The following is a 57671-nucleotide window of genomic DNA, read 5'->3' on the forward strand; positions in this document are numbered from 1 at the left end:
ACGGCCACCGGCCGGTCGGACGCCGGCAACGCTCGGGCGGGCAGAAACCGACACGGACCCCGGGCAGACCTCCACACCGGCCGTGCAGGGCGGGTTCAGGAGGCCCCGGCGTGCCACCGCTGTTCCGGCTCCCCGTCCAGCGGCTCCAGTGCCACCCCGTACCTGCCGTCCGGCGTCACCGCGGTCTCGATGGCGATCGCCGGGCGGATCGTGCCGTCGGGGTCGACGCTGAAGCGGAGGTTCTGACCGTTGGAGCCGTAGACCGAGTCGCAGGTCCAGATCCCCACGCCCCGGTCGGTCGCGCCGCGGCTGTCGAGGCAGAAGTCGGAGTCGGCGGCCGAGCGGAGCACGCCCAGGTAGGTGTCGACGCGCCAGCGCTGGCTGGGGGTGGAGTCGCAGGGCGCCGAGACGACGTCGTTGCCCTGGGAGAGGTCGCCGTCGCGGATGTCGAGGCAGCGGCCCGTGGCGACGTTCACCACTTCGGCAAAGGCGCTGCCCGGGGGAGTGAACGCCGGGGACGGGCTCGGCGTGCGGCTGGGGCGCGGCGAAGGGGACGGACGGTGCGAAGTCCTCGCCGGGGACGGGGACTTGCGGGTGCGCGACGGAGACGGTGAGGGGGAAGGGGACAGGGACGGGGACGGCCGCACGGAGACCGTCGCCGTCACCGTCACCGGTGGGGGCGGGGGCGTCGCCGCCGTCGGCTGCCGGTCGGTGCCGTTCGCCGGGGTCAGCAGGAACACCAGCAGCGGGGTCAGGGCCACGCCCAGGGCCGCCGTCGCCAGCAGGAACCGGCGCCGGAGCGGCCAACCGCCCTGGTCCACGGCCGGTCCGGGCGCCGGGACGGGATCTCCGGGGCGCAGGTACGCCGTGCCGCTCCAGGGCAGCAGGCCCTCCGCCAGCGTCTGCCTCGGGGTGTCCCGCAGCGCGGTCAGGTCCTCGACGGCGGCCGCGCAGTGCGGACAGCGGGCCTGGTGGGCGTCCAGGTCGGCGCTGCGGCGCGGACCGTCCTGCCGTACCGCCTCCTCGATCAGCCGCCGGAAGTCGGTGCAGCGCGGGTCGTCGGAGGCGGCCAGACGGTGTCTCAGACAGGCCTGGGCCAGGGCTTTCAGGGCCGGGTGGGTGCCGTGGGCCACGTCCGCCCGGTTCAGGCCGAGGAAGGCGGCGGTGCGTTCGACGGGCTCCTCGTCGAGCACGCCGTACCAGATCAGGCCCTGGGTGCGGGACGGGAGAGTCTGGAACGCCGGGAGGAGGGCAGGCGTCGGTCCCTCGGGCAGGCCGCTGGAGTTCAGTACCAGCAGGAGGGCCGGGTCCACCCCGGCCGCGCGCTCGTCCGTCGCCCAGGATGCCGCCAGCCGTACGGTCAGGAGCAGGAGTTGATGGCGCAGCGGGACGCCCGGCTCCCGGCCGCGGGCCACCTCGCGGGCCGCCGTGCCGATGGCCTCCGCGGCCAGCCGGCGTGCGGCGGACTCGCTGGCGGCGCACAGGCGGGCGTAGCCGAGGACCGCCGGATGGTGCCGGCGGCGCAGCTCCTGGAGGGCCGGGTAGGCCGTCGGGGTGGAGGCGCGCAGCAGTTGGGTCAGCCGCGCGTCCGGCGCGTCCGTGTGCTCCGTGCCCGGCTCGGCATGGTCGCCGCCCTGAGCCATCCCGCATCCTCCGTCCCCGTAGTCTCCGGCGTACCAGCCGGTTTGGGGGCCCATCGTGGTGGAGGGGTGGGGTTCGGAAAAGAGGTTTCCCGGGGTAACCGCATAACGGTTCGGGTGCCCGAACACGGCGAGGCGGCCCGGCGTGGTCGCCGGGCCGCCTCATGAGTGTGACGGAGGGTCACTCCTCCACGGTCAGCCCCTTGCGCAGCCGCACCAGCGTCCGCGACAGCAGCCGGGAGACATGCATCTGGGAGATGCCGAGCTCCTCGCCGATCTCCGACTGGGTCATGCCCGCCACGAAGCGCAGGGACAGGATCTGCCGGTCCCTGGGCGGTAGTTCGGCGATCAGCGGCTTCAACGACTCGACGTACTCGATCCCTTCGAGCCCGTGGTCCTCGTACCCGATCCGGTCCGCGAGTGCGCCCTCGGTGTCGTCCTCCTCGGGCTGGGCGTCCAGGGAGGAGGCGGTGTAGGCGTTCGAGGCGGCCATGCCCTCGACGACCTCTTCGTTGGAGATGCCGAGGCGCTCTGCCAGTTCCCCGACGGTGGGGGCGCGGTCCAGCTTCTGGGCCAGCTCGTCACCGGCCTTGGCCAGGTCGAGCCGGAGCTCCTGCAGTCGGCGCGGTACGCGCACGGACCAGGAGGTGTCGCGGAAGAAGCGCTTGATCTCGCCGATGATGGTCGGCATCGCGAAGGTGGGGAACTCCACGCCCCGCGAGAGCTCGAAGCGGTCGATCGCCTTGATCAGGCCGATGGTGCCGACCTGGATGATGTCCTCCATCGGCTCGCTGCGCGAGCGGAAGCGGGAGGCGGCGAACTTGACGAGCGCGAGGTTCAGTTCGACGAGCGTGTTGCGGACGTACGCGTAGTCGTGCGTCCCTTCCTCCAGCGACACCAGCCGCTCGAAGAGGGTCTTGGACAGGGCTCGCGCGTCCACCGCGCCGACCTCGCCGAAGGGCGGGATCTCCGGGAGTCCCTCAAGGGGGTCGAGGGTATCCAGGGGATCGATGGGATGATCCAGTGATTCCGGTGGGGGTGTCGACGTCGTCGTCCGGGTATGCGAGGCGTCGAGCCGGGGTGACATGGGTGTCCTCCATCGTTCTCGGCATATGGCTGCCGAAGCCAGTACGTGCACTGCGGTGTGCGGCGCCTCCGAAGCCGGCGTGTAGGGATGTGTGTCCTACTAGCCCTACCCGCTCCACCGAGCCGGTCGCAAGTGCGTTCTGCCGTGATGTGTCCGATAATGCGAGGTTGTTCGGGTGTCGCAGTGCGCACAGAAGGCGTAATGTTCGAGGGCATCAGCAGCCACGACCTCGGGAGAGAGACGGCATGGACCACGGGACAGTCGGCAGTGCACGCTCGGGCCGACTTCTGGTGGAGGTGCGGGAAGAGGGCTCCAGCGCCGTAGTGGCACCGGCGGGTGAGCTCGATCACCACACCGCCGATCTTCTGCGCGAGCCGCTCGACGACCTCCTGGAGAAGGGGTTCTCACGGCTCGTGGTGGACTGCTCACGCCTGGAGTTCTGCGACTCCACAGGGCTGAACGTGCTGCTCGGCGCCCGGCTGAAGGCGGAGGCCGCCGGAGGCGGCGTGCATCTGGCCGCGATGCTGCCGGTGGTCGCTCGCGTGTTCGAGATCACGGGAGCGGAGGCGGTCTTCACCGTCCATGACTCCGTGGTGGCTGCGCTGGCCGGAGAGGTCGACTGAACCCCGTCCCGGCCGTCCCCGAGCGGACCGGTGGCGTACGTCGCACCGATAGGGCCCGATGCGCGGGTGTTCCTCCGGATCGGCCGGGCAGGAGAGATCCTGAACCCGTCGTCCGCCGGGCCGCCGGACCCGCGCCGGGAACCGGCGAACGACCCGGGTGCGACGTACGTGTGAAGGGTGGACGGTGGACGGACCAGGGCAGTGGACGGCACAGGGCCGTCCGCGGACCGCGGAGCGGACGGCGTGCGACCGGCAGGCACCGACCGGTGCCGGAATTTTGAATCGTGAACTGGTGAATCGGTGAGGTGAAGCGCTGATGAGCACCACCCGGCCTTGCTCGCCGGGCGACCGCGGCCCGGAGTCCTGCGGCGCTTCCGGGGTGTCCGAGGGGGGTGCGCCGGAGACCGGCGCGACCGCGGGGGCAGCCGCGCCGTCCGTGCCGACCGAGGGTGTGCAGGAGACCCCGGGGCGGCAGGTCCGCAGGCTGCGCCTGGACGGCGCGAGCGGGGTCGTCCCGCTCGCGCGCGACTACACCCGTGAGGCGCTGTACGCCTGGGGCTGGCTGCCCGCCGCCACCGCCGACCAGCGGGCCGCCGCCGAGGACGTCCTGCTCGTCGTGTCCGAGCTGGTCACCAACGCCTGTCTGCACGCCGGCGGCCCGGAGGAGCTGTTCCTCGCCCGCGGCGACAAGGTGATCCGGCTGGAGGTCACCGACCGCGGCACCGGCCAGCCGGCCCCGCGCACTCCGCACCGTGCCGGCCGCCCCGGCGGTCACGGCATGTTCATCGTGCAGCGGCTGTGCCTGGACTGGGGTGTCGCGCGCGTCCCGGGCCGCGCGGGCAAGACGGTGTGGGCGGAACTGGGCGCTCCCGCATGACCGTTTCGCCAGCCGCCTGAGCCACCGTCTCCACTCGAATCCCCCTTCCCGCACGCCGGATCGACACAACTCCGGCGTGTGCTTCGTCTTCCCTCCTCACGGCCCCCGGCGTACCTTGACGGCCAAATCTGATATGCCGTCAGGAATGAATGGGGTGGACCGACCGTGTCGTACCCGAAACGAACCGCCGCGCTCGCGTCCGCCGCCGCCCTCGCCGGCTCGGTGGTGCTGCTGGCCGCGCCGGCGGCGCACGCGGACGTCGTCGACGTCAACTACCACTGCAAGACGCCGATCGGGGACAAGAGCGCCGTCTCGCCCATCGACATCAAGGGCGTCAAGAGCGGCAGCGGCTACAGGATCACCATGTCCTGGCAGAAGGGCGTCTCCTCCAGCCCGGTCGAGCTGGGCAAGGGCGCGATGAAGCCGAGCGCCACCATCAGGCTGGGCGGCGCCGACAGCGGCAGCCTGCCCGTGACGGGCCCGGCCAACGCGGCCGCGATCCCCGCCAACACGCCCATCAAGATCAGTGACCTGAGCGGCACCTACACGCCGAAGAAGACCGGCAAGGTCACCTTCACCGCGGCCACGCTCACCATCAGCGCCCTCGGCACGACGACGACCTGTACGCCGGCCAACACCCCGGGGCCCTCCCTGACGCTGGACGTGACGGCGGCGGGCGGCGGCTCCTCGGGCACCTCCGCCGACGGCTCCTCCACGCCGAGCGGTACCGGATCCGGGAGCCGGCTCCCGCAGACCGGCCCCGCGGACTCCGCCGTCGCCCTCGGCACGCTCGGCGGCACGGTGCTTCTCGCGGGCGCGGCGGGCACACTGTGGCTGACCCGACGCAACCAGGCGGTACGCCGCTGAACTGCGGGTACGCCGCCGAGCCGGCCGCACGCCGCTGCGCCGGGTGCACGGCGCCTTGCCGGGTGCCGCGTCACCGCGCCGGCCGCACGTCGCCCAGCCGGCCGCATGTCGCCCAGCCGGGCGCCGCGGCGCCGAGCCGGCCGTACCCCGCCGAACCACAGGTCAAGACCGCTGGAGCCGCCCATGCCGTCCGCCGCCCGTGTCCTGCCCCGCGCACGTCGTCTGCCCCCGGCCCTCGCCCGGACCGCGTCCGCGGGTCCGGCCGCGTCCCTGTGTCTGCTCGCGCTGCTGATCGCGGCATCGCCGGCATCGCCGGCATCGGCGGCACCGGCGTCGGCCGCCGGAGGCTGGTCCGTCGCGCCTTCGGGAGGCGGGCGCCCGTCCTTCTACGCCGAGGGGCCGCCCGGAACGGTCCTGCAGGACACCGTGTCCGTCACCAACACCGGGCGCGCGCCCGTCGACGTGCGCCTGTCCGGCACCGGCACCGGCGTCGCGATCGCCTTCGCCGAGCGGAGCGTGCACATTCCCGGCCGCACCCGTGCCGACGTGCCCTTCACGGTGAGCGTCCCGGCCGCGGCCGAGCCCGGAGACCGCTCCGGCGCCGTCGTCGCGCGCGCGGCCGGCGGCCGCACGAGGACCGTGCCCCTGCGCCTGCGCGTCGGCGGCCCGGCGCTCGCCGCGCTGACCGTCGAGCATGTGGCGGTGCGCGGCGACCGCATCACCTACGAGCTGGTCAACCGCGGTACGACCGTCCTCGTGCCGAGGCTCGCGGTCCGCGCGGACGGTGTCTTCGGCCGGGTCCTGGACCGCGCGCCGCGCACCCTCCCCGTGCGCCTGCGGCCGAGCGCCCGCCTGAAGCTGACCGAGCCCTGGCCGGACCGGCCGGCGCTGGACGCGGTCGACCTGCGCCTGACGGTCACGGCGCCCGGCGCGGCACGTGAGACGGCGAGTGCGCGGGTGCGGTTCGTGCCGTGGGGGGAACTGGCGGGCGGAGCCGGCGCGGTGGCCGCGGGGGCGGCCGCGGTGTTCGTCGCACGACGGCGGGGGAGCCGTACGGCGGACGCCGATCCGGCAGACGGCGATCAAGGTGATCAAGGTGATCAAGGTGATGGTGTTCCGGTGGGTGGCGGCGCGGTGGTCGGCGGCGCAGTCGACGGTGTTCCGTTGGGCGGTGGCCCGGTGGACGGTGTTCCGTTGGGCGGCGGCCCGGTGGACGGTGTTCCGGTGGACGGCGGCTCGGTGGGCGGCGGCTCGGTGGGCGGCGATCCGGTGAGCGGCGGCAGGGGTGGCACCGGTGCGGGGCAAGTCCCCCGGGCCGACGCCGGGTCGACGGCAGGAGCGGTGAAGTGACCGGCAAGGAGAGAACCCCGCGGCTGCCCGCGCTGGCGGCCGTGCTCGCGCTGCTCCTGCTGCCGCTCGCGGCCCCCGCGGCCGCGGCGGAGGGGCCGCTCGTGAAGCTGTCCGCGTCCCAGGCGGGCACCGGCGGCTCGGTCACCGTCAGCGGCGACGGCTGGCGGCCGCACACCCTGCTGATGATGCTGATCTGCGGGCGGGCCACCCCCGCCCGGGGCGTGATCGGCGGCACCAACTCCTGCGCCAACGCCGACGGACGGGCCGTGACCACGGGGGCCGACGGCTCCTTCGCCAAGAAGCTCCCGGTCGCCGAACCGCCCGTGCCGTGCCCCTGTGTGGTGCACGTCGCCACGGTGACCGGCGCGAAGGCCGAGGCGGACGCCGTCCTCCAGGTCGCCGGGCATCCCGTCGCGCCGCTGCCCGCCGAGACCTCGGCCGGCCGGCTGTCGATCCTCTCCGACACCCGCCTGACCGGGTCCGGCTCCCTGCTGACCTGGTTCGGGGCGCCGCCGAGCCGCACCCTGGTCTTCACCGCGGGCAACAGCGGCTCCGCCGCGATCAAGGACCCGGTCTTCCGGGTCGGCACCGCACACGGCGTCTTCGCCCCCCAGTGGGACGAACAGCAGTGGCGCGGCACCCTCGCGCCCGGCAGGAGGGCGCAGATCAAGCTGCCCGTCGAACTGTCGGCCGGGGCGCACGGTGATTACACCGTCTCCCTGCGCTACGACGGCAAGGTCCTCGCCGAGCAGCCGTGGGGCGTGGGCCGCCCCTGGGGTGTGACGCTGTTCTGGATCCTGCTCTGCCTGGTCGTGCCGGCCGCCGTCTTCCGCGCAGGGATGGCCGTGGTGGACCGGGTGCGGCCGCGCCGGCCGGGCGGTGTCCGTCACCGGGGGCTCGCCCGGCCCGGGCTGCGCCTGCCCCGCACCCGCACCCCCGGGCTCCCGCCCGAACCGACTCCGACCCTGCCGTGGTTCTCCCCGGACTCCGCTCCGAAAGGCCCGGCCGGCCGGCTCTCCGCACCGCACGACGACAGCCCGACGAGTCCTACGACTCCCACCACGAAGGGACCCACGTGAGCATGCGAAGGAGAGGCACACCGGCCCGAAGGACCGGCGCCGCGGGCGCCGCGCTGGCACTCTGCTCGGCGGGCGTGCTGCTGGGCGTGGCCGCCACGCCCGCGCAGGCGGCCCAGGTGTCGTTCGCCACCCACTGTGTGCCGCCCGCGGGCATCGACCCGGTCGACGGCACCACCAAGGTCGAGATCACCGCGCCGGCCACGGCCAAGGTGGGCGACACGGTGGACATCGTGTGGAAGTTCGTCCAGGCCGCCTCCAAGAACCCGAACATCATCGACCTGCCCGCCAACTCGGTGCAGCCGTCCGGGGTGCTCAAGGCGGCCGGCGCGCAGACCGCCGACATCGCCCTGCAGGGACCGCGTCAGAACCCGGCGATCCCCAAGGGCGGCGACATGGTGCTCTCGGACATGAAGGGCAGCCTGAAACTGACGGCGCCCGGCGAGGTGACCCTGACGCCGGACGCGTACACGGTCAACGCCATGTCGACGGACACCAAGTGCACGCCGAAGGAGACCGTGCAGAAGGCGGCGACGATCCAGGTGACACCGGGGAGCGGGGGCACGCCGACACCGACCCCGACCCCGACCCCGACACCGACCCCGACCCCGACGCACACCCCCACCCCCACCGCCACGGCGACGTCGACCGGCGGCACCGGGCAGAGCGACTTCCCCGGCAAGGAGGTCCAGGTCCCGTACGCCTGCAAGACGCCGATCGGCGACAAGAACGCGACCTCGCCGGTGCAGATCAACGCCAGGAAGAACAACGGGAGCTACGACCTCACCGTGCAGTTCAAGAAGTCGGTGATGAACAGCCCCGCCGACATCCCGAAGGACTCCGTGAAGCCGTCGATGGAGGTGGCGCTGGGCGGCGCGGACAAGGGCACCGTGCATGTGGAGGGACCGACGAACGCGAACCCCATCAAGTCCGGTGAACCGATCGAGATCCCCGACCTCACCGGCACCTACAAGCCGGGCGCGAGCGGCACCTCGACCCTGTCGCCGGGGGTGCTGACCATCAAGGCCCTGGGCACGACGACGACCTGCACGCCGACCAAGTCGGAGGTCTCCCTCACCCTGGACACCACCCAGCAGCCGGGCGGCGCCTCGGGCGGCACGTCGACCTCCGGGGGCTCGTCGTCCTCGGGCGGCAGCAGCGGCAGCAGCGGCAGCAGCAGTGGCGCGGGCGGCCTCGCCGAGACCGGCTCCGGCGACCACGGCGCCCTCAAGGCCCTCGGCCTGGTGGCGGGCACGGCGATCCTGCTGGGCGGGGCGGTGTTCACGTTCATGCCGAAGCGCAGGACGCGGTAGCTCCCGGACAACGGAAGAGGGCCATCGCACCGTCAGGGATGCGATGGCCCTCTTGCGAGCCCCGGCCTACGTCAGCGGACGTCGCCCATCAGCTTGTTGACCTTGTTGCGGTACATCCACACGGCGGCACCGGCGATCACGGCGAGCACCGCTTCCAGGGCGACGAAGCCCGTCTTGTCGAGGTTGACCCCGCCGACGGCAGGGTTCGACAGCAGCGCGGTGACCGAGTCGCCCGCGGTGACCGCGAGGAACCAGACGCCCATCATCTGGGAGGCGTACTTCTTCGGCGCCATCTTCGTCGTCACGGACAGACCCACCGGCGACAGCGTCAGCTCACCGACCGTCTGGACGAAGTAGATCGCGACCAGCCACATCGCCGCAGCCTTGTGACCGCCCTCGGCGATCGACAGCGGTGCGAGGAAGAGGAAGAAGGACGCACCGATCAGCACCAGGCCGGAGGCGAACTTCACGATCGTGCTCGGCTCCTTGCCGCGCCGGTTCAGCCACAGCCACAGCCAGGCGAAGACGGGCGCCAGAGCCATGATCATGACCGGGTTGACCGACTGGTACCAGGAGACCGGGAACTCCCAGCCGAACACGGTGTTCTTGGCCGAGCTGCTGGCGAAGAGCGACAGGGTCGAACCGCCCTGGTCGTAGATCATCCAGAAGACGGCGGCGGCGACGAAGAACCAGATGTACGCCGACACCTTCGAACGCTCGGCCGAGTTCAGGTCCTTGTCCCGCAGGATGCGGGCGATGACCACGATCGGGACGATCAGACCGATGACGGTCAGCGGGATCAGGGCCCAGTTCAGCGTGAAGTGGCCGGAGAAGCTGACGGCACCGTAGAAGACCGCGGCGATCGCCAGCCAGGTCAGGCCCTTGCGCAGCGTGGCGGACTTCTCCTCGGCCGACAGCGGCGTGGGAACGACACTGCTCTTCTCGCTCAGGTGGCGGCTGCCGAGCAGGTACTGGGCCAGACCCAGCGCCATGCCGAGCGCCGCCAGCGCGAAGCCGAAGTGCCAGTTGACGTTCTCGCCGACGGTGCCGATGATCAGCGGCGCGGCGAAGGCGCCCAGGTTGATGCCGATGTAGAAGAGCGTGAAGCCACCGTCACGGCGCGGGTCGTCCGGGCCCTTGTAGAGGTGGCCGACCATCGTCGAGATGTTGGCCTTCAGCAGACCCGAACCGATGGCGACGAGGCCGAGGCCGACGAAGAAGCTGGCGGCGGCCGGCAGCGCCAGGCACAGGTGGCCGAGCATGATGATCAGGCCCGAGACGGCGACCGTCTTGCGGGGGCCGAGGACGCGGTCCGCGAACCAGCCGCCCGGCAGGGCGAGCAGGTACACGAGCGACACGTACACCGAGTAGATCGCGGTCGCCGTGCCCGCGGTCAGGTGCAGGCCACCCGGGGCCACCAGGTACAGCGGGAGCAGGGCCCTCATGCCGTAGTAGGAGAACCGCTCCCACATCTCGGTCATGAAGAGAGTGGCCAGTCCGCGGGGGTGGCCGAAGAAGGTCTTCTCGGACCCGGGGGTGCCCGGGCGGACCGAGTCCTTCGTCAGGCTGGACGCCATGGTCGTTCCTTGCTGGTCGGGACGCGCGTTGGAGCGTCGCGCGCCCGGTGGGGGTGCAGCCGGCACCGGCAGGGTCGGTCGTCCACCCCCACGCCCAGGGGGAGTCCGCTCCGGATCACGGTGCGGCGGACGGCGACCACCGGGATCCACGCCCCGGCGACGCATCGGTGCGTCCGGAGCCCGGCCAGAGGTCATTCCTTTCAAGGCTGGTCTGGACCAGCCCGTACAGCAAAAGGACCTCCAGCGTCGAATGTTCCGCCGAAGGTCCCTGGATGTACTACAGGCGTTCAGGTCACCATACGGCAGGACAGTGCCGGATATGGAAGGACTTGAGACACGGATCACAGGTGTCGGCGGAACCATGCACCCGCTTTCGAAGGTCCCTCTACCATCGCACCTCCAGGGCAATGGTCCGTACCACTGCTCCCGCAAGGTAAGAGGCCCAGGAAGCGATCACACCCCAGCACCGCACGCGGGCGGTCTACCATCACTGCATGACCCGTGTACTGCTCGCCGAGGACGACGCGTCCATCTCGGAGCCGCTGGCCCGCGCCCTGCGCCGGGAAGGTTACGAGGTCGAGGTGCGCGAGGACGGACCGACCGCGCTCGACGCCGGAATGCAGGGCGGCGTCGATCTGGTCGTGCTGGACCTTGGCCTGCCCGGCATGGACGGCCTGGAGGTCGCCCGCCGGCTGCGCGCCGACGGCCACACCGTGCCGATCCTCATCCTGACCGCGCGGGCCGACGAGGTGGACACCGTCGTCGGCCTGGACGCGGGCGCCGACGACTACGTCACCAAGCCCTTCCGGCTCGCCGAACTGCTCGCCCGCGTGCGGGCCCTGCTGCGGCGCGGTGCGGCGGAGCCGCAGCAGCCGCCGGCCACGCACGGCGTGCGGATCGACGTCGAGTCCCACCGCGCCTGGATGGGCGACGAGGAACTCCAGCTGACCGCGAAGGAGTTCGACCTGCTGCGGGTGCTCGTCAGGGACGCCGGCCGCGTGGTCACCCGGGACCAGCTGATGCGCGAGGTCTGGGACACGACGTGGTGGTCGTCCACCAAGACGCTCGACATGCACATCTCGTGGCTGCGCAAGAAGCTCGGCGACGACGCGGCGAACCCCCGGTACATCGCGACCGTGCGCGGCGTGGGTTTCCGGTTCGAAAAGAGCTAGGCGCCGCAGAGGCTGACGCGGTGGATCGGGTGCGGGTCCGTTGTGGCCGGTCGCGCAGTTCCCCGCACCCCTGGGCCGGCTGCCTCGACCGGAGCTGCAAGGCACACTGGTCGTCGTAAGCCATCCCGGAGGGCCCCGTGCGTCGTCGTCTCATCCAGTCCACCCTTGCCGTAGTGCTGGTGGTGATCGCGGTCTTCGGCGTGTCGCTCGTCATCGTCGAGACGCGGACGATCAGCAACAGCGCCCAGGAGCGCGTGGAGTCCGAGGCGCTGCGGCTGGCCAGCATCGTGGACAGCCGGATCCTCGCGGCGGAGAACGTCAACGCCGAGGTCCTGCGCAACCCGGTCACCAAGGAGCAGTACGCGGAGATCCGGGTTCCGGGCCGGCCGCCGATCCAGATCGGCACCAAACCCGAGGGCGACGTCATCCGCTCCACGCAGCGGGGCGAGGAGGGCGAGACGGTCACCGTCGAGGAGCCCCGCTCCGCGGTGACCCGTGAGGTCGGCCGGACCCTGCTGATCATCGCCCTGGTGGCGCTGCTCGCCGTGGTCGCCGCCGTGCTGCTCGCGGTGCGCCAGGCCAACCGGCTCGCCTCCCCGCTCACCGACCTCGCCGAGACCGCCGAACGCCTCGGCTCCGGCGACCCGCGCCCGCGGCACAAGCGCTACGGCGTCCCCGAACTGGACCGGGTCGCCGATGTGCTGGACTCCTCCGCCGAACGCATCGGCCGGATGCTGACGGCGGAACGACGCCTTGCGGCCGATGCCTCGCACCAGCTGCGCACCCCGTTGACCGCCCTGTCCATGCGCCTGGAGGAGATCACCCTCACCGACGATCCGGACACGGTGAAGGAGGAGGCGAACGTCGCCCTCGCGCAGGTCGAGCGGCTCACGGACGTGGTGGAGCGGCTGCTGACCAACTCGCGCGACCCGCGCACCGGCTCCGCCGTCCCCTTCGACCTGGACGAGGTCATCCAGCAGCAGCTCGCCGAGTGGCGGCCCGCCTACCGCAGCGCCGGCCGGGCCGTCGTCAGCTCGGGCAAACGGCATCTGCAGGCCGTCGGTACACCGGGCGCGGTCGCGCAGGTGCTGGCCGCGCTGATCGAGAACTCACTGATGCACGGCGGCGGCACGGTCGCCCTGCGCACCCGTGTCACCGGCAACCAGGCTGTGGTCGAGGTCACCGACGAAGGCCCCGGGGTCCCGGCCGACCTGGGCGCGCGGATCTTCGAGCGGACCATCAGCGGGCGCAATTCCACTGGCATCGGACTGGCCGTCGCCCGGGACCTCGCCGAGGCCGACGGCGGCCGCCTGGAACTACTCCAGGCCCACCCGCCGGTGTTCGGCCTGTTCCTGTCCCGCACGCCCCCGGCCCGCAAGTCCGACGAGGACCGGCCGATGGTCCGCTAGCAGCCCGCAGCCCTCGGCACGGCAGGCCGGCCGGGCGGGCCCTCGGAGGTCCTACGGGACGCGCTGCGTGGACGGGGCGTTCTTCGACTCCTGCTCCAGGATCGATTCCGCGCTCGCCACCGTCTCCCGGGCCGGCATCGCCCGGAAGACCCAGGTGCGGTACGACCAGAAGCGGAACAGGGTGGCGATCCCGATGCCGACGAACTTGGAGACGTTGCTCTGCAGCGGGCTGTCCCAGCCGAAGCCGTAGGTCGCCAGGTACAGCACGCCGTTCTCGATCACCAGACCGACCGCGCTGAACAGCAGGAAGAGCGTGAGCTCCTTGGTGCGGCCGTGCTTGTCGCGGTCCCGGTACGTCCAGTAACGGAAGCCGACGTAGTTGAAGACGATCGCGACGACGGTCGCGATGATGCTGGCACGCACCACCGGCAGGTCGGAGACATGCCGGACCAGATTGAAAACACCGAGATTGACAAGGACGCCGGCGCCGCCGACGGCGCCGAACTTGGCCACCTCGCGTACGAGCCGTTGCAGCCCCGAGGAACGAGGTTCCATGGTTGTGCAGCTCCCGTCCGTAGGTTTCGTCAACCCAGCCATGCTATCCAGGCGCCCGGCCCGCCGCTCCCGGACCTGGCCACAGCTTGGGAACGGGTCGGAAAGAGGTGGGAAAGCCCCGGGTAAGAGGGCGTGAGAGGGAGGCGATCGGGCCGCACCGGCGTGGCCGATACGCTAGGGGTGTGACGTTCCCGGTAGTCGGCATGGTCGGCGGGGGGCAGCTCGCGCGTATGACGCACGAAGCGGGCATCCCGTTGGGCATCAGGTTCAAGCTCCTCAGTGACACCCCTCTGGATTCCGCGGCGCAGGTCGTGAGCGATGTCGTCATCGGCGACTATCGCGACCTGGACACGCTGCGTGAGTTCGCGCGCGGTTGCGATGTGATCACCTTCGATCACGAACATGTACCCACCGAGCACCTCAGGGCCCTGGAGGCGGACGGCATCCCCGTGCGCCCCGGGCCGGACGCGTTGGTGCACGCCCAGGACAAGGGTGTGATGCGCGCGAAGCTCGACGCGATCGGGGTGCCCTGCCCGCGCCACCGGATCGTGAGCGACCCGAACGACGTCGTCGCCTTCGCGGCCGAGGGGGACGGTTTCCCCGTCGTCCTGAAGACCGTCCGCGGCGGGTACGACGGCAAGGGCGTGTGGGTCGTGGAGAACGCGGAGGAGGCCACGGAGCCCTTCCGCGCAGGCGTCCCGGTGCTCGCCGAGGAGAAGGTCGACTTCGTGCGGGAGCTGGCCGCCAACGTCGTGCGCTCCCCGCACGGCCAGGCCGTCGCCTACCCGGTGGTCGAGTCCCGCCAGGTCGCCGGGGTGTGCGACACGGTCGTCGCGCCCGCTCCCGACCTGGACGAGGAGCAGGCACTCAGGGCCGAGGAGATGGCGCTGCGGATCGCCAAGGAACTGGGCGTCGTCGGCCACCTCGCCGTCGAGCTGTTCGAGACCCGCGACGGCCGCATACTCGTCAACGAGCTGGCGATGCGCCCGCACAACTCGGGCCACTGGACCCAGGACGGCGCGATCACCTCGCAGTTCGCCAACCACGTCCGCGCCGTCCTCGACCTCCCGCTCGGCGACCCGCGCCCGCGCGCCCGGTGGACGGTCATGGTCAACGTCCTCGGCGGCGATTACCCGGACATGTACTCCGCGTACTTGCACTGCATGGCCCGCGACCCCAAGCTCAAGATCCATATGTACGGCAAGGACGTGAAGCCCGGACGCAAGGTCGGGCACGTCAACACCTACGGCGACGACCTGGACGACGTGCTGGAGCGCGCCCGTCACGCTGCCGGCTACCTGAGAGGCACGATCACCGAATGAGCCCTGTTGTTGGCATCGTCATGGGGTCGGACTCCGACTGGCCCGTCATGGAGGCCGCCGCCAAGGCCCTGGACGAGTTCGAGATCGCCTACGAGGTCGACGTCGTCTCCGCGCACCGCATGCCGCGCGAGATGATCAGCTACGGCGAGCACGCCGCCGAGCGCGGCCTGAAGGTGATCATCGCCGGTGCCGGGGGCGCCGCCCACCTGCCGGGCATGCTCGCCTCGGTCACCCCGCTGCCGGTCATCGGCGTCCCCGTGCCGCTGAAGTACCTCGACGGCATGGACTCGCTGATGTCGATCGTGCAGATGCCGGCCGGTGTCCCGGTCGCCACCGTCTCCGTCGGCGGTGCCCGCAACGCCGGTCTGCTCGCGGCCCGCATGCTCGCCGCGCACGACGAGGACCTGCTGCAGAAGATGCGCGACTTCCAGCAGGACCTGAACGACCAGGCCACCGAGAAGGGCAAGCGGCTGCGCTCCAAGGTCGAGGGCGCCGGCGGCTTCGGCTTCGGGAAGTGAGGCGCGTGACCTCACTGGACCAGGCCCGCGAGCTGCTGCGCACGTACCCCGTCGTCGACGGCCACAACGACCTGCCGTACGCGCTGCGCAAGCAGGTCCGCTACGACCTCGACGCCCGTGACCTCGCCGAACGCCAGGACGCCCATCTGCACACCGACCTGCCGCGGCTGCGCGAGGGCGGGGTCGGCGCCCAGTACTGGTCGGTGTACGTCCGCTCGGACCTGCCGGACGCGGTGCCGGCCACGCTGGAGCAGATCGACTGCGTGCGGCAGCTGATCGAGCGCTACCCGCGGCAGCTGCGCGGCGCCCTGACGGCGGCCGACATGGAGGCCGCCCGCGCCGAGGGACGAATCGCCTCGCTGATGGGCGCGGAGGGCGGCCACTCGATCGCCAACTCGCTCGGCACCCTGCGCGGCCTGTACGGGCTGGGCGTGCGCTACATGACGCTCACCCACAACGACAACGTGGACTGGGCCGACTCGGCGACCGACGAGCCGAAGGCGGGCGGCCTGACCGCGTTCGGCCGCGAGGTCGTGCGCGAGATGAACCGGCTCGGCATGCTCGTCGACCTCTCCCACGTGGCGGCGACGACCATGCGCGACGCCCTGGACGCCTCCTCCGCTCCGGTGGTCTTCTCGCACTCCTCGGCCCGGGCCGTGTGCGACCACCCGCGCAACATCCCGGACGACGTCCTGGAGCGGCTGCCCGGCAACGGCGGCGTGGCGATGGTGACGTTCGTGCCGAAGTTCGTGCTCCAGGCCGCCGTCGACTGGACCGCGGCGGCCGACGAGAACCTGCGCTCCCACGGCTTCCACCACCTGGACACCAGCCCGGAGGCGATGAAGCTGCACCGCGCCTTCGAGGAGCGCACCCCGCGCCCGGTCGCCACGGTCTCCACGGTCGCCGACCACCTGGACCACATGCGCGAGGCGGCGGGCATCGACCACCTGGGCATCGGCGGCGACTACGACGGCACGGCCTTCACCCCCGACGGCCTGGACGACGTCTCCGGCTACCCGAACCTGATCGCCGAGCTGCTGGACCGCGGCTGGTCGAAGACCGACCTGGCCAAGCTGACCTGGCAGAACTCGGTACGGGTGCTGGGCGCGGCGGAGGACGTGGCCCGCGACCTTCAGGCGATGCGGCCCCCGTCCAACGCCACCATCGAGTCGCTGGACGGCTGACCGTCCAGGGCGGGGTAGTCGTTGTAGCCGTCGGCCCCGCCCACGTACATGAAGTACCGGTCCCGGACCGGGTTGAGCGGGGCGCCCCGGCGCAGCCGTTCGACCAGGTCCGGGTTGGCCAGGAACGGCCGGCCGAGCGCCACCAGGTCGGCGCCGGCGGCCAGCAGGTCCTTCACGCCCCGGGTGACGGCCTCGGTGGTGAGGCCGGCCAGGTCCGGGTTGCCGATCAGGACGCCGGGCCAGTCGGCGCGGATCCGCCGGTACCAGCCGGTCTCCGGGTCCGAGCGCACCAGGTGCAGGTAGGCGAGGTCCAGCTCCTTCAGACGGGCCAGGAGCGCGGCGTAGAGGCCGTCGGTGTCGTCCTCCGCGATGCCGTTGACGGTGGAGCCGGGAGAGATCCGTATGCCGACGCGCTCGGCGCCGATCGCGTCGGCCACCGCCTCGGTCACCTCGGCCGCGAAACGCACCCGCTTCTCGACGGAGCCGCCGTAGGCGTCCGTACGGCGGTTGGTGTTGTCCGCGAGGAACTGGTGCAGCAGCATCCCGTTGGCCGAGTGCACCTCCACGCCCTCGAAACCCGCGGCGACGGCCCGGCGGGCGGCCGCGGCGAAGTCGGCGACGGTGGCCCGGATGTCGTCGGCGGTCATCTCCCGGGGGACGGCGGCGGGCCGGTGCCCGTGCGGAGTGAAGATCGTCTCCGGCACCGGGACCGGGGAGGGGGACACCGGCGTCAGACCGGTGGTCGCCGGATGGCTGACCCGCCCGCCGTGCTGGAGCTGCAGGAACATCCGGCCACCGCCCGCCCGCACGGCCTCGGTCACCCGCCGCCAGCCGGCCTCGTGCCGGTCGGTGTGGATCGCGGTGATGTTCGGGTACGTCTGCCCGACCGCGTTCGGCGTCGAGCCCTCGGCGATGATCAGCCCGGCCGTGGCGCGCTCGGCGTAGTGCGTGGTCATGAGGGAGGTCGGGGTGCCGTCGGCCTCCGCGCGGTTGCGGGTGAGCGGCGCCATCACCAGGCGGTGGGGGAGTGCGAGCCGGCCGAGCCGGGCCGGTGCCAGGAAGTCCGTCGTCTGCGTCATGTCCGTACGCTAGAACTTGACATCAGTGTCAGATTCAAGTCCCGGAAGCCCTCGGAGGATCGGATGCGGATCGGTGAACTGGCCCGGCGCACCGGCGTGAGCGAGCGGTCGCTGCGCTACTACGAGACCCAGAGCCTGCTGGCCAGCGAGCGCACGCCCGGCGGGCACCGGGACTACCCGGAGGCGGCCGTCGACCGGGTCATCCGGATCCAGGAGCTGTATGCCGCCGGGCTGCACAGCGAGAAGATCCGGCAGCTGCTGCCGTGCATGCGGGACGGGGACGGCGGGCCCTCCGCGATCGCCACGCCGCGGCTGGTCGCCGACCTCACGGCCGAGCGCGCCCGGATCGATCGCATGATCGCCGATCTGGTGCGTTCCCGGGAGACCCTGGACGAGGTGATCCAGGCGGCCGGGGAGGCCTGAGGGGCCGCTCCATGCCGTACCCGGGACGCCCCTGCCCGTGCCGTACCCGGAACGCCCTGTTCATGTCGTACCCGGAACGCCGGTCATGCCGGTGCTGTGGGCGCCGTCCCAGGGGGCTCCGCCCCCTGGCCCCCGGACCTGTGCCCACCCACCACCCGACTCGGTGGGCTGCAAGGGCGCCGGATCACCGGACCATCCGACTCGGTGGGCCGGCAGGCTCCGGACGGCTCGACTCGGTGGGGCGGTAAGGGCACCCGACTCGGTGGGCTGCAACGGCTCCGGACCGGTCGACTCGGTGGGGCGGCAGCGGAAGGGCGGTCTCGGATCAGTCGAGTCGCTCCGGGTGTTCGATCCGGCACAGGCAGAACGGGTGTCCGGCCGGGTCGGCGTACACCTGGAAGTCCTTCTTCTCCCGGTCCGTCAGATCCAGCGGGCGGGCCCCGAGCGCAAGAACTCTCTCGTGCGCAGCGTCGATCTCCGCCCAGGTCCTGCCCGCGTCGAGATCGATGTGGAACTGCTGGCCGTTGTGGTCGGCGCGCGGCCACTCCGGCGCGGTGTACCCCTCCACCTGCTGGAAGGCGAGCCGCGGCCCGTCCGGCACCTGCAGGACGACCCAGTCGTCGTCCTCGGCCTGCGGGGTGCCGCCGACGACCGCCGCATAGAACGCCGCCAGCGCCCGTGGGTCGGGACAGTCGAGCACGACGGAACGGAAACGGGCGACGACGGCCATGGGCCCTCCCGGAGTCAGCAGGCGCGGAGACGGAACAGATGCCCCGGGGAGCCGGTGCCCACATCGCCGGGTGCGCGGGCGGCCCCGCGCAGGCACCGGGCGAAGGAGCCTCCCACCACAAGGAGCCGTAAACCACGAGGGGTTCATCGGTCATGTCCGTGTCCGGTGGTGCAGAATGCGGGAAGACGCCGGTTCGGCCGACTGAGCCTCGGCCGAACCGGCGTCACCTGTTCGTCCACGCGACCGGCTCCCTCGGCACGCACGGATTCGCGCGTGCCGCCCGCATCCGCCCGCATCCGCCCGTATCCCTCTGCGCGCACGCACTCGTCCATGCATCCGGGTTCGTCCGTGCGCCCGGGTTCGGCCGCGCGCACCGGTACGGCCGTGGGCACTCGTTCGGCCGGGTGCCGGCGTTCGGCCGTGTGTGCTTCGGCTATGCGGTCGGGCGGCCCATCGCCCGGTAGGTCCATCCCGCCCGCCGCCACAGCTGCGGGTCCAGCGCGTTGCGCCCGTCCAGGATCACCCGGGCGGTCGTCACCTCGCCCAGCGCCTCCGGGTCCAGCTCGCGGAACTCCCGCCACTCGGTGAGGTGCAGCACCACGTCGGCCGCCCGCACGGCTCGCAGGGCCGAGTCGGCATAGCCCAGGGTGGGGAAGACCTTGCGGGCGTTGTCCATGCCCTTCGGGTCGTACACCGTCACCTGGCCGCCCTGGAGGTGGATCTGCCCGGCCACGTTGAGCGCCGGGGAGTCCCGGACGTCGTCCGAGTCGGGCTTGAACGTGGCGCCGAGGACGGCGACCCGCTTGCCGAGGAAGGAGCCGCCGCCGAGGGCCTCGCGGGCCATCTCCACCATCTGGCCGCGCCGGCGCATGTTGATGGAGTCGATCTCCCGCAGGAAGGTCAGCGCCTGGTCCGCACCCAGCTCACCGGCGCGCGCCATGAACGCCCGGATGTCCTTCGGCAGACACCCGCCGCCGAAGCCGATCCCGGCGCGCAGGAACTTCCTTCCGATCCGGTCGTCGTACCCGATGGCCTCGGCCAGCATCGCCACGTCGCCGCCGCCGGCCTCGCACACCTCCGCCATGGCGTTGATGAAGGAGATCTTGGTGGCGAGGAACGAGTTCGCGGCGGTCTTCACCAGCTCGGCGGTCGGGAAGTCGGTCACCACGAACGGCGTGCCGTCGGCGACCGGCGCGGCGTACACCTCGCGCAGCAGCTTCTCGGCCCGCTCGCTGCGCACGCCCACCACGATCCGGTCCGGGTGCAGGGTGTCCTGCACGGCGAAGCCCTCGCGCAGGAACTCCGGGTTCCAGGCCAGCTCCGCGTCCGCACCGGCCGGGGCGTGCTCGGCGAGGTAGCCGGCCAGCCGCTCGGCCGAACCGACCGGCACGGTCGACTTGCCGACGACCAGCGCCGGGCCGCGCAGATGAGGGGCGAGGGAGGCGATGGCGGCGTCGACGTAGGACATGTCGGCCGCGTACTCGCCGTGCCGCTGCGGGGTGTTCACACACACGAAGTGGACATCGCCGAACGCGGCGACCTCGGCCCAGTCGGTGGTGAACCGCAGCCGCCCCGAGGAGCCCTCGAAGCCCGCCACGTGCTTCCTCAGCAGCTCTTCGAGCCCCGGCTCGAACATCGGGGTCTCGCCGCGCTCCAGCATGGCGATCTTCTCGGGCAGGACGTCCAGTCCCAGCACCTCGAAACCGAGCTCCGCCATGGCCGCGGCGTGCGTGGCGCCGAGATAGCCGGTGCCGATCACGGTGATCTTCAGGCTCATGGATGTGCTCCAGATCGGGTACGTCGGTGATGCGGAGCCGAGCATAGTCGGGCTGTCCACCGGGCAATTTCCCCGCTGTCGTCAAGCTCACGTAGGCGTGCTCCGGGCAGGCCTCTAAAATTTGAGTTACTTAACGGTAATTAGCGTCAGTATCACTGCGTCTTTGGAGCGTGAGAGACCGTGGCCGGATCGGCTGACTTCGACCTGTACCGCCCGTCCGAGGAGCACGACATGCTCCGCGACGCCGTCCGTTCGCTGGTCGAGGCGAAGATCGCGCCCTACGCCGCAGCGGTGGACGAGGAGGCCCGTTTCCCGCAGGAGGCCCTCGACGCCCTGGTCGCGGGCGACCTGCACGCCGTGCACGTCCCCGAGGAGTACGGCGGCGCCGGCGCCGACGCGCTCGCCACGGTCATCGTGATCGAGGAGGTGGCCCGCGCCTGTGTCTCCTCCTCCCTCATCCCCGCGGTGAACAAGCTGGGCTCGCTCCCGGTGATCCTCTCCGGCTCCGAGGACCTGAAGAAGAAGTACCTCTCCCCGCTCGCCAAGGGCGACGCGATGTTCTCGTACTGCCTCTCCGAGCCCGAGGCGGGATCGGACGCGGGCGGCATGACCACCAAGGCCGTGCGCGACGGCGACCACTACGTCCTCAACGGCGTGAAGCGCTGGATCACCAACGCGGGCGTCTCCGAGTACTACACGGTCATGGCCGTGACCGACCCGACCAAGCGCACGAAGGGCATCTCGGCCTTCGTCGTCGAGAAGTCGGACGAGGGCGTCTCCTTCGGTGCCCCGGAGAAGAAGCTCGGCATCAAGGGCTCCCCGACCCGCGAGGTCTACTTCGACAACGTCCGCATCCCCGCCGACCGCATGATCGGCGAGGAGGGCACCGGCTTCGCGACCGCCATGAAGACCCTGGACCACACCCGCATCACCATCGCGGCCCAGGCCCTCGGGGTCGCCCAGGGCGCCCTCGACTACGCCAAGGGGTACGTCCAGGAGCGCAAGCAGTTCGGCAAGCCGATCGCCGACTTCCAGGGCATCCAGTTCATGCTCGCCGACATGGCCATGAAGATCGCCGCCGCCCGCGCCCTGACCTACCAGGCCGCGGCCGCCTCCGAGCGCGGCGACAAGGACCTCACCTTCCAGGGCGCGGCCGCCAAGTGCTTCGCCTCGGACGTCGCCATGGAGGTCACCACGGACGCCGTCCAGCTGCTCGGCGGCTACGGCTACACCCGTGACTACCCGGTGGAGCGCATGATGCGCGACGCCAAGATCACCCAGATCTACGAGGGCACCAACCAGGTCCAGCGGATCGTCATGGCCCGCAACCTGCCGTAAGCGGTCCGCGGGTTCCAGGCTCTTCGGGAAGGCGCCCTGCGGGGCGCCTTCCGTCGTTCCGGGGCACCCCCACACCGGTTCCGGGGCACCTCCGCGCCGGTTCCGGGGCACCTGCACACCGGTTCCCGGACCCGCCTCCGGGCGTACCGGGACCCGGCTCCGGTCGTTCCCGGGCGCGCCTCCCGACCGGTCGGTCACATGCCGAACGGCGCTCACCGGCGTAGGACGGAAGCACACGGGGCCCGCTCCGGGCCCCTCTCCCCCTCAGGAGGAGCCATGACCCAGCCCGGAACCATGACCGCCATGACCAAGCAGATGCAGGAGTGCGTCGAGGCCTGGATGAACTGCCACACCGTCTGCGAGGAGACCATGAGCTCCTGCATGCAGATGGGCGGCCAGGCCCAGATGCAGATCATGCGCGCGCTGATGGACTGCTCCGAGACGACCCGGATGTGCGCCGACATGATGATGCGGCGCTCGCCCATGTCGCCCGAGATGTGCGCGATGTGCGCCAAGGCCTGTGAGATGTGCGCCGAGGCGTGTATGTCCATGCCCGACGATCCGCAGATGATGCGCTGTGCCGAGGCGTGTCGCCGCTGCGCGGACATGTGTCGCGCGATGGCGGGCGCCAAGATGTGAGCCGGTGCCCCTGAAGGCGGCAAGGGCACCCTCGCGGGTGCCCTTGGTCCTGTCCGGCTTCTTCCGCCGGTCCCGGTGCCGCTAGTTGCCGGAGACGGTGACCTGCTGGTCGTTCTTCAGCTCGTCCACCAGGGTCTTCACCTTCGTCTTGTCCCAGACGAGGTTGCCGCCGGTGGAGCCGGAGACCGGCATGTTCAGGGACTTGCCGTCACCGCCGTTGACGCCCTTCATCGCCCAGAACATCGAGGCCAGGTCCCACAGGGACATGTCCTTGTCGACGACCAGCGAGTCCAGCCCCGCGCCGATGGTCGGGTAGAACTTGAACGGGTTCAGGACCGTCGAGGGCGTGGCCACCTGGTGGGCCAGGGCCGAGAGGAACTTCTGCTGGTTCTTGGTGCGCTGGAGGTCGGAGGCGGCGAAGGCGTGCCGCGTGCGGACGAAGGCCAGGGCCTGCTCGCCGTTGAGCGTCTGCTTGCCCGCCTTGAAGTTCGCGCCCGAGTACTTGTCCTTGAAGGCCTGGTCGATCGTGATGTCCACACCGCCCACCGCGTCCACGATGTTGGCGAAGCCCTGGAAGCCGATCTCGCAGTAGTGGTCTATGTGCAGACCGGTGTTGTACTCGATCGTGCGGACCAGCAGCGTCGGGCCGTCGAACGCGTACGCCGCGTTCAGCTTGTTCTGGCCCATGGCGGGCCGGATCTTGCCGGACTCGGAGCCGCGGAACGTCGGAATCGTGACGTTCGAGTCACGCGGCAGCGAGATCAGGGTGTCGCCGTTGTCCCCGACGTGAAGGATCATCATCGAGTCGGTGCGCTTGCCCTCGGCGGATCCGGTGTGCAGCTTCTTCTCGTCCGCCTTCGACATGCCCTCACGGCTGTCCGAGCCCACGATCAGGTAGTTCGTGCCCTGACCGGACTCGGGCCGGTCGATGACCTTCGACAGGTCGACCTCGCGGCGCAGCTTGGAGTCGGCCCAGAAGTAGGTCGCCACCGATGTGACGATGAACACGGTGACCAGGGTGAGCGCGGTCCACTTGATCCGCCGCCGCCAGTTCGGGGCGGGACGCGGAGCGCGGGTCGGTGCTCCGGCCGGGCCGCCGGGCCCGCCGGAGCCGCCGTAGACCTGGCCCGTGTTGTAGCCGCTGTCGTAGTCGTTGTAGTCGTCGTATCCCTGGCCGTCGGTGTACGACGGCTGCTGCGGGACTCCGGCGCCGTACGGCGGTGCCGGCGGGCCGGGGGTGCCGTACGAGCGCTGCCCGGGCGGCACCGGGCCGCGCTGCACCTGACGCATCGCGCGGGCGCCTTCCGGCTGCGCGCCGCCACTGCCGCGTCCGTAGCGCGGACCGCGGTTGTCGTCGGACCATCCCTCGGGCCAGTCATTCATGCGCCCCAGTGTGCAGGGCGCCGGTGTGTGCCTTACAAGGGGTGTCGGAAAATCAGAGCGCCGCTGTTGCGAATCTGACACAAATTCCGCGGCAGTCGCTTCGGCATAAGGTGGAGGCCATGACAGACCAGGCCCCGGACGAGGAGCCGGACATTCCGGGCAAGCCGACGTCCGCTTCCCGCACCACGCTCAGCCACATCATGACCCACAACGACACCAACCTTCTGGGCACGGTGCACGGCGGCGTGATCATGAAACTCGTCGACGACGCGGCGGGCTCGGTGGCCGGCCGGCACTCCGGCGGTCCGGCGGTCACCGCCTCCATGGACGAGATGGTCTTCCTGGAGCCGGTCCGGGTCGGTGACCTGGTCCATGTGAAGGCCCAGGTCAACTGGACCGGCCGGACCTCGATGGAGGTCGGCGTCCGGGTCCTCGCCGAACGCTGGAACGAGTCGACCCCGGCCACCCAGGTCGGCTCCGCCTACCTGGTCTTCGCGGCCGTGGACGCCGACGGCAAGCCGCGCCGGGTGCCCACGGTGGTCCCGGAGACCGACCGGGACCGCCGCCGCTACCAGGAGGCCCAGATCCGCCGCACCCACCGCCTCGCCCGCCGCCGCGCCATCCGCGAGCTGCGGGAGAAGCGGGCGGCGGAGGGCTTCGAGGACTAGAGAGCGCTCCGCGGGCCGGAGGGCTTCGGGGGCTGGTGCGGTCCGGGGGCCGGAGGGCTTCGGGGGCGGGAGCGGGCCGCGGGCCAAAGGGCTTCGCGGCCCTTCGGGGAGCGGAGAGCCTCCACGGCCGGAGCGCTGCGCGGGACGGGGCAGGGCCACACGCCTATGCCCCGCACACCACCTCGTTGCCGCGCACCACGCTCTGCTCCGGCCTGGCCGGGTCCTCGGCCTTCACCCTGCGCACCTTGCCCGCGTCCTTGAAGTCCAGCCCGACGGTCACCTTCAGCATCTTCCCCTGGCCCGGCACCGCACGCAGTTCACTGCCGGGCAGGGCCGCGAGCAGCGAGCGGGCGGAGCGGTCCCAGCGGGGGTCGTAGGAGATCACCGTGCGCGTGACGTCGTGGACCGCCGCGGTGACCGGCTGGTGAGTGGTGGCGAAACCGGCGGCGGCGAGGGCCGCGTCGAGCCGCTTGGCCAGCCCGGCCGTGCCGGTGCCGTTCTCCGTCTGGACCCGGACCTGCCGCGGGTCCACCTCCACCGGCACCGGTGCCTGCGCGCCGGCGCGGTGCGGGCGGTCCGCGGTGAGCGGCTTGTCGTCGCGCAGGGCGTCGAAGAGCCTGCCGGCCGCCGCCGGGTTCCACTTCAGGGTGGAGCCGACGCCCTTGACCTGGTAGTTCATCTGCCCGATGGGCACGGTGGTGAACTCCGAGGAGGACGGCGAGAAGTTCCGCATCGCCCGGCCGAGGTCGAGCAGCTCGTCCGTGCCGAAGCCCTCGTCCGCCCGTACCGAGCCGAGCACAGCCCGGGTCACGTCCCGGAACCGCATCGGGTTCAGCAGGACCCCGGACGAGCTGGCCCGCTCGATCAGCGCGGCCAGGAACCGCTGCTGCCGTTTCATCCGGCCCAGGTCGCTCGCCCCGTCCAGGTGCCGGGCGCGCACGTACTGCAGGGCCTGGCCGCCGCCCAGGACGTGGGTGCCGGGCGCGAGATCGAGGCCGGTGTACGAGTCCTTCAGCGGTGTCGGGGTACAGACCTGCACACCGCCGAGGACGTCCACGGTCTTCATGAAGCTGGTGAAGTCGACCTCCAGATAGTGGTCGATCTTCACATGGGTCAGGGCCTCGACCGTGGCGACCGTCAGCTGGGGGCCGCCCTCGGCGTAGGCCGCGTTCAGCCTGATGGGGTGGGCGGGGTGCCGCTGCCCGGTGGCCGGGTCGATGTGCTCGGGCACCTCGGCGAAGGAGTCGCGGGGCAGGCTCACCACGGTCGCCCGCTCCCGGTCGTCCGAGATGTGCACGATCATGACCGTGTCCGTGCAGTGGCAGGGCTGGCCGCCGAGCCGGTAGGCCCGCCGTTCCGCCTGGCTGATCTTGTCCCGGCCGTCGGTGCCGACCATCAGGACGTTCATGCCGTGCCCCGCGCGGGGCCGGTTCTTCATGTCCTTGAAGGCGTCGACCCGGGCGATGCCGGCGTCCAGACTCGTGACGACCGCGTGGCCGATGCCGGCGGAGGCGAGCACCACCACGGACAGCGTGGTCACCGCCCGCATGGCCCAGCGAGGCCGCCGGGGCGGCCGGGCGGGCCGCCCCGTCCGCTCGGGCGGCCTGGGCACGCGGCGGGGCGGCTGCGGTCGGCGCTGCGGCCGGGCGGGGGACCGTGGCGGGCTGGGCAAAGGACACCTCCGGACGACGGCCGTACGTGGGATCCGTGAGCACCGTAGGCCGATACGATCCTCAGCCCGCGTCTCAGCCCCGGCGGCGCGCACCGGTGTCCCCCGTTCGCGGTAACGTGAGCGTCCTATGAACGCCAAGCCCGACGTGCGCCTCCCCGCCGTGTCCGTGATCATGCCCGTTCTCAACGAGGAGCGACATCTGCGTGGGGCGGTCCAAGCGATCCTCGCGCAGGAGTACGCCGGCGAGACCGAGGTCGTGATCGCCCTCGGTCCGTCCACGGACCGCACGGACGAGATCGCCGCCGAGCTCGTCCGGGAGGACCCGCGCGTCCACACCGTCCCGAACCCGACCGGCCGCACCCCCGCCGCGCTGAACGCGGCGATCAAGGCCTCCCGTCATCCGATCGTGGTGCGCGTCGACGGCCACGGCATGCTCTCGCCGAACTACATCGCCACCGCCGTACGGCTCCTGGAGGAGACGGGCGCGCAGAACGTCGGCGGCATCATGCACGCCGAGGGCGAGAACGACTGGGAGCACGCGGTCGCCGCCGCGATGACCTCGAAGATCGGTGTCGGCAACGCGGCCTTCCACACCGGTGGCGACGCCTCGCCCGCCGAGACGGTCTACCTCGGGGTGTTCCGCCGCGAGGCCCTCGAACAGCAGGGCGGGTACAACGAGGAGTTCATCCGCGCCCAGGACTGGGAGCTGAACTTCCGCATCCGTGAGGCGGGCGGCCTGATCTGGTTCTCGCCCGAGTTGAAGGTGTCCTACCGGCCGCGGCCGAGCGTGAAGGCGCTCGCCAAGCAGTACAAGGACTACGGCCGCTGGCGGCACGTCGTCGCCCGCTACCACGAGGGCTCCATCAACCTGCGCTACCTCGCCCCGCCGGCCGCGCTGTGCGCGATCGCCGCGGGTGTCGTGGTGGGCGCGGCCCTGACGCCCTGGGGCTTCGTGATCCCGGGCGGCTATCTGGCGGCGATCGCGGCGGGTTCGGTCCCGGCGGGCAAGGGCCTGCCCCTCAAGGCCCGGCTGCAGATCCCGGTGGCCCTGGCGACCATGCACATGTCGTGGGGCTGGGGGTTCCTGACGAGCCCGAAGTCCCTGGCGAAGCGAGTGATCGCCGCGCGCCGGCCGGCCGTGCTGAACGCCCGCTGAGCAGACGTCAAGGGCCCTTCCCCGGCTGGGGAGGGGCCCTTTGTCATGACGCACGGCGGCGAAGGCCCGTCCGCGGGTGCGGTACCCGGGGGGCCGGTGCCGGCCGGGCCGGGCTGCCGAAGGTACCAGGGACATGGCGTGGTGAGGCCTCTGCGCCAGGGGCCGTCGCCGTCGCGGTGCGGGCCGTTGCCGTCCGCGGGTGCGCGGGGGTTGTGCGCGCAGCTCCCCGCGCCCTCTCAGGCCGTCCCCGAGGGGCGCGGGGAACTGCGCGACAAGCCACGACGGACCCGCACCGGGGAGAGCACAGGTACCCCGACGGCGCTCGGCCCCGCCGCACCTACCACTGGTAGGGCTTGTACACGTCCATGCACTGCGAGGAGTCCGAGCCGTTGAGAGCGTCGGAGCCGCTGGGCAGGTCGCCCGCCTTCGGGGCCTTCTGCTGGGGGAAGGCCGTGCCCGTGCGCCAGTCCGCGCCGACGGCGACCGTGACCCCCGACACGTCGGTCGACTTCTTCACCGCGCTCATCGGGATCCCCAGCGCCTTGGCGACGGCCTGGGCATCGCCCTCCAGCTCGGCGCTCGGATACTGCACCACCGTCGCGTCCACGGACCGGGACGCCCCCGAGGTGTCGGCCGTCGCCCTGGCGTAGCCCTTCTGCCCGAGCGCCTCGGCGATCGTCCGCGCCCGGCTGGGAACCGCGGCCTCGGTGGACGTCTGCGTGGCGTTCTCCACCAGCACCCCGAGCCGGCCCGGGTCGACGGACGGCGTCTTGGTCTGGGGCTTGCCCGCCACCTGCTTGGCACCCGACTCCTTGCCGTTCTTGTCGAACGGCACGTCGTCGCGGAGCATCTGCCACATCTTGTCGGCGCTGGCCTTGACCGGCACGACGTGCTCTCTGTTCTGCGGGTCCTCGACGTTGGGCATCGTCAGTGACGTGATGCGGTCCGTCGGTACCGACTTGAGCTCCATACCCAGGTCGTAGAGCTTCTTGACGGTGCCGATCTCCTCGGAGACCTTGAGGGACTTGGTGGCCGCCTCGGCCAGGTCCATCAGCCGGCCGGTGTCCGTGAAGACGTTCTGCGACTTCAGCGTCCGGATCATCGAGTTCAGGTACATGTGCTGGGCGCGGGCGCGCATCACGTCACTGCCCCAGGCGTGCCGCGTGCGCAGCCACTGCAGGGCCTGGATGTGCTGGACCTTGTGCGTGCCGGCCTTCAGCTTCAGCCCGGAGCCGCCGCGCTGGGCGGGTGTCGAGTGGTCCCAGACGTTCTGCTTCACGCAGACGTCGACACCGCCGATGGCGTCCGCCATGTCCACCACGCCCGCGAAGTCGATCGTCATCCAGTGGTCGATGTAGACCCCGGTGAGGTTCTCCCAGGTGGCCAGCGTGCAGCCGGCACCACCCCGGGCGAGGGTGGTGTTGATGATGGCGTTGGTCGCCGGGTAGGCCTTGCCGGTGCCGGGGTCCTTGCACTCGGGGATGTCGACCCGGGTGTCCCGGGGGATGCTCACCATGGCGGCGCTCTTGCGGTCCGCGGAGAGGTGGATGAGCATCTGCACGTCGGCGAGCGGCGGGCTGCCGCGGTCGTACTTGGCGCCGCCGAGCTTCACGTTCTCGTCGGAGTTACGGCTGTCGGAGCCGATCAGCAGGATGTTCAGGGGCGTCTGCCCGGCCGCGTTCGCCGGCGTCCGGTGCGCCTTGGAGTCGTCGCCGCTGCTGCGCTCGCCCTTGCGTATGTTGCCGTTGAGGTGCTCGTAGTACAGGTAGCCGGCTCCCGCCGTGCCGAGTATGACCACCGCCAGCACCGTCGCGGACCAGCGCAGAGCCCGCCGCCGGTGTCGCTGCCGGTCGGTCTTCGGGGGGCCCTTGCGGCGCCCGCCGCCGTGCCCGCCCGGCCCGTCCGACGCCTGCGGTGCGAGCGACATCGTGTCGTCGACCGCAGGACCCTTCCCCCGTACATCGCTCTGCGCCAAACGTCCTGCCCTCCCCACCCTTGCACCATGCAACGGGTCCGTCCCGCCCCCAGTTAGACGCACGACGGACCCATTGGGTTACCTACGAGGCGCACTTCACCTTGTCTGCCGTGGACTTGTCGACGTCCGGCGCCTTCGACGGGGCGGTGAGGGACACCCCCGCACCCTTGAAATCCTTGCCCAGGGTCAGCGTCATCGCCGGCAGCCCCTGGGAGTTGGTCACGCTCTTGCCGGGCTTCAGCGCCGAGCCGGACAGGCCCATGAGATGCGCCAACTCCCGTGCCTGGGCCGCCTGGTCGGGCGCGTACTCCAGGGTGGTCCTGCCCAGCGGTGCCGGCGCATTGCCCGAGTTCTCCGACTTGAGCACGCCCTGCTGGGTCTGCAGCCACTGGAGGGTCTGCTGCGCGCTGCCGGGGTCCGCACCGCCGTTGAGGATCCGCACCCGCACGTCGGCGGGAGCGGACCGGCTGCCCTTGAGCCGTGCGGCCTGGGCGTCCTTGGCCGCCTTCTGCCTCTTCTTCACCTCGGTGAAGGAGACGTCGTTCCTGATGGCGTCGAAGACCGGCGGTGCCGCCGCCTGGTCGACGACGACGGTCGCGTGGACCTTCTCGGCGGGGTTGTCCCGCACGGGCACCGTCACGAACGAGATGTTCTTCGGCGGCACCTTCTTCAGCTCCAGCGCTATGTCCTTGAGCGTGCTCACGGAGCCGATGCCCTTGTCGACGGTGAGCGCCTTGGTGGCGGCCTCGGCGAGGTCGATCAGCTTCGTCGGGTTGGTGAGCGTGTCGCTGGAGGACATCTTCCGCATCAGCGAGGCCATGAACTGCTGCTGCACCTTGATGCGGTCGAGGTCGCCCTGGTTGCCCCAGCTGTGCCGGGTGCGGACGAACGCCAGCGCCTGTTCGCCCTCGACCTTCGAAGGGCCGGCGGGCAGATTCAGGTGCGACTCCTTGTCGTTGACCGCGTGTGCGAGACACACGTCCACCCCGTCGACCGCCGACGTCAGCGTCTTCACCGCGTTGAAGTCGACCATCATGAAGTGGTCCGGCATGATGCCGGTCACCTGCTGCACCGTGCGCATGGTGCAGCCGGGGTCCCGGTCGTCCTGCCCCAGGCTGGTGTTGAAGCGCACGTCCTCCGTGCCGGGGATGACCTTCTGGCTGCCGTCGCTCTGCACGGTCGGGCAGTCCGGCACGTTGACGATCAGGTCGCGCGGAATGCTGAGCGCGGTCGCGTTCGTCCGGTCCTTGGCGACGTGCAGCAGGATGTTGGTGTCGGCGTGCCCGACGCTGCCCTTGTCGCCGTAGCCCTCGTTGCCCTTGCCGGTGCGCTTGTCGGTGCCGATGATCAGGATGTTGAAGGCCTCGTCCTTGCTGAAGCCCTTCTTGCCGGCGCTGCCGATGTCCGTCGTGGTGACGTTGCCCTCAAGGTGCTTGAGGTAGAGGTAGCCGGCGGTGCCGATGGCGACCAGCACGAACGCCATGCTGCCGCCGGTCCACGCCAGCACCTTCTTGGCCTTCGACTTCTTCTTCACCGGCCGCCGGTTGCGCCGCCCGGGGGGCGGCTCGGGCTCGGTACGGCGCCGGCGCTGGGCCGGCACGTCCGCGCCGCGCGTCTGGCGCGCCTCCCGTGTCCGGCCCTCCGACGCGTCACGTGTCCGGCCCTCCGACGTCTCACGTGTCCGGCCCTCCGACGCGTCGCGCCGGCCGCGTGCGGCTCCGCGGCCGTCGCCCTTCGGTCTGCGGGGGCCGGGTACCGACGACTGCGGTGCGGAAGGGCTCAGTCGCAGTTCGTATTCGCCGGTGTTCGGATTGAGTACCCACTGGTCTGCGGGGTCGATGTTGTCCGCCCGCCCACGGCCTTGCGCGTCCACGGTTGTCCGAATCCTCCGTCGGGGCCACGCGGCGCCTTCCCCCTCAAAGGCGCTCGGGTCTCGGTGAATCAGTGCACGACCCCAGGAAGGACCTCGTGGCCGGGTGCACCGGATCGCTCACACTATCCGCCCAGTTCAGCGTCGAGCGACGCCGGTGACAAATTCCACCTGCCTACAACTGGGCAATCCCCCTCATATTCCTGGACTCAAGTTCGTCGACTTGATACGCGCATTACCCACAGGTGTGTTCGGCGGCCGTGCTGCCGCGGAACGTGGGGGCCGGGGAGGGTCCGCCGTTCAGGTCCGCCTCCGGAGCCCCTCCGGGCGCCTCCTGCGCGATGTCCTGCGCCACCGCGACCGGCTGGTCCGCCCGCAGCCGCGCGAACAGCTTCTCGGCCTCCGGCTCCACGAGTTGGTCGCGATTCGCGTCGTAGACGTACGACTCCCGCGGCACCGTCAGGAACTGCACATGTTCGGTGGGGATGTCACGCAGTCCGCGCACCAACTGGTACAAACCGCGAAGACTCGCCAGTTCCGGGTCGGTGGTCAGCGAGGAGGTGGCCGCGTCGAGCACCGGATACAGCTTCACCGGATTCAGCAGGACGTCATTGCTCTGCACCTTGTCGACGAGCGCGCCGAGGAATCGCTGCTGCCGTTCCATCCGGTCGGTGTCGCTCCCGTCGCCGAGCGACTTCCGGGCCCGCACGTACCCGAGCGCCTGCTCCCCGTCGAGGGTCACCCGGCCCGCGCGAAGCTTCAGCTTCGCCGCCTTGTCGTCGATCGGTTCCTTCAGACACACCTGTACGCCATCGACGGCGTCGACCATTTCCTTGAATCCGCTGAAGTCGACCACCATGTGATGGTCGACCCGGATGTTCGTCAGCTTCTCGACGGTACGGATCGTGCAGGCCGAACCGCCCGTCTGGAAGGCATGGTTGAACATCGCGAACACCGGCTCGCTGCGCTTGCCGTCCGGCTGCCGGCAGCTCGGGATGTCCACCATCAGGTCCCGCGGCAGTGAGACGGCGGTGGCGCTGCGCCGGTCGGCGGCCAGGTGCAGCAGGATCGTGGTGTCGGACCGCTCGGTGCCCAGGTCCCGCCCGTACTCCTGGTTGCCCTGCCCGGCCCGGGTGTCGGACCCGATCAGCAGGATGTTCTGCGCGTCCCGCACCAGCGCGGTGGGCCGCTCCCGCTCGTAGCGGGCGAGTTCGGCGGCTGCCGCCTCGTCGGGGGTGATGTTGGCGCTGAGCTTCGCGTAGACGGCCCAGCCGCCCCCGGCCGCCGCCACGACCAGCACGGCGACCGCCAGCGCCGACCTCCTGACCCACTGCCGCCGACGCCGCCGCACGAGCCCGTCCCCGCTGGCCGAGGATCCGAGACCGGGCCCGGGGGCCCGCCGAACGGTGCCGGTCACGGTGCGAGCCCCCTCATGCCGTACGAGCGTGGCGTCCTGCTCCTACGACGATGGCGGGGAATGGGGAAGCAGGCTGCCCTTTGCTACTCCATACGGGGGAGGGCGGCCGACTTCAGGGGGCGCGGGGAACTGCGCGATCAATCCCCACGCACCCGCACTCGCCGTTCCACGGTCGCCCCCCTCGTTCAGCGGCGCACCACGGCCACCCTCTCGCTCTCGACCCGTTTGGCGAGACCTTCCTCGTCCAGCCGGTCGAGATTCCTGCAGAGCACCACGGACCCGCCGACGGCCAGCGCCGCGTACAACCCCGCGCTCAGCCCCTCCCACGTGTCGTACGGCAGGGCGGACAGCACCCTCGCCCCCGGTCCCGCAAGACGCAGCGCCCCCGCATCGGCCTCCGCCCGTTCGACGACCTCGCCGCCGCTGAACTCGGCCCCGGCGACGATCAGCGACGGCTCCTCCGGGTCCACGGGAGCGAACGGCGCGAACCGGTCCCCCTGGCCCGGCACCTCCACCGCGAAGTCGACGAAGCCCTCCGGCGTCTGGGGGAAGCGTCCGCCCAGCGGCCGCAGGGCGAGCGCGACCCGTTCCCCGCGGCACGCGCGCGCCGCCTCCAGCGAGTCGGGCCCGCTCACCACGACATCGGCCGAGGCCGGGTCCCCGGCCATGTCGGCCACCGCCCCCACCGACGAGCAGGCGAGCAGCCACACGGCCGTCTGCCAGTGCGCGGGCAGCAGCAGCGCGACCCGGTCACCGGGGCCGGCGGACAGATCGCCCTGGAGGAGGTTCGCGGTCTTGGCCACCCAATTGGCGAAGGTGGCCACGGACAGTTCGACGCGTTCGCCCGTGGCGTCGTCGTAGAAGGTCACCAGAGGGCGTCCGGGGTCCGCGGCGAGCGCGGAACGCAGCAGGTCGGCAGGGGTGCGATCGGTGGCGTTCACCCGCGCAAGAGTACGCCGGGGCGAGCCCCGGCGCCGTGCGCCGGTGCCACCGGTTCGGCGGAACGGCATCCGACGGTCCGTCAGTTCGCCGTTGGACATATTTGTATGACTATGTCCATGATCATGGGCATGCGTGGACTTCTGACTTCACCGATCGGTGCCACCTCGCTCGGCGTCACGTGCGCGGCCGCCCTCGCGCTCCCGGCGTCCCTGCCCGTGGCCGTGGCCGCCCCGCGAGCCGAACGGACGGCCGCCACGGGCCGGGTGGCCGAGGCCGCGGTCCCGGGCGGCACCCAGTCGCTGCCCCTCGTCCCGCGCTCCCGCCGGCGTGCCTTCGGCCCGGCGCCGGAGCAGGGCCTGTACGGCGTCGACGTACAGCACTTCTCACTGGTCGGCGTCGTCTGGGACGACCCGGACGCCGAGTTGGAGGGCCGGGTCCAGGTCCGCACCCGGTCCGCGGCGAGCGGGCGGTGGTCCGGCTGGCAGGACGTCGAGACCCACAACGAGGACCACGGCGCCGACCCGGGCACCGACGAGCGGACCTCGGGCCGGGTGCGCGGGGCCACCGCGCCGCTGTGGGTGGGCGACTCGGACGGCGTGGACGTACGGGTGCGCGCCGGCTCCCCCGCGGGCAAGGCGTCCGGCGCCCCGGGCGGCCGGACCGGCGACCCGGCCCCGTCCCTGCCGGAGGGGATGCGCCTGGAGCTCGTCGACCCCGGGGACGGGACACCGCCCCAGGGCGCGCCCCGCCCCGGCTCCGGGACGGACGAGACGGCCGCCGCCTACGCGGCCGACGCCGACGTCGCCCCCTACGGCGCCCTGGAGATCCCCGAGCTGAACCGGCAGGACACCGAGCGTGAACTGAGCCGCCTGCAGGGGAGCGACTCGAAGGGGAAGCCCCACATCGGGCCGCGCCCGCGGATCGTGACCCGCCACGGCTGGGGCGCGGACGAGAAACTGCGCGGACACGGCTTCGTCTACACGAAGAAGATCAAGGCCGCCTTCGTGCACCACACGGCGTCGGGCAACAAGTACACCTGCGCGCAGGCTCCCTCGGTCATCCGCAGTATCTACCGCTACCACGTCAAGAGCATGGGCTGGCGGGACATCGGCTACAACTTCCTCGTCGACAAGTGCGGAACCATCTACGAGGGCCGCGCCGGTGGCGCGGCGAAGGCGGTGCGCGGCGCCCACACCCTCGGGTTCAACAGCAACAGCATGGGCATCGCCGTGATCGGCAGCTTCGGCTCGGCCAAGCCCTCCGGCGCCGCGGTGAAGGCCGTCGCCCGGCTCACCGCGTGGAAGCTCGGGCTCTATGGGGCCAATCCGCGCGGAAAGACATATCTGACCTCAGGCGGTGGCAATCTCTACCCCAAGGGGAAGAACGTACGACTGAACGTGATCTCCGGCCATCGGGACGGGTACTCCACCTCGTGCCCGGGCAAGCGGCTCTACGCCAAGCTCGGCAGCGCCCGTTCCAGCGCGGCGCGGTATCAGGGGCGCTGAAACCGGAAGGATGCGTTCACCGCCGTCGGGGGGACGGGCGGGGCAGGCTCGGGGGACGGCGGGGGGCGGTTGGAGGAAACCGGACGCCGATCTCGCGGGACACCGCGCCGCCATCGAGGGCACCGTCGCACGGTCTGCATACACTGGCCGGCCGAAACGAGTAGTTCGACCGGTCCCGGCAGGAAGCAGAGACGACAGGTGACAGAAGCGATCCTCCTGGTCGGCGGCAAAGGCACCCGGCTGCGTCCGCTCACGGTGCACACACCCAAGCCCATGGTCAGGGCGGCCGGAGTGCCGTTCCTCACGCACCAGCTGGCGCGGGCGAAGGCGGCGGGCGTGGACCACATCGTCCTCGCCACGAGCTATCTGGCCGAGGTCTTCGAGCCCTACTTCGGCGACGGCGCCTCCCTCGGTCTGCACATCGAGTACGTCACCGAGGAAGAGCCTCTCGGCACGGGCGGCGCCCTGCGCAACGTGGCCTCGCGCCTGCACTCCGGCCCCGACGACCCCGTCCTCGTCTTCAACGGCGACATCCTGACGGGCCTGGACATCCGGCGGCTCGTGGACACCCACGAGTCGACGGGCGCGGACGTGTCCCTGCACCTCACCAAGGTGACGGACCCGCGCGCCTACGGCCTGGTCCCCACCGACGGGACGGGCCGCGTCCTCGCCTTCCTGGAGAAGCCGCAGACTCCGGAGGAGATCGTCACCGACCAGATCAACGCGGGGGCGTACGTCTTCCGCCGCTCGGTCATCGACACGATCCCGGCGGGCCGGCCGGTCTCCGTGGAGCGCGAGACGTTCCCGGACCTGCTGTCCGCCGGCGCCCATCTGCAGGGGATGGTCGACTCGACGTACTGGCTGGACCTCGGCACCCCGGCGGCCTTCGTGCGCGGCTCCGCCGACCTGGTGCTCGGCCGCGCGCCCTCCCCGGCGGTCCCGGGCCGCTGCGGCGACCGGCTGATCCTGCCGACGGCCAGCGTCGCGCCGGACGCGAAGCTGACGGGCGGCACGGTGGTCGGCGAGGGCGCGTTCGTCGCGGAGGGAGCGCGGGTGTTCGGCTCGACGATCCTTCCCGGCGCGGTCATCGAGCCCGGCGCCGTCATCACCGACTCCCTCATCGGCACCCGCGCCCGGGTCGGCGAACGCTCCGTCCTCACCGGGACGGTGATCGGCGACGGCGCGGTGGTCGGCCCCGACAACGAGCTGCGCGACGGCGCCCGCGTGTGGTGCGACGCCCGCATCCCGGCCGGCGCGGTCCGCTTCTCCTCGGACCAGTAGCCCGGCGAACGGCCGGTTTCCCGCCCAGGGGACACCACCGGCAAAAACACCGACCCACGGGGGAAGCACCGGCCCACGGGGGCAGCGCCGACCACGGGGGCAGCGCCCCTGAGCCCCGCGAAGCCCGCGCCCGGGTGAGTACCTCCGGCGCGGGCTGCGCCCCCACGCCCCGGAAGGCCCTGTCGGGAGTCCTATCCAGCTGCGGGCAGTCGTGCCGCTGGGGCGGCACGGGTGGGCGCAGCGGCACCCCGCAAGCGCGGGCGAGTGAAAACGTCCAGCCGCCCGCACCAGCACCGGGCACCCGGCAAGCGCACGGCCGCCCAGCCACAGCCCCGCGCACCGAACACCCCCGTCGGCCGCCCAGCCCCCGCACCCTCACAGCAACCCGATATCCACCCGAGGCATCTTCGGCGCCCTCCGCGCAGGCACGTTCCCGCTCAACAGAATCAACCGAGCCGCCCGATGCCGCTGTCCCGCATACGGCTCCAGCAGCCGCAGCATCTCCGCGTCGTCCGCATGCCGGTCCCCGGCCAGAGCCCACCCCACGATCCCCGGCAGGTGCAGGTCCCCGACCGTCACCGCATCCGCAGCCCCGTGACTGCGCTGCACGACCTCCGCCGACGTCCACGGCCCGATCCCCGGCACGACCTCCAACCGCGCCCGGGCCTTGACCGCCGGCATGCCCACTGCCTGCTCCAGCCGCGCAGCGACCCGCACGGCCCGCAGAATCGTCGAGGCCCGCTTGTCGTCGACGCCGGCCCGATGCCACTCCCAGGAGGGGATCAGCGCCCAGGTCCGCGGCGCGGGCATCACCCACATCGGCCGCTCGCCCGTCCCCGCGGGCCCCGGCGCCGGCTCCCCGAACCTCCGCACCAGCAACCGCCACGCCCGGTACGCCTCGTCGGTCGTGACCTTCTGCTCCAGCACCGACGGGATCAACGACTCCAACACCAGCCCGGTCCGGGTCAGCCTGAGCCCCGGCCTGCGGTGTCGCGCCAGTGCCACGACCCGGTGCCGCGGCACGAACGCGTCCGGCTCGTCGGCGGCACCGAGCAGCTCCGGCAGCTGCTCCAGCAGCCATTCGGCGCCGGGCCCCCATGCCTCGGCGCGCACCTCACCGCCGTACCCGTGCACCCGCAGCGTCCCGGGCCCGGCGGGCGTCCGGGCGGCCCGCCACACGGAACCGTCCCGGGTGGCCCGGAACGTCGGGTCGGCGGGCCCGCGCCGGAGCGGACCCAGCACCAGGGAGAGGTCCAGGGGACCGTCCGGAACCCACCGCCGGACCCGGGCCGGGGCCGTGGCCTGCCGCGGCACTCCGGCGGGCACGGCGACCTCTCCACCGCGCACGGTTGTGCGGGTGGGCCGCGGAGCGAAACGTCCTGCCACGAGATGAGGTCCTAGGGGTGCCGGTGCTGCGGAGGCTGTCCTAAGAGACTAGGGGAGACCCGGCGGTCGTACGGGGAGTCCTCGTACACGGCAGTCGTCGTTCACGACAGCTGTCGTACGGGGCCGGCGTACACGACAGCCGCACGAGGCAGCCGGCGTTCAGGGCAGCCGCGCGAGGCAGTCGGCGTACGGGGTGTCACCGCACCTCGATGAACGCCCCGGCCTCCCGCTGCGGCCGCGGTCCCGGCTCCTGGGCCGGATGGCCGACGGCCACCGCGCCCATCGGGTCCCAGCCCGCGGGCAGTGCGAGCACCTCGCGCACCACGTCCCGGCAGAACATCGTGGACGACACCCAGGCCGAACCCAGCCGCTCCCCGGCCAGCGCCACCAGGAAGTTCTGCACGCCCGCGCCCGCGGCGACCACGAACATCTCCCGCTCGGCGCCGTCGCGCCGCGCGTCGCCGTAGGTGTGCGAGCCGTCCATGACGAGGCAGGGGACGACCAGATACGGCGCGTTGCGCAGGACGTCCCCGCGCCGGACACGCCGGGCGACGGACTCCTCGGTCCGCCCGTCCCGCCGCAGGTCCGCGATCCAGGCGTCCCGCATCGCGTCGAGCAGTCCTGCCCGCGACTCCTCGGACTCCAGCAGCACGAACCGCCAGGGCGTGGTGTGGTGCGGCGCCGGTGCGGTCAGCGCGGCGGCGACCGCGCGCCGTACGGCACCGGGGTCGACGGGCTGGTCGGTGAAGGCCCGGACGGTACGCCGCTGGGTCACCGCCTCACGCACGGCCTCGGAGGCGCCGAGCCGGAACATGTCGTCCCGCGCGGAGCGCACCAGCGCCCGCGCCCCCTCGCCGTCCTCCTGCACCACCACATGGGGCAGCCCGCGCACCACGGCGACGGGACGCCCCGCCGCCTTGCCCTTGACCAGGTCGCCGGCGGCGGCCAGCTCGTCCGCCGTGGCGACGACGGTGGCGACCAGCGGGTTGCCGTACCCGTCCGTGCCTCCGCGCAGATCGTCCAGCACGCGCACACCGGCGGCGCCGATCGCCACGTCCGTCAGACCCGAACGCCAGGGGCGCCCGGACGTGTCGGTCACGACGACACCGACATCGACGCCGAGGGCCTCGCGCAGCCCCTCGCGGATCGCCCGCGCGGACGCGTCCGGGTCCTCGGGCAGCAACAGGACGGTCCCGGAGGGCGTGTTGGAGGCGTCGACGCCGGCGGCGGCCATGACCAGGCCCTGCCGGTTCTCGACGATGCGCAGCGTGCCGCGCCGGGCCACCACCCGCACGGTCTCGGCGTCGATCGCGGCCTCACGGTCGGCGGCCCGGACGATCCGGCCCTCGGCCTTGGAGACGATCTTGGACGTGACGACCACCACGTCCCCGTCGGCCAGTCCGGGCTCGGTCGCGACGATCAGCTTGGCCAGGTCGTCGCCCGGCTGCACCTCGGGGATGCCGGACAGCGCCCAGACCCGGTACTCCGGGTTCTGCCAGGGCTCCTCGCTCACGCCCCCCGCACCTCCTCGGCCAGGGCCAGTGCCTCCCGCGCCATCTGCGCGGTGGCGTCCAGGTCGGTCATCATCAGCGGCACGGCCCGGCAGCGGATCCCGTCCGTCTCGATCCGCTCGACCGCGCCCGCGTCCACGGTGTCGACCAGCCAGCCGTCCAGCAGCCCCGAGCCGTAGTGCTCGGCGACCGCGGCGGCCGTGGACTCCACGCCGACCGCGGCGAGCACCTTGTCGGCCATCCCCCGCACGGGCGCGTCCCCGACGATGGGGGACAGGCCCACCACCGGGACGCCCGCCTCGGCGATCGCCTCACGGACGCCCGGCACGGCGAGGATCGTGCCGATGGACACGACCGGATTGGACGGCGGGAAGAGGATGACGTCCGCCTCGGCGATGGCCTCCAGGACCCCCGGCGCGGGCTCGGCCTGCTCGGCGCCTACCGGCACGACCGCCTGGGCCGGGACCGAGGCGCGCAGCCGCACCCAGTACTCCTGGAAGTGGATCGCCCTGCGCTCGCCGTCGATCTCGACGGCCACGTGCGTCTCCACGCGGTCGTCGGTCATGGGGATCAGCTTCACCCCCGGCTTCCAGCGGTCACAGAGCGCCTCGGTGACCGCGCTCAGCGGATAGCCGGCACCCAGCATCTGCGTCCGCACGATGTGCGTGGCGAAGTCCCGGTCGCCGAGCCCGAACCAGTCGGGGCCGACACCGTAGGCCGCAAGCTCCTCCTTGAGGTGGAAGGTCTCGTCGGCCCGCCCCCAGCCCTGCTCCTCGTTGATGCCGCCGCCCAGCGTGTACATCACCGTGTCGAGGTCCGGGCAGACCTTCAGCCCGAAGAGGTGGATGTCGTCGCCGGTGTTGCCGATGACCGTGACGTCCGCGTCCGGCACGGCGTGCTTGAGACCGCGCAGGAACCGGGCACCACCGATGCCGCCTGCCAGAACCACAATGCGCATGGGCCCCAGTCTGGCAGGCGGGTACGACAACGTGTCAGGCGGCCGATGCGTCAATCAAGCGGTCAACGCGGCGTTCGGACGGTCACCGCCCGGGGACCGGTGCGGGGCTGGTGCGCGCCTCGCAGTGCGGGGACGTGAGGGTCCCCGCGGTCGGACGAAGCTCGGACTGGGGGAGCATCGGCATCTCGGTCAGGCCCGGGTGGTAGACGTGCAGGCTCACGGCCGGCTCCAGCGCGTCGTTCACCACCTCGTGCACGTACCCGGGTGCGAACACCCGCTGTGTGCCGGGCCGCAGCGCGCGTGTGGCGCGCTCGGTGCGCTCGGTCAGCGTGCCCTCCAGAACGGTGAGGACACCGGAGGAGCGGCCGTGGTCGTGCCGTCCGCTGCCCTGCCCGGGCACCCAGGACAGCAGCCACACCTCGTAGCCGGGGCCGGTGCGCAGCCGGTGGTACCAGCGGGTGGTGGCGTCGTAGCGCACGAGGTGCGCCCACTGGGAGCGGTCGGCGGCGATGGTGCGGGCGAGGCCCACGAACTCGGCGACGGTGGCCGGGTGCTCGCGCGGAGGCTGGAGCAGGTGCGTGACTTCGAGGATGTCGCCGGCGATCTGGAGGTCGTTGTCGCTGTTCATCGGGTGCTGTGGTTCCTCGGCGGAAGAGTGGGTGCCCTGAACTGGGGGTTCTGCGAAGGAGGGAGCGGCCGGGCACGGAAGACCCGGCGACAGCTGGAGCGCTTCGGCTCAACAGCTGGAACAGCAACAACAGCTACAGCGAACGGGGGCAGCACCGAGGGACCCGGCGGTGCGGGTCGAGGTGAGTGCCAAGTTCGCGAGCATGCCCACAAGGACACCGGCTCACACGCGCACTGTCAACCCGGCGCCCGGTATGTGGGACATGTTTCACCTCATCCGGTTCATCTGTCAGGTGAAAGGTTTGTGCATCTAGATCCCCGGACACATGCCGCACATCCGAGCGCTCGGGCCCCACGGAACGCGATCGAACGCAGGGGCGTCCTTCTTCGTACAGAGACCTGTACGGGATGCGCCGTCCTTCCGGGTCTCATCCGCGGGTCAAGGTTTATGGCGATTTGAACACTTTCCGCACGGCCTTGGTTCCGCAGAGTGAATAACGGGCCCAATAGCAGATCTCGGCTTGACTCGCCCGGAGCAGCACACTTGTAATTTCACTCGTGTCGTTCAGCCGAAATCGGTAACGGCTACGCACGGGGACGTGAAAGACAGACGAGGGGCGCACATGACCGAGCTGGTGCAGCAACTGCTGGTCGACGACGCGGACGAGGAACTCGGCTGGCAGGAGCGCGCGCTGTGCGCCCAGACCGACCCCGAGTCCTTCTTCCCCGAGAAGGGCGGCTCCACCAGAGAGGCCAAGAAGGTCTGCCTCGCCTGCGAGGTGCGCTCCGAATGCCTCGAGTACGCCCTCGCCAACGACGAGCGTTTCGGTATCTGGGGCGGCCTGTCCGAACGTGAACGCCGCAGGCTGAAGAAGGCCGCTGTCTGACCGGTCTTGGACCACTTCTTCGTCGCCGTCTTACCGAACGGCGCGATCTTCTGAACACGGGGCATACGAACGGCCCGTCGCCAGTGGGTTATCCACAGGCGGCGGGCCGTCCTTATGCCCAGCCGATAGTGTGGTCGCTCGTCCGAGACGCCCCGCTGTCCCCTCGGGGCACAGGCGTCCACCGCAGTCCATCGAACCGGGGCCCGTACCTCGATGTCCGTGCACAGCCAAACGGCAGCCCAAGACGGAGCTGTCATCCCTGAGTTTCCGCGTCATGTGGTGACCGCGGTCCTCGTCTCCCACGACGGCGCCCGCTGGCTGCCCGACGCGCTCGCCGGGCTGCTCGGCCAGGAGCGCCCCGTCCAGTACGCGGTGGCGGCCGACACCGGCAGCGCGGACGACTCCGCCCAGCTGGTCGCCGAGGCCCTCGGCGACGACCGCGTGCTGCACCTGGCCCGGCGCACCGGCTTCGGCCAGGCCGTCGAGGAGGCGAGCCGCACGGCGCCCGCACTCACCCCCGACGAGCTGCCGTACCTCAAGCGCCCCAGCGGCTGGGACCCGGTCACGCGCTCGTGGCGCGACGACGCCTACGACATGCCCGAGCTGCCGTACGGCGAGCCCGTCCAGTGGCTGTGGCTGCTCCACGACGACTGCGCGCCCGAACCGGATGCCCTCGCCCAGCTGCTGCGGGTCGTCGAGAACGAGATCGAACTCGGCCGCGACGACGTAGCGGTCGTCGGCCCCAAGCTGCGCGGCTGGTACGACCGCCGGCAACTGCTGGAGGTCGGCGTCTCCATCGCCAACTCCGGCCGCCGCTGGACCGGCCTGGACCGCCGTGAACAGGACCAGGGCCAGCACGACCACGTCCGCACGGTGCTGTCCGTCTCCACAGCCGGCATGCTCGTGCGCCGCGACGTCTTCGAACAGCTCGGCGGATTCGACCGCCGGCTGCCCCTGATGCGCGACGACGTCGACCTGTGCTGGCGCGCCCACCGGGCCGGCCACCGCGTCCTCGTCGCCCCCGAGGCCGTCGTACGGCACGCCGAAGCGGCCTCCCGCGAGCGCCGCACGGTCGACTGTGTGAGCCGCACCGCGGCATCCCCGCACAAGGTCGACAAGGCCGGCGCCGTCTACACCCTCCTCACCAACACCCGCGGCGCCGCACTGCCCTGGGTGCTGCTCCGGCTCGTCCTCGGCACCCTCCTCAGGACCGTCGCCTACCTCGTCGGCAAGGTCCCCGGCCAGGCCGTCGACGAGATCCGCGGCCTGCTGAGCACCCTGCTGCGGCCGGAGCGGATCCTCGCCGGACGGCGCCGCCGCGGCCCCTCGCAGATCGACAAGGACGAACTGCGCCAGCTCTTCCCGCCGCCCGGCGCGACCGTCCGCGCCACCGTGGAACAGGTCGCGGGCAACTTCGCCGGCCGCTCCGACGCCGACACCACCTCGGCCGGCCGGCACGGTGGCGCCGTCGAGTCCGGACCCGGCGGCGACGACGCCGAATTCCTGGAGGTCGAGCAGTTCGCCCGGCTCAAGCGGATCGCCCGCAAGCCCGGCCCCGTGCTCTTCCTGGCCCTGCTCCTGATCTCGCTCACCGCCTGCCGCGCCCTGCTCGGCGGCGGCGCCCTCATGGGCGGCGCCCTGCTGCCCGCCCCGGCCGGCGCCGGCGACCTGTGGTCCCGCTTCGCGGACGCCTGGCACCCGGTGGGCGCGGGCGGCATCCCGTCCGCACCGCCGTACCTCGCCGTCGTCGCGGCCCTCGCCTCGATCCTGTTCGGCTCCACCGGCCTCGCGGTCACCGTCCTGCTGGTCGGCTCCGTACCGCTGGCCGGCCTCACCGCCTACTTCGCCTCCCGGCCGCTCGTCACCTCCCGCCTGCTGCGCGCCTGGGCCGCGATCGCCTACGCCTTCCTGCCCGCCGCCACCGGAGCGCTGGCCGGCGGCCGCATCGGCACCGCCGTCCTCGCCGTGCTGCTGCCGCTCATCGCGCGCGCGGGCGTCGCCGCCGCCGGCCTCGGCAACTCCTCCGGGACGCGCGGCAGTTGGCGCGCCACCTGGGCCTATGCCCTGCTGCTGACCATCACGACGGCCTTCACGCCGATCGTCTGGCCCATCGCCCTGGTCCTCGGCCTCGGTGTGCTGGTCCTGCGTCGCGGCGACCTCGTCGCCCACGGTCTGCGCTTCCTCGCCCAGCTCGGCACCCCGCTGCTGGTCCTCGCCCCTTGGTCGCTGACGCTGCTGCCCTTCGGCTTCTTCCGGGAGGCCGGCCTGGACTACGGCTCCGCGGCCGCCTCCGCCGTCGACCTGCTCGGCGCCAGCCCCGGCGGACCCGGCACCGTGCACGGCCTGATGCTCATCGGCATCGTCCTGGCAGCCCTGGCCGCACTGCTGCGCTCCGAGCGCCGGCTGGGAATCCGCGCCGCCTGGGCAGTCGCCCTGGTGGCCCTCGTCCTCGCCGTCCTGTCCAACAGGTCCACCTGGGCCGGACCGGCCACCCTCGTCTACGGCATCGCCCTGCTGGCCGCCGCCGCACTCGGCGCCGACGGGGCACGCGCGCGCGTGGCCGAGCAGAGCTTCGGCTGGCGCCAGCCCGTCGCCGCCCTGATCGCGTTCGCCTCGGCCGCGGGCCCGCTGCTCGTCGCCGCCGGCTGGATGATCGGCGGCGCCGACGGCCCCCTGGAGCGCCGCGACCCGGCACAGGTGCCCGCGTTCGTCGCGGAGGACGCCGCCACCGGCGACCAGGCCCGCACCCTGATCCTCGACAGCGACTCCACCGCACGCGTGCGCTACAGCCTCGTCCGTGGCTCCGGCGCCCGCATGGGCGACGCCGAACTCGCCGCCGCCGACGGCGAGAACGCGAAGCTCGACAAGATCGTCGCCAACCTCGTCGCGGGCTCCGGCGCCGACCAGGCGAGCCAGCTCGGCGGCTTCGCCGTGCGCTACGTCCTGGTCCACAAGGGCGCCCCCCGCGACGTCACCCGCGTCCTGGACGCCACGCCCGGTCTGAGCCGGCTCAGCCAGCAGAACGGCAGCGCCCTGTGGCGCGTCGACCAGCAGGTCTCCCGCGCCACCCTCGTGCCCGCGGGCGGCTCCGGCACGGCCCGGTCGGTCGCCGCCGGACCGGTGGAGATCCACACCACCGTCCCCTCCGGCCCGGACGGCCGTGTCCTGCGCCTGGCCGACGCCGCCGCCGACGGCTGGACGGCCACCCTGGACGGCAAGCCGCTCACCCGCACCACGGTCGACGGCTGGGCCCAGGGTTTCCAGCTGCCCTCGGCCGGCGGCAGGCTCGACGTCACCTACGACGCCCCGGTCACCCACACCGCCTGGCTGTGGGCCCAGGGCGTCCTCGCCCTCGTCCTCGTCGTCCTCGCCCTGCCCGGCCGCCGCCGCGACGTCGACGACGACCTCCCCGAGGAGGAGCCGCTGCCCGCACAGGCCAGTGCGGGGGAGGGCCGCCGCGCCCGCCGCCTGCGCGCCCAGGCCGAGGAACAGGCCGACCAGGAGCAGCCCGGTGTGCCGCCGGTGCCCGAGGAGACCCCGGCCGCCGTCCCGCACCAGCAGCAGTACGCCGACTGGGACGCCGCGTCCTACCAGAGTGCCGAGTACGACGGCCACGGCGCCGACCAGTACCAGGGCGCCGGCCAGTACCCGTCCGGCGGCTACGACCAGCAGGCGTACCAGGCAGACCCGTACCAGAACGCCCAGTACGACCCCTACGCCTACGGCGGCACGGCCGACCAGCTGCCGTACGACCCGGCGGCCTACCAGCAGGGCTACGACCCCGCGTACGACCCGGCCCAGCACCCCCACGGCACCGGCAGCGAGCGCCCCGACGGGAGCCAGCAGTGAACCGCACCACCCTGTCCCTGATCGCCGGCACGGCCGCGCTGGCCGCCGTCACCGCGTTCGCCGCGCTCGACGCGCCCTCCGCGTCCGGCGCGGGCCCCGCCAAGGCGGCGGCCGAGCTGCCCGTGGAGCGCACCAGCCTGCTGTGCCCCGCGCCGAGCATCTCCGACATAGCCGACACCTCGTACACGTCGTTCACTCCCGTCACCAAGGGAGCGGACGGTGGCGGCAAGGCCGGACTCCAGGCGGCCGCCGAGCAGTCGGCCGACGGGACGAGCAGCACCGACGACGGGACGAGCAGCACCGGCAAGGGCGGCAAGGGCGCCAAGAAGACGGCGGACAAGCCGGTCCTCACCCCGAAGGAACCCGGCACGCCGGCCACCGGCGACACCTCCGGCGCGGACACACCCGCACTCGTCGGCATCGCCGACGGGAAGTTCGCCCCCGGCTGGACCGTCCAGGAGACCACCGAGGTCGTCGCGGGCACCGGCCGCGGCCTCCAGGGCGTCAACTGCACCGCCGCCGACACCGAGTTCTGGTTCCCGGGCGCCAGCACGGCCGCCGACCGCACCGACTATGTGCACCTCACCAACCCGGACGACTCCGCCGCCGTCGTCGACATCGAGCTGTACGGCAAGGACGGCGCGATCAAGTCCACCGTGCCGGACGGCTTCACGATCCCGCCGCACGCGAGCAAGCCGATCCTGCTCTCCACGCTCACCGACCAGCACCAGGCCGACCTGACCGTGCACGTCAGCGTGCGCAGCGGACGGGTGGGCGCGGCCGTACAGGCCCTCGACGACAAGGTGGGCGGCGACTGGCTGGCCGCGGCCGCCGACCCGGCCGGCAGCCTGGTCCTGCCCGGCATCCCCAAGGACGCCACCGACGTCCGCCTGATCGCCTTCACGCCCGGCGACGCCGACGCGGACCTGAAGGTCAAGCTGGCCTCGCCCGACGGCCTGATCACCCCGGCCGGCAGTGAGACCCTGCACGTCAAGTCCGGTATGACGACCGCGGTCGACCTGCGCGACGTCACCCGCGGCGAGGCGGGCTCCCTGGTGCTCACCCCCACCGACCAGTCGGTCCCGGTCGTGGCGGCCCTGCGCGTGGTGCGGGGCAAGGGCGCCCAGCAGGAGACGGCGTTCATCCCGGCCACGGCCCCCGTCGGCACGCGCGCGACCTCGGCCGACAACAGCGGCAGGTCCACGACCCTCTCCCTGACCGCTCCCACCGGCACCGCCACGGTCAAGGTCACCGCCTCCGCGGGCAGCGAGGGCGGCACCGCGGCCTCGAAGACGTACACGATCAAGTCGGGCACCACCCAGGACGTCGACGCCCCCGTCCCCTCGGGCGTGAAGGGCACGTACGCCCTCACGGTGGAGCCCGTCTCCGGCGCCCCCGTCTACGCCTCGCGCACCCTCTCGGCCACCGAGTCCGGCATCCCGGGCTTCACCATCCAGACCCTCCCGAACGACCGCGGCCTGGTCTCGGTACCCCAGGCGGACGAGGACCTGTCGATCCTCCAGAAGTGACCACCGGAGCAACCGCACCCGCTGCCCGCACCCAGGTGCGGGCAGCGGGTGCGGGCGGTGGGCAGCCGCGCCGCCGGAATCGTCTCCCGCGCGGGCGGAGCGCTGCGGCCGTCGCCCCCTCGCCCAGCCGCGGCGCGGGAGACGCACAGCCCCGGCCCGCGGGAGACGCACAGTCCCGGCCCGCGGCCGCCGCCCAGTCCTCGCCTAGTCCTCCCCGTACCGGGGATCCACGGTCTCCGGAGTCAGCCCCAGCAACTCGGCCACCTGCTCCACCACGACCTCGTGCACCAGCGCGGCCCGCTCGTCCCGCCCCTTGGTCCGGATCTCCACCGGCCGCCGGTACACCACGACCCGGGCCCGTCGCCCCTCACGCGCGGCGATCACCCCGCCCAGCGGCACCGCCTCGTCGCTCCACGCCTCCGCGGCCGGCCCCTCCAGACGAGGGACCTCCAGCACCAGGAAGTCGATGTCGGCCAGCTGCGGCCACCGCCGCTCAAGACGCTCCACGGAGTCCTGCACCAGGTCCGCGAACACCTCGGCACGGCTGGCCGCCAGCGGCACCTGCGGCGGCGCGATCGGCCCTCGCATGCCCCGCCCGTGACGATCACGACGACGGGGACCGGGGCCGGCGGCACGGGGCGGTACACGGTTGTCCATCACTGGTGAAGCGTATTCCCCGCGCGCTCCGCCCGCCCGGCCCCACGCACCAACCCGCCCCCGAGCGCCCGGCAACCGGCCACCGACAACCGCGTGTCGCAGCTTGACCATTCCGGCCAAGGTCTGGCGCGTTTCCGTAACCCTCCAAGACCGCCGAACTCAAGGCAATTGACGTTGTTTGTACCGACTCATGACCATAGGCAGTCCGGCCGCAGACTCCGCGCAAACCCGTCCGTGCAGGTCAGCAGGGCGTGTTCGGTAGGGTGTGTGGGGTGTTTCACAAGGCGACACGGTGGAGTGACCCGGTGGAGAGTCGTCGCGGCCCGCTCAAGAGTGCGGTACCGTCCAACGTCGTGAGCCCTGTACGTCGCTGTTCGCGCACCGCTTGCGGCCGACCCGCCGTCGCGACGCTGACGTACGTCTACGCCGACTCGACAGCTGTCCTCGGCCCGCTCGCCACCTACGCCGAACCCCATTGCTACGACCTGTGCGCCGAGCACTCCGAGCGCCTCACCGCCCCTCGCGGCTGGGAGGTCGTCCGTCTCATCGACGGCTCCGCTCCGGCACGGCCCAGCGGAGACGATCTGGAAGCGCTCGCCAACGCGGTGCGCGAGGCGGCCCGGCCCCAGGAGCGCGCGGCGCAGGCGGGCGGCGGCGGTGCACGCACCGTGGACCCCATGGAGGTGGCCCGCCGAGGCCACCTGCGGGTCCTGCGCTCCCCGGACAACTGACGCCTCTCGCACCGGCGCACAGCCCCCGAACACCACCGCACGCGACTCCTTGCCACCCCCGTCCCGGGTTACGGCCGGAAGTCCACATGGTGTCCGCACACCCCGCCCTTACCCCCGCCGGGTAGTTTGTGGGCACCCATAGGACTTTCAGGAGGGTTGGCCGTGGCTGCTGATCTGTCGCAGATCGTGAAGGCGTACGACGTACGCGGAGTGGTCCCGGACCAGTGGGACGAGTCACTGGCCGGCCTCTTCGGCGCCGCCTTCGCCCAGGTGACAGGCGCCGCGGCGATCGTCGTCGGCCACGACATGCGCCCCTCCTCGCCCGGCCTGTCCCGCGCCTTCGCGCGCGGCGCGGCCGACCGCGGGGTGGACGTGACCGAGATCGGCCTGTGCTCCACGGACCAGCTGTACTACGCCTCGGGCGCGCTGAACCTCCCCGGCGCGATGTTCACCGCCTCCCACAACCCGGCCCAGTACAACGGCATCAAGATGTGCCGCGCGGGCGCCGCCCCCGTCGGCCAGGACACCGGTCTCGTGCAGATCCGCGAACTGGTCGAGCACTGGCTGGAGTCGGGCGCCCCGGAGCCCGCGGCCGGGCCGGGAACCCTCACCGCGCGCGAGACGTTGGACGAGTACGCCTCGTACCTGCGCTCCCTCGTCGACCTGACCTCCATCCGCCCCCTGAAGGTCGTCGTCGACGCCGGCAACGGCATGGGCGGCCACACGGTCCCCACGGTCTTCGCCGGCCTGCCCCTGACCCTCGTCCCGATGTACTTCGAACTGGACGGCACCTTCCCCAACCACGAGGCCAACCCGCTCGACCCGGCCAACATCGTGGACCTGCAGAAGCGGGTCCCGGCGGAGGGCGCCGACCTGGGCATCGCCTTCGACGGCGACGCCGACCGCTGCTTCGTCGTGGACGAGAACGGCGACCCGGTCTCCCCCTCGGCGATCACCGCGCTGGTCGCCGCGCGCGAGCTGGCCCGCAACGGCGGCACGGGCACGGTCATCCACAACCTGATCACGTCCCGCACCGTCCCGGAGGTGGTGAAGGAGAACGGCGGCACCCCGGTCCGTACCCGCGTCGGCCACTCCTTCATCAAGGCGGAGATGGCCACCTCCGGCGCGATCTTCGGCGGCGAGCACTCGGCCCACTACTACTTCAAGGACTTCTGGAACGCCGACACGGGCATGCTGGCCGCCCTGCACGTCCTCGCGGCTCTCGGCGGCCAGGACGGCCCTCTGTCCGCCCTCGTCGCCCAGTACGACCGCTACGCGGGCTCCGGCGAGATCAACTCCACCGTCGCCGACCAGGCCGCCCGCCTCGCCGCGATCCGCGCCGCCTACGAGGGCCGCGAGGGCATCACCCTGGACGACCTGGACGGTCTCACGGTCGCCGCGGCCGACTGGTGGTTCAACGTCCGCCCGTCCAACACCGAGCCGCTTCTGCGCCTGAACGCGGAGGCGAAGGACGAGGCGACGATGACCAGGATCCGCGACGAGGCACTGGCGATCATCCGAGCCTGACCCCGCGAAACGCCGCCCACACACCGGCCACCGGCACCACCGCCCACGAGCAGCCCCACCAGCCCCACGTGCCACCCAACGATCCACCCAGGTGTCACCCAACGATCCACCCACACGCCTGGTCGAGGCGCCTGGTCGAGGCGTCAGGTCGAGGCGCCAGGGCCACGCTCTGGGCTGGGCTGGGCTGGTCCGGGCCGGGCTGGGCTGGGCTGGGGCTGGCCCGGACCCGGCGACTGCTTCCGTCCTGCTCGGCCGCGCAAGCCGTCTCCCTGGGACCTCGCCTCTCAGCCGACCGAGTCGGGCGGGTGGGTGGGTGAAAAACCGGTGGTCCAGCGAGCGGCGCCCCCTGGACGGCGCGCGCGGCCCGGCCCAACCCCTCCACCAGCGGTACGCTGACCAGCACATCAGCAAATCCGTACCAGCCCGAAGGGACACCCCATGCCGCTCGAAGCCGGCCTCCTGGAGATCCTCGCCTGCCCGGCCTGCCACGCCCCCCTCAAGGAGCAGGACACCGAGCTGATCTGCACGGGTCAGGGCTGCGGTCTGGCCTATCCCGTCCGCGACGGCATTCCGGTCCTGCTCGTCGACGAGGCCCGCCGCCCCGCCTGAGACGCCCCGTCTGAGACGGCCCGCCCGACACGGCCACCACCCCTGAGCACGGAGCCTCAACCCCGCGCACAGGCCACAGGACCGTAGCCCGCGGTTCAGGGCCGTGGACCCCGCCCGCCGGGCCGTAGGCCCCGCGCACGGGGCCGTCTCCCCGTCACGGCGAGGCACTCACCCCGCGTTCGACCCCCGCACAGGATCCCTGGCGATCGGAGGCTGCCGCCGATGCTCGACGAATCGCTGCTCGACACCCCGCAGGACCTCGCCGAGGCCGACCACCGCGGCCTGCTCCGCGGTGCGGCAGAAGCAGGCGCCCGCGTCCGCACCGCCGCCCGGCACGCCGCAGAGGCCGGCGTGGGCGACCTCAAGCCCGACGGCCGCCCCCGCGCCGTACTCATCGTCGGCCCGGGAGCCGCCGCCACCCACACCGCCGACCTCCTCGGCACCCTGGCCGGCCCTGGCAGCCCCGTCATCCGGCTCGCCCCCACCGGCGTCGCCCCGGCCGCAGGCGCCCTGCGCTGGGAACTGCCGGGCTGGGCCGGTTCCGTCGACCTGCTGCTGATCGCCACCCCGGACGGCACCGAACCCAGCCTCTCCCTGCTCGCCGAGCAGGCCTACCGCCGCGGCTGCTCGGTCGTCGCCGTGGCCCCGGCCGGCACCCCGCTGGCCGAGGCGGTGTCCGGCGCGCACGGCCTGTTCATCCCGATGGCGACGGCGCCGTACGACCATGAAGAACCCCTCGCCGCGTCCTCGCCCGGCGTCTTCTGGGCCCTGTTCACCCCGCTGCTGGCGCTCCTCGACCGCATCGGAGTGCTCGGCGCCGCACCGGACGACCTGGAGAAGGTCGCCGACCGTCTGGACGGCATCGCCGAACGCTGCGGCCCCGCCATCGTGACCTACAGCAACCCGGCCAAGACCCTGGCCGCCGAACTCGCCGACGCACTGCCCGTCGTATGGACGGAAGGCAGCTCGGCCGGCCCCGCGGGCCGCCGTTTCGCGGCCGCCCTCGCCGAACTCGCAGGCCGCCCCGCCCTGGTCGCGGAACTCCCCGAGGCACTCGCCGCGCACAGCGCCCTGCTGGCCGGCCCGCTCGCGGCCAGCGCCGACCCGGACGACTTCTTCCGGGACCGTGTGGAGGAGACGCCCGCGATGCACGCACGCGTGGTGCTGCTGCGCGACCGCCCGATCGGCGGCCTCACCGCTGCCCCCGCCGCCCGTGACCTGGCCCTCAGCCACGACACCCCGATCAGCGAACTCGAACCGGAGGAGGGCGACGAACTGGAGACCCTCGCGGAACTGATCGCCATCACGGATTTCGCCGCCGTTTACCTGGCGCTCGCTTCCAGGGCCTGACCTTGCTCAGGGCCGACGATGAGGATCGACCGGCCCGCGCCCACCGCGGGTATCGACCGACCGACGCCCATCACGGGCAGCCGACCGGCTGAGGCCCACCGCGGGCAACCGACCGACTGAGGCCCGCCGCGGGTGTCGACCGTCCCCCCCGCCCACCGCGGCTGGGGGAACCGGCGCCCGCCGGCCGAGCAGCGTACGTACGGAGACAGAGAAGACACATGGACCGCCTCGACAACACCGTCCGCCCCTACGCCTGGGGTTCCACCACCGCCATCCCGCACCTGCTCGGCATCGAGCCGACCGGCGAACCGCAGGCGGAGATGTGGATGGGCGCGCACCCGGGCGCTCCCTCGCGCACCGGGCGCGGGACGCTCGCCGAGGTCATCGACGCGGATCCGAAGGGCGAACTGGGCGCCGGGACGGTCGCGAAGTTCGGCCCGCGGCTGCCGTTCCTGCTCAAGATCCTCGCCGCCGGCGCCCCCCTCTCCCTCCAGGTGCACCCCAACCTGGAGCAGGCCAGGGAGGGTTACGCCGACGAGGAGCGGCGCGGCATCCCCATCGACGCCCCGCACCGCAACTACAAGGACGCCAACCACAAGCCCGAAATGATCTGCGCGCTCACGGAGTTCGACGGCCTGTGCGGCTTCCGTGACCCGGTCCGGGCCGCCGACCTCCTGGAAGGGCTCGGCGTCGACTCCCTCAAGCCCTACGTCGACGTGCTGCACGCCCACCCCGAGGACGCGGCGCTGCGCGAGGTGCTCACGGCGATCCTCACCGCCGACCCCGAGGAGATGGCTCACACAGTCGCCGAGACCGCCGCTGCCTGCACCCGTCTCGGCGGCGACTACGCCCCCTACGCCGTCCTCGCCCACCACTTCCCGGGCGACCGCGGCGTCATCGCGGGCATGCTCCTCAACCACGTCCGCCTGCAGCCGGGCGAGGCGCTCTTCCTCGGCGCCGGCATCCCGCACGCCTACATCAGCGGCCTCGGCGTCGAGATCATGGCCACCTCCGACAACGTCCTGCGCTGCGGCCTGACCCCCAAGCACATCGACGTCCCCGAACTCCTGCGCGTCGTCCGTTTCGAAGCCGGCGACCCGGGCGTGCTGCGCCCCGAGGCCTCCCCGGACGGCGAGGAGGTCTACGAGACGCCGATCGACGAGTTCCGCCTCTCCCGCTACGTCCTCCCCGAGGGCACCACCGCCCACGACCTCACCCTGGACACCCCGCAGATCCTGCTCTGCACGGCCGGTTCCGTCCGGGTGGGCGATCACGAACTCGCCCCCGGCCGGTCGGTCTTCGTCCCGGCGGGCGAGAAGGCCGAGGTGTCCGGTGCCGGCACGGTCTTCCGCGCCACTGTGATCGTATGACCGAGGCTGTGGACACCTGGCGCACCGCCGCCCGGGCGGGCTGCAAGAATGGCCCACCGGCAAAGCAGGGGCAAAGCCCTGCGCACGCCTGGGCGGCGTAGACGTACGAGGGCGAAGGGACAACGCGGACACATGAGCGCGTCAGGCGGAACCAGGGCGATCGTGGCGGCACTCGGCGCCAACCTCGCGATCGCGGCATCGAAATTCGTGGCGTTCGCGTTCAGCGGCTCCTCGTCGATGCTCGCCGAGGGCGTGCACTCGCTCGCCGACTCGGGAAACCAGTTCCTGCTGCTGATCGGCGGCAAGAAGGCCCAGCGCGAGGCGACCCCGCAGCACCCCTTCGGCTACGGCCGCGAGCGCTACATCTACGCCTTCCTCGTCTCCATCGTCCTCTTCACCATCGGCGGTATGTTCGCCATCTACGAGGGCGTCGAGAAGATCAGCCACCCGCACGAGCTGGAGAACTGGTACTGGCCGGTGGGCGTCCTCGTCTTCGCGATCGTCGCCGAGGGCTTCTCCTTCCGGACGGCCATCAAGGAGTCCAACGAACTGCGCGGCACGCTGTCCTGGTCACAGTTCATCCGCCGGGCCAAGGCGCCCGAGCTGCCCGTCGTCCTGCTGGAGGACTTCGGCGCGCTCATCGGTCTGGTGCTCGCCCTCGGCGGTGTCGGCCTCTCCCTGCTCACCGGTGACGGCGTCTGGGACGGCATCGGCACGGTCTGCATCGGTGTCCTGCTCGTCATGATCGCGCTCGTCCTGGCCGCGGAGACCAAGTCGCTGCTGCTCGGCGAGGCCGCGGGCGTCGAGGTGGTCAAGCAGATCGAGGCCGCGATGGTCGACGGCCACACGGTCACCGGCGTCATCCACATGCGCACGCTCCATCTCGGCCCCGAGGAACTGCTGATCGCCGCCAAGATCGCCGTGCAGCACGACGACACGGCCGCCGAGGTCGCGAGCGCCATCAACGCGGCCGAGGCCCGCATCCGCGCCGCCGTCCCCATCGCCCGCGTCATCTACCTGGAACCGGACATCTACAGCGAGGCCGAGGCCGCCAAGGGCCCGGACCCGGCGGCGACCCCGGGCGGCCCGAACCCGCACGCGACCGACCACTGAGACCGTGCACGGCCACGGGGCCCATCGGTCGCCCGGCAGGCCCCGTCGTCCGTCTCCGTCTCCGTCAGCGATGAGTTGACGGCCGTCAGCCGTCAGCCATTCGGCATGAGTCAGCCGCCGTAGCGTTCAACGCTGAGCCCTCAGCTGTCGGCAGCCCCGATCCCTCAGCCGTCGGCCCTGTGGCGTGAGACGCCCGTCGGCCGACGCCCACGCTGTCCCGGCCGGCCGGACTCCTGACGTGGTCAGACCGGCTGCACCGGCCACGGCGCGGGCGGCACCTGCGCCACTTTCCGCCGCCGTACGGCCAGCGCCCCGATCCCCAGCCCGATGCCGGTCAGGACGAGGACGCCCCCGAGAAGCAGCGCCCCGGCGAGCAGCGCCGGGACCGTCCGATCGTCCGTCACCCGGCCCTGCACCGCGTCCACGGACACCGTCCCGCCCTGATCATCGAGGTGAAAGCGCGAGTCCTGAGAGTTCGCGCGGTAGTCGCCCAGCAGGAACAGCCGGCCCTTCGGAACCTTCACGTCGTACGGCCTGTGCACGCCGTCGGGGTCCTCGCGGTACACGTACGGTTCCTCGACCGGCTTCCCGTTCACGGTCACCCGCTCCTGCGAGCCCACGGTCGTGCAGCACGCCACCCGGTCGCCGCCCACGCCGATGACCCGCTTCATCAGGAGCCCTTCGACGCCGTAGGACTGCGGCGCCCTGAACATCACGACATCGCCCCGCCGCACCTCGCCCCCGTCGACGTGCTCCCAGATGATCCGGTCACCCTCCTTGTACGTCGGCGTCATGCTGCCGCCCGACATGGTGGAGGCCCCGTACGCCGACCGCATGTGGACGAAGGTGCCGACCGCCAGCACCAGCCCCAGCAGCCCCACCACCAGCGCCGCGATTCCCAGTCCGCGCCCTCTGCCTGACATGTCCGTCCTCCCCGCGCGGTCCGTCCGCGGCGTCGGAGGATAGCGACCCACTGTGAACTCCCCGTGCGAGGGGCACAAGTGATGCGAGCGGCGGCGATGCTCGCGGTGGTGGGGGTGGCGGTGGCGGCAATACTCGCGGTGGTCGCGGTGGTCGCGGTGGTCGCGGTGGTCGCGGTGGTCGCAGTGGCGCGAAGGGGGCGACGGGGGCGTAGGGGGCGAGAAGCGCGGGCGGCGAGCTGCGGGCGGTACGTGCGGCGCGGGCTGCGCGGGCCCGGCAAGCAGGCCCGCGCGCCTCCCGTCAGGTCACCCGACCTCCCCGAGCACGTCGAGTACGGCCCGTTCGTCCGCCGCCGCCAGCAGCCGTTCCCGGAAGCCGGGATCCATCAGCTTGCGGGACAGCAGGGCGAGGATCCGCAGATGCTCGTCGCCCGCGGCCGCCTCCGGAACCGCGATCATGAAGACGAGCCGGGCCTTCGTACCGTCCAGCGAACCCCATTCGACGCCCCGATCCGACCGTGCGAAGCCGACGACCGGCGCGGTCACCGCATCCGTCTTCGCATGCGGGATCGCGATCTCCTCACCGAGCCCGGTCGTCCCCTGCTCCTCGCGCCGCAGCGCGACCGCCACCAGTTCCTCGACATCGCAGACCCGTCCACTGCGGTTCAGCAGTTCCGCCATCTCCCGGATCGCGTCCTCCTTGCCGTCCGCGACCAGGTCGGTCCTGACCGTCCTCTCCGTCAGGTGCCCGGAGAGCACCTCGGGCTCCTCACCGGAGGCATCCGCCGCACCGGCCGTCCCTTCGGCGGACGAGCCGTGGGCCGCCTGCGCGACCGCCGGGGCCGCACCGACCGCAACGGGCCCCCTCCCGGCCTGGCCGGGAACGACCGCACCGACCCCGTCGGGCGCTGCCCCGTCCGGCACAGAACCGGCAGCCGCGGGCTCGGCAGGCGCGGCCCCGGCAGGCGCCGGTTCGGCCCCGCCGACCGCCGCGGGCCGCCTCCTGCGCTCGGCCACGTCCACCAGGGTCACCGTCGTCAACGCCGTCACCGCCGTGCCGATCGCGACGGCCACGAAGAACATCGGCACGCCACTCACGGCGCCCAGGACCGCCACGATGGGCCCGCCGTGCGGCACCGCGTCCTTCACCCCGGCCAGCCCAGCGACCGCACCGGCCACCGCACCGCCCAGCATGTTGGCGGGAATCACCTGCGCGGGCCGTGCCGCGGCGAACGGGATCGCACCCTCGGATATCCCGAAACAGCCCATGAACAGCGCCGCGAGCCCTGTCTCGCGCTCCTGCTCGGTGTACAGCCGCCTGCGGACCAGCGTGGCCAGGCCCTGCCCCAGCGGCATCACCGGGATGGCGGCCGCGCACATGCCCATCACCGTCTGGTTGCCGCTCGCGATGAGCCCCGCACCGAACAGGAAAGCGGTCTTGTTGACCGGCCCGCCCATGTCGAACGAGATCATCAGGCCCAGGATCGCGCCCAGCAGCACCGCGCTGGTGCCCGTCATCCCGCCGAGCCAGCTGGTCAGGTGCTCGAACACCCAGGAGATCGGCCTGCCGATGACGTAGATGAAGAACAGTCCGAGCGCCGTCGTCGCCACGATCGGGATGACGATGATCGGCATGACCGGTTGGACGAACTTCGGGACCCGGACCTTCTTGATCCACAGCACCAGATAGCCGGCCAGGAACCCGGTCACGATCGCCCCGATGAAGCCCGCGCCGGCCTTGGAGTCGTACAACGCCCCCGTGTTGGCGATCCAGCCGCCGATCATGCCCGGCACCAGCGCCGGCCGGTCGGCTATCGCGTAGGCGATGTATCCGGACAGGATCGGGATCATCAGCTGGAAGCCGATCCCGCCGATCGCGTTCACATGCGCCCAGAAGGTGCCCTCCGGGATCACGTACCCCTTGGCCGTCGCATGGCCGCCCAGCGCCAGCGAGACCGCGATCAGCAGACCGCCGACGACCACGAACGGGATCATGTACGAGACACCGTTCATCAGCGCCTTGTAGACCGCACTCCGCTCCCTGCCGCCGCCCGTCGGGGCCGCAGGCCCGGCAGGAGCTCCGTCGGGCCTGTGCACGGGCGCCGACCGCACCTGCTCGATCAGCCGCTCGGGATGGTGGATGCCCTCCGCGACGGGGACCGTCAGCACGCGCTTGCCCGCGAAACGGCTGAGATCGACGTCCTTGTCCGCCGCGATGATGA

Annotated in this window: 47 protein-coding genes (1 of these 47 only partly in view); 27 read left to right on the forward strand and 20 right to left on the reverse strand. The window is 72.0% G+C overall.

Annotated elements, in window-relative coordinates; translation table 11 throughout:
- Positions 1 to 95: 95 nt before the first annotated feature.
- Positions 96 to 1643, reverse strand: coding sequence for a ricin-type beta-trefoil lectin domain protein (locus tag ACFZCP_RS06570; RefSeq protein ID WP_391424603.1), 1548 nt, complete (start codon positions 1641 to 1643; stop codon positions 96 to 98).
- Between the two features lie 178 nt (positions 1644 to 1821).
- On the reverse strand, positions 1822 to 2727 hold the full coding sequence (locus ACFZCP_RS06575; protein ID WP_391424605.1) for a SigB/SigF/SigG family RNA polymerase sigma factor: 906 nt from the start codon (positions 2725 to 2727) through the stop codon (positions 1822 to 1824).
- 245 nt (positions 2728 to 2972) lie between these two features.
- Between ACFZCP_RS06575 and ACFZCP_RS06580 the strand changes: the two genes are divergently transcribed.
- The 6 genes from ACFZCP_RS06580 to ACFZCP_RS06605 all read left to right on the forward strand — a co-directional run bounded on the left by ACFZCP_RS06580 (position 2973) and on the right by ACFZCP_RS06605 (position 8833).
- Positions 2973 to 3350 carry an anti-sigma factor antagonist gene (locus ACFZCP_RS06580; RefSeq protein WP_391424607.1) on the forward strand — a complete coding sequence of 126 codons (378 nt, stop codon included), beginning with the start codon at positions 2973 to 2975 and terminating at the stop codon, positions 3348 to 3350.
- 316 nt (positions 3351 to 3666) lie between these two features.
- A complete protein-coding gene (locus ACFZCP_RS06585; RefSeq protein WP_391424609.1) occupies positions 3667 to 4227 on the forward strand; it encodes an ATP-binding protein in 561 nt (186 codons plus the stop codon).
- 165 nt (positions 4228 to 4392) lie between these two features.
- Positions 4393 to 5094, forward strand: a complete 702-nt coding sequence (locus ACFZCP_RS06590) for an LPXTG cell wall anchor domain-containing protein (RefSeq protein WP_391424610.1) — start codon at positions 4393 to 4395, stop codon at positions 5092 to 5094.
- A 183-nt stretch (positions 5095 to 5277) separates the two neighbouring features.
- Positions 5278 to 6444: a hypothetical protein gene (locus tag ACFZCP_RS06595; protein WP_391424612.1), complete on the forward strand. Its 1167-nt coding sequence runs from the start codon at positions 5278 to 5280 to the stop codon at positions 6442 to 6444.
- Positions 6441 to 7523 (forward strand): hypothetical protein, encoded by a 1083-nt coding sequence (locus ACFZCP_RS06600; protein WP_391424614.1) that lies wholly within the window; start codon positions 6441 to 6443, stop codon positions 7521 to 7523. Before ACFZCP_RS06595 ends, ACFZCP_RS06600 begins: the two co-directional genes overlap by 4 nt.
- 2 nt (positions 7524 to 7525) lie before the next feature.
- Complete coding sequence (locus tag ACFZCP_RS06605) at positions 7526 to 8833, forward strand: hypothetical protein (protein WP_391424616.1); 1308 nt, start codon at positions 7526 to 7528, stop codon at positions 8831 to 8833.
- 71 nt (positions 8834 to 8904) lie between these two features.
- Here the strand turns inward: ACFZCP_RS06605 and ACFZCP_RS06610 are convergent, their stop codons facing one another.
- Positions 8905 to 10410, reverse strand: a complete 1506-nt coding sequence (locus ACFZCP_RS06610; RefSeq protein ID WP_391424618.1) for an oligopeptide:H+ symporter — start codon at positions 10408 to 10410, stop codon at positions 8905 to 8907.
- A gap of 494 nt (positions 10411 to 10904) precedes the next feature.
- Between ACFZCP_RS06610 and ACFZCP_RS06615 the strand changes: the two genes are divergently transcribed.
- Positions 10905 to 11582, forward strand: coding sequence for a response regulator transcription factor (locus tag ACFZCP_RS06615; RefSeq protein WP_020940464.1), 678 nt, complete (start codon positions 10905 to 10907; stop codon positions 11580 to 11582).
- 137 nt (positions 11583 to 11719) lie between these two features.
- Positions 11720 to 12991: an ATP-binding protein gene (locus ACFZCP_RS06620; protein ID WP_362697280.1), complete on the forward strand. Its 1272-nt coding sequence runs from the start codon at positions 11720 to 11722 to the stop codon at positions 12989 to 12991.
- Positions 12992 to 13042: 51 nt separating this feature from the next.
- On the opposite strand, the gene ACFZCP_RS06625 is transcribed toward ACFZCP_RS06620, so the two are convergent.
- The gene (locus tag ACFZCP_RS06625) at positions 13043 to 13546 is read right to left on the reverse strand and encodes a GtrA family protein (protein WP_362697277.1); all 504 of its coding nucleotides are present in this window, start codon (positions 13544 to 13546) and stop codon (positions 13043 to 13045) included.
- 182 nt (positions 13547 to 13728) lie between these two features.
- Here ACFZCP_RS06625 and ACFZCP_RS06630 point away from each other — a divergent pair, with 182 nt between their 5' ends.
- The 3 genes from ACFZCP_RS06630 to ACFZCP_RS06640 are packed head-to-tail and all read left to right on the forward strand — an operon-like array spanning position 13729 to position 16570.
- Positions 13729 to 14868 carry a 5-(carboxyamino)imidazole ribonucleotide synthase gene (locus ACFZCP_RS06630; protein ID WP_362697274.1) on the forward strand — a complete coding sequence of 380 codons (1140 nt, stop codon included), beginning with the start codon at positions 13729 to 13731 and terminating at the stop codon, positions 14866 to 14868.
- Complete coding sequence (gene purE / locus ACFZCP_RS06635; RefSeq protein WP_362697271.1) at positions 14865 to 15386, forward strand: 5-(carboxyamino)imidazole ribonucleotide mutase; 522 nt, start codon at positions 14865 to 14867, stop codon at positions 15384 to 15386. Before ACFZCP_RS06630 ends, purE begins: the two co-directional genes overlap by 4 nt.
- Positions 15387 to 15391: 5 nt before the next feature.
- Positions 15392 to 16570 carry a membrane dipeptidase gene (locus tag ACFZCP_RS06640; protein ID WP_391424622.1) on the forward strand — a complete coding sequence of 393 codons (1179 nt, stop codon included), beginning with the start codon at positions 15392 to 15394 and terminating at the stop codon, positions 16568 to 16570.
- Here ACFZCP_RS06640 and ACFZCP_RS06645 read toward each other — a convergent pair.
- Positions 16519 to 17649, reverse strand: a complete 1131-nt coding sequence (locus tag ACFZCP_RS06645; RefSeq protein ID WP_391424624.1) for an alkene reductase — start codon at positions 17647 to 17649, stop codon at positions 16519 to 16521. The genes ACFZCP_RS06640 and ACFZCP_RS06645 overlap by 52 nt on opposite strands.
- A 63-nt stretch (positions 17650 to 17712) precedes the next feature.
- On the opposite strand from ACFZCP_RS06645, the gene ACFZCP_RS06650 reads away from it, so the two are divergent.
- Complete coding sequence (locus ACFZCP_RS06650; protein ID WP_362697262.1) at positions 17713 to 18072, forward strand: MerR family transcriptional regulator; 360 nt, start codon at positions 17713 to 17715, stop codon at positions 18070 to 18072.
- 325 nt (positions 18073 to 18397) lie between these two features.
- Here the strand turns inward: ACFZCP_RS06650 and ACFZCP_RS06655 are convergent, their stop codons facing one another.
- Complete coding sequence (locus ACFZCP_RS06655; RefSeq protein ID WP_391424626.1) at positions 18398 to 18802, reverse strand: VOC family protein; 405 nt, start codon at positions 18800 to 18802, stop codon at positions 18398 to 18400.
- Between the two features lie 433 nt (positions 18803 to 19235).
- Complete coding sequence (locus ACFZCP_RS06660) at positions 19236 to 20579, reverse strand: nucleotide sugar dehydrogenase (RefSeq protein WP_391424628.1); 1344 nt, start codon at positions 20577 to 20579, stop codon at positions 19236 to 19238.
- Between the two features lie 180 nt (positions 20580 to 20759).
- Between ACFZCP_RS06660 and ACFZCP_RS06665 the strand changes: the two genes are divergently transcribed.
- Together ACFZCP_RS06665 and ACFZCP_RS06670 are read left to right on the forward strand one after the other, a co-directional pair.
- Positions 20760 to 21917 (forward strand): acyl-CoA dehydrogenase family protein, encoded by a 1158-nt coding sequence (locus ACFZCP_RS06665; protein WP_391424631.1) that lies wholly within the window; start codon positions 20760 to 20762, stop codon positions 21915 to 21917.
- A gap of 276 nt (positions 21918 to 22193) precedes the next feature.
- Positions 22194 to 22556, forward strand: a complete 363-nt coding sequence (locus ACFZCP_RS06670) for a four-helix bundle copper-binding protein (protein WP_391424632.1) — start codon at positions 22194 to 22196, stop codon at positions 22554 to 22556.
- Between the two features lie 81 nt (positions 22557 to 22637).
- Here ACFZCP_RS06670 and ACFZCP_RS06675 read toward each other — a convergent pair whose 3' ends face one another.
- Positions 22638 to 23939 (reverse strand): LCP family protein, encoded by a 1302-nt coding sequence (locus tag ACFZCP_RS06675; protein WP_391424634.1) that lies wholly within the window; start codon positions 23937 to 23939, stop codon positions 22638 to 22640.
- A gap of 119 nt (positions 23940 to 24058) precedes the next feature.
- Between ACFZCP_RS06675 and ACFZCP_RS06680 the strand changes: the two genes are divergently transcribed.
- Positions 24059 to 24607 (forward strand): hotdog domain-containing protein, encoded by a 549-nt coding sequence (locus ACFZCP_RS06680; protein WP_391424636.1) that lies wholly within the window; start codon positions 24059 to 24061, stop codon positions 24605 to 24607.
- Between the two features lie 163 nt (positions 24608 to 24770).
- Here ACFZCP_RS06680 and ACFZCP_RS06685 read toward each other — a convergent pair whose 3' ends face one another.
- Entirely contained in the window at positions 24771 to 26156 is a 1386-nt protein-coding gene (locus ACFZCP_RS06685) for an LCP family protein (protein WP_391424638.1), read from the reverse strand.
- A 250-nt stretch (positions 26157 to 26406) separates the two neighbouring features.
- Here ACFZCP_RS06685 and ACFZCP_RS06690 point away from each other — a divergent pair, with 250 nt between their 5' ends.
- Positions 26407 to 27435: a glycosyltransferase gene (locus ACFZCP_RS06690; RefSeq protein ID WP_391424640.1), complete on the forward strand. Its 1029-nt coding sequence runs from the start codon at positions 26407 to 26409 to the stop codon at positions 27433 to 27435.
- Positions 27436 to 27772: 337 nt separating this feature from the next.
- Here ACFZCP_RS06690 and ACFZCP_RS06695 read toward each other — a convergent pair whose 3' ends face one another.
- From ACFZCP_RS06695 to ACFZCP_RS06710, 4 genes are all read right to left on the reverse strand, one after another.
- A complete protein-coding gene (locus ACFZCP_RS06695) occupies positions 27773 to 29410 on the reverse strand; it encodes an LCP family protein (RefSeq protein ID WP_391424642.1) in 1638 nt (545 codons plus the stop codon).
- An 82-nt stretch (positions 29411 to 29492) separates the two neighbouring features.
- On the reverse strand, positions 29493 to 31283 hold the full coding sequence (locus ACFZCP_RS06700; protein ID WP_391424644.1) for an LCP family protein: 1791 nt from the start codon (positions 31281 to 31283) through the stop codon (positions 29493 to 29495).
- A gap of 232 nt (positions 31284 to 31515) precedes the next feature.
- Positions 31516 to 32697: an LCP family protein gene (locus ACFZCP_RS06705; protein ID WP_391424645.1), complete on the reverse strand. Its 1182-nt coding sequence runs from the start codon at positions 32695 to 32697 to the stop codon at positions 31516 to 31518.
- Positions 32698 to 32882: 185 nt separating this feature from the next.
- Positions 32883 to 33638: a TIGR03089 family protein gene (locus ACFZCP_RS06710; protein WP_391424647.1), complete on the reverse strand. Its 756-nt coding sequence runs from the start codon at positions 33636 to 33638 to the stop codon at positions 32883 to 32885.
- Between the two features lie 129 nt (positions 33639 to 33767).
- On the opposite strand from ACFZCP_RS06710, the gene ACFZCP_RS06715 reads away from it, so the two are divergent.
- Positions 33768 to 35144: an N-acetylmuramoyl-L-alanine amidase gene (locus ACFZCP_RS06715; protein ID WP_391424649.1), complete on the forward strand. Its 1377-nt coding sequence runs from the start codon at positions 33768 to 33770 to the stop codon at positions 35142 to 35144.
- Positions 35145 to 35342: 198 nt separating this feature from the next.
- A complete protein-coding gene (locus ACFZCP_RS06720) occupies positions 35343 to 36425 on the forward strand; it encodes a sugar phosphate nucleotidyltransferase (protein ID WP_391424651.1) in 1083 nt (360 codons plus the stop codon).
- Positions 36426 to 36800: 375 nt separating this feature from the next.
- Here ACFZCP_RS06720 and ACFZCP_RS06725 read toward each other — a convergent pair whose 3' ends face one another.
- From ACFZCP_RS06725 to ACFZCP_RS06740, 4 genes are all read right to left on the reverse strand, one after another.
- Positions 36801 to 37811 carry a DNA-3-methyladenine glycosylase family protein gene (locus tag ACFZCP_RS06725; protein ID WP_391424653.1) on the reverse strand — a complete coding sequence of 337 codons (1011 nt, stop codon included), beginning with the start codon at positions 37809 to 37811 and terminating at the stop codon, positions 36801 to 36803.
- A 196-nt stretch (positions 37812 to 38007) separates the two neighbouring features.
- Entirely contained in the window at positions 38008 to 39324 is a 1317-nt protein-coding gene (locus tag ACFZCP_RS06730) for a coenzyme F420-0:L-glutamate ligase (protein ID WP_391424655.1), read from the reverse strand.
- Positions 39321 to 40280, reverse strand: a complete 960-nt coding sequence (cofD, locus tag ACFZCP_RS06735; protein ID WP_391424656.1) for a 2-phospho-L-lactate transferase — start codon at positions 40278 to 40280, stop codon at positions 39321 to 39323. The genes ACFZCP_RS06730 and cofD overlap by 4 nt, the downstream gene beginning before the upstream one ends.
- A gap of 82 nt (positions 40281 to 40362) precedes the next feature.
- Positions 40363 to 40908, reverse strand: a complete 546-nt coding sequence (locus tag ACFZCP_RS06740; RefSeq protein ID WP_362697209.1) for a cysteine dioxygenase family protein — start codon at positions 40906 to 40908, stop codon at positions 40363 to 40365.
- Between the two features lie 622 nt (positions 40909 to 41530).
- Here ACFZCP_RS06740 and ACFZCP_RS06745 point away from each other — a divergent pair.
- From ACFZCP_RS06745 to ACFZCP_RS06755, 3 genes are all read left to right on the forward strand, one after another.
- Positions 41531 to 41794, forward strand: coding sequence for a WhiB family transcriptional regulator (locus ACFZCP_RS06745; protein WP_003975777.1), 264 nt, complete (start codon positions 41531 to 41533; stop codon positions 41792 to 41794).
- 213 nt (positions 41795 to 42007) lie between these two features.
- Positions 42008 to 45643, forward strand: coding sequence for a glycosyltransferase (locus tag ACFZCP_RS06750; protein ID WP_391424659.1), 3636 nt, complete (start codon positions 42008 to 42010; stop codon positions 45641 to 45643).
- Positions 45640 to 47172 (forward strand): DUF5719 family protein, encoded by a 1533-nt coding sequence (locus tag ACFZCP_RS06755; protein ID WP_391424661.1) that lies wholly within the window; start codon positions 45640 to 45642, stop codon positions 47170 to 47172. Before ACFZCP_RS06750 ends, ACFZCP_RS06755 begins: the two co-directional genes overlap by 4 nt.
- A 204-nt stretch (positions 47173 to 47376) precedes the next feature.
- Here the strand turns inward: ACFZCP_RS06755 and ACFZCP_RS06760 are convergent, their stop codons facing one another.
- Positions 47377 to 47829, reverse strand: a complete 453-nt coding sequence (locus tag ACFZCP_RS06760) for a metallopeptidase family protein (protein ID WP_391424663.1) — start codon at positions 47827 to 47829, stop codon at positions 47377 to 47379.
- A 305-nt stretch (positions 47830 to 48134) separates the two neighbouring features.
- Here ACFZCP_RS06760 and ACFZCP_RS06765 point away from each other — a divergent pair, with 305 nt between their 5' ends.
- The 6 genes from ACFZCP_RS06765 (at position 48135) to ACFZCP_RS06790 (ending at position 54529) form a co-directional block, all read left to right on the forward strand.
- On the forward strand, positions 48135 to 48560 hold the full coding sequence (locus ACFZCP_RS06765) for a DUF3499 family protein (RefSeq protein WP_391424664.1): 426 nt from the start codon (positions 48135 to 48137) through the stop codon (positions 48558 to 48560).
- A gap of 162 nt (positions 48561 to 48722) precedes the next feature.
- A complete protein-coding gene (locus tag ACFZCP_RS06770; RefSeq protein WP_391424666.1) occupies positions 48723 to 50087 on the forward strand; it encodes a phosphomannomutase/phosphoglucomutase in 1365 nt (454 codons plus the stop codon).
- Positions 50088 to 50525: 438 nt separating this feature from the next.
- Positions 50526 to 50696 carry a Trm112 family protein gene (locus tag ACFZCP_RS06775; protein ID WP_390739761.1) on the forward strand — a complete coding sequence of 57 codons (171 nt, stop codon included), beginning with the start codon at positions 50526 to 50528 and terminating at the stop codon, positions 50694 to 50696.
- A 222-nt stretch (positions 50697 to 50918) separates the two neighbouring features.
- The gene (locus ACFZCP_RS06780; protein ID WP_391424668.1) at positions 50919 to 52046 is read left to right on the forward strand and encodes an SIS domain-containing protein; all 1128 of its coding nucleotides are present in this window, start codon (positions 50919 to 50921) and stop codon (positions 52044 to 52046) included.
- Between the two features lie 218 nt (positions 52047 to 52264).
- On the forward strand, positions 52265 to 53416 hold the full coding sequence (manA, locus tag ACFZCP_RS06785) for a mannose-6-phosphate isomerase, class I (protein ID WP_391424670.1): 1152 nt from the start codon (positions 52265 to 52267) through the stop codon (positions 53414 to 53416).
- Positions 53417 to 53548: 132 nt separating this feature from the next.
- Entirely contained in the window at positions 53549 to 54529 is a 981-nt protein-coding gene (locus ACFZCP_RS06790; protein ID WP_362697186.1) for a cation diffusion facilitator family transporter, read from the forward strand.
- A gap of 242 nt (positions 54530 to 54771) precedes the next feature.
- Here ACFZCP_RS06790 and lepB read toward each other — a convergent pair whose 3' ends face one another.
- Both lepB and ACFZCP_RS06800 read right to left on the reverse strand, forming a co-directional pair.
- Positions 54772 to 55452, reverse strand: a complete 681-nt coding sequence (gene lepB, locus ACFZCP_RS06795) for a signal peptidase I (RefSeq protein ID WP_391424673.1) — start codon at positions 55450 to 55452, stop codon at positions 54772 to 54774.
- 303 nt (positions 55453 to 55755) lie between these two features.
- Positions 55756 to 57671: the 3' portion of a fructose-specific PTS transporter subunit EIIC gene (locus ACFZCP_RS06800; RefSeq protein ID WP_391424675.1), read on the reverse strand. The gene runs 232 nt beyond the window's last position; the window shows 1916 of its 2148 coding nt (coding positions 233–2148); its start codon lies beyond the right edge, outside the window — the gene reads right to left on this strand; its stop codon occupies positions 55756 to 55758.

The sequence above is a fragment of the Streptomyces sp. NPDC007971 genome, assembly GCF_042958635.1.
Lineage (GTDB): Bacteria > Actinomycetota > Actinomycetes > Streptomycetales > Streptomycetaceae > Streptomyces.

Excerpts from the sequence above, each read along its gene's own strand:
- ACFZCP_RS06570 (WP_391424603.1), bottom strand. The coding sequence starts at position 1,643 with ATGGCTCAGGGCGGCGACCATGCCGAGCCGGGCACGGAGCACACGGAC.
- ACFZCP_RS06575 (WP_391424605.1), bottom strand. The coding sequence starts at position 2,727 with ATGTCACCCCGGCTCGACGCCTCGCATACCCGGACGACGACGTCGACA.
- ACFZCP_RS06580 (WP_391424607.1), top strand. The coding sequence starts at position 2,973 with ATGGACCACGGGACAGTCGGCAGTGCACGCTCGGGCCGACTTCTGGTG.
- ACFZCP_RS06585 (WP_391424609.1), top strand. The coding sequence starts at position 3,667 with ATGAGCACCACCCGGCCTTGCTCGCCGGGCGACCGCGGCCCGGAGTCC.
- ACFZCP_RS06595 (WP_391424612.1), top strand. The coding sequence starts at position 5,278 with ATGCCGTCCGCCGCCCGTGTCCTGCCCCGCGCACGTCGTCTGCCCCCG.
- ACFZCP_RS06605 (WP_391424616.1), top strand. The coding sequence starts at position 7,526 with ATGCGAAGGAGAGGCACACCGGCCCGAAGGACCGGCGCCGCGGGCGCC.
- ACFZCP_RS06610 (WP_391424618.1), bottom strand. The coding sequence starts at position 10,410 with ATGGCGTCCAGCCTGACGAAGGACTCGGTCCGCCCGGGCACCCCCGGG.
- ACFZCP_RS06615 (WP_020940464.1), top strand. The coding sequence starts at position 10,905 with ATGACCCGTGTACTGCTCGCCGAGGACGACGCGTCCATCTCGGAGCCG.
- ACFZCP_RS06625 (WP_362697277.1), bottom strand. The coding sequence starts at position 13,546 with ATGGAACCTCGTTCCTCGGGGCTGCAACGGCTCGTACGCGAGGTGGCC.
- purE (WP_362697271.1), top strand. The coding sequence starts at position 14,865 with ATGAGCCCTGTTGTTGGCATCGTCATGGGGTCGGACTCCGACTGGCCC.
- ACFZCP_RS06645 (WP_391424624.1), bottom strand. The coding sequence starts at position 17,649 with ATGACGCAGACGACGGACTTCCTGGCACCGGCCCGGCTCGGCCGGCTC.
- ACFZCP_RS06650 (WP_362697262.1), top strand. The coding sequence starts at position 17,713 with ATGCGGATCGGTGAACTGGCCCGGCGCACCGGCGTGAGCGAGCGGTCG.
- ACFZCP_RS06655 (WP_391424626.1), bottom strand. The coding sequence starts at position 18,802 with ATGGCCGTCGTCGCCCGTTTCCGTTCCGTCGTGCTCGACTGTCCCGAC.
- ACFZCP_RS06660 (WP_391424628.1), bottom strand. The coding sequence starts at position 20,579 with ATGAGCCTGAAGATCACCGTGATCGGCACCGGCTATCTCGGCGCCACG.
- ACFZCP_RS06670 (WP_391424632.1), top strand. The coding sequence starts at position 22,194 with ATGACCCAGCCCGGAACCATGACCGCCATGACCAAGCAGATGCAGGAG.
- ACFZCP_RS06675 (WP_391424634.1), bottom strand. The coding sequence starts at position 23,939 with ATGAATGACTGGCCCGAGGGATGGTCCGACGACAACCGCGGTCCGCGC.
- ACFZCP_RS06680 (WP_391424636.1), top strand. The coding sequence starts at position 24,059 with ATGACAGACCAGGCCCCGGACGAGGAGCCGGACATTCCGGGCAAGCCG.
- ACFZCP_RS06685 (WP_391424638.1), bottom strand. The coding sequence starts at position 26,156 with ATGCGGGCGGTGACCACGCTGTCCGTGGTGGTGCTCGCCTCCGCCGGC.
- ACFZCP_RS06690 (WP_391424640.1), top strand. The coding sequence starts at position 26,407 with ATGAACGCCAAGCCCGACGTGCGCCTCCCCGCCGTGTCCGTGATCATG.
- ACFZCP_RS06715 (WP_391424649.1), top strand. The coding sequence starts at position 33,768 with ATGCGTGGACTTCTGACTTCACCGATCGGTGCCACCTCGCTCGGCGTC.
- cofD (WP_391424656.1), bottom strand. The coding sequence starts at position 40,280 with ATGCGCATTGTGGTTCTGGCAGGCGGCATCGGTGGTGCCCGGTTCCTG.
- ACFZCP_RS06740 (WP_362697209.1), bottom strand. The coding sequence starts at position 40,908 with ATGAACAGCGACAACGACCTCCAGATCGCCGGCGACATCCTCGAAGTC.
- ACFZCP_RS06745 (WP_003975777.1), top strand. The coding sequence starts at position 41,531 with ATGACCGAGCTGGTGCAGCAACTGCTGGTCGACGACGCGGACGAGGAA.
- ACFZCP_RS06750 (WP_391424659.1), top strand. The coding sequence starts at position 42,008 with ATGTCCGTGCACAGCCAAACGGCAGCCCAAGACGGAGCTGTCATCCCT.
- ACFZCP_RS06760 (WP_391424663.1), bottom strand. The coding sequence starts at position 47,829 with ATGGACAACCGTGTACCGCCCCGTGCCGCCGGCCCCGGTCCCCGTCGT.
- ACFZCP_RS06775 (WP_390739761.1), top strand. The coding sequence starts at position 50,526 with ATGCCGCTCGAAGCCGGCCTCCTGGAGATCCTCGCCTGCCCGGCCTGC.
- ACFZCP_RS06780 (WP_391424668.1), top strand. The coding sequence starts at position 50,919 with ATGCTCGACGAATCGCTGCTCGACACCCCGCAGGACCTCGCCGAGGCC.
- manA (WP_391424670.1), top strand. The coding sequence starts at position 52,265 with ATGGACCGCCTCGACAACACCGTCCGCCCCTACGCCTGGGGTTCCACC.
- ACFZCP_RS06790 (WP_362697186.1), top strand. The coding sequence starts at position 53,549 with ATGAGCGCGTCAGGCGGAACCAGGGCGATCGTGGCGGCACTCGGCGCC.
- lepB (WP_391424673.1), bottom strand. The coding sequence starts at position 55,452 with ATGTCAGGCAGAGGGCGCGGACTGGGAATCGCGGCGCTGGTGGTGGGG.